This is a genomic window from Gracilimonas sp. BCB1 (assembly GCF_040117685.2).
Classification (GTDB): domain Bacteria; phylum Bacteroidota; class Rhodothermia; order Balneolales; family Balneolaceae; genus Gracilimonas.
Genome location: NZ_JBEDYP020000014.1, coordinates 1 through 57,671 on the forward strand (window position 1 = coordinate 1; position 57,671 = coordinate 57,671).

Consider the following 57,671-nt stretch of genomic DNA (forward strand, 5'->3'; position numbering starts at 1 on the left):
TGAGCTTTTTTGGGAACTCGTAGAACTTGGTGGAGAGCTACGCCAAATTCACTTGCTGGAGCATCCAGTTGTAGAAAAATTTATAACCACCTATCCCATTGCAGGGAGCAATGTGATTTCCAACCGGCTTACAAAAACCGATCCTGGTTTTATTCCGGAAGACGATGATGAAACCACCGGGAAAGTGTGGATAAACGAAGAACAGTATTTCGGCAAGGTTCCAAAAAAAGCCTGGGAATTCTACATCGGCGGCTACCAACCCGCCGAAAAATGGCTCAAAGACCGACGAGATCGCGAACTCTCTATTGATGAAATTCGTCACTACCAAAAAATCATCGTGGCCCTTATGGAGACAGATCGATTGATGCAGGAGGTTGATGGGGTTTTGGACGTTTAAAAGCTTTCCTGGAATTCTGCGGAGTTATATGAGTAAACTGGAATAAAACAGCATTTAATGCAGCTCGGTATTTAAAAAAAGACTCCCCAAAGGCGAAAATAGCTCAATTTTTTTAAACGAATCTCAAAAAGGCTCAATTAAACAGTAATTTATAAGTTTCAAATCACGAATTATTTCTAATATCCCTCACATCTTTCAAAGAAATTGACAGTAAGTATTAGTTAACGAAAGTTATTAGCCTAAATGTGGCCTAATTCAAGTGATTTGTTATAAGGAATCATTCAATAATGACTAGATACCGAAACCCGAATGTCTATTTCTTTCAAATAAATAAAGAAAAACCTATGCTAAGCTGCTAAACACTGCTAAGTTTTTTAAAAGATGGTCCGGTTTATATAAAAGAAGGGATATTGGTTTTAGCAAAGATTTAAAGAAAATGCTAAGAACTGCTAAAGTGTGCTAGAAATTTTAGCAGCTTTTAGCACCTGTTAGCAGACCTTAGCAGTTAGTTATTTGTAAATAAACGATGATTTAATGGGTGTTTTGATAGATTTTGGGTCAATCTTAGCAGTTTAGCAGAAAAAGCCCTGGATTTGTTTAAACTTTTTTGAATACTGACTATCCGAATCAATTTTTTCTAAAAACACTGGGGTTAACAGCTGATTATCTACTGTTTATTTCCATAAAAAGTAGGTAATCATAGCTATGAGTTAAGCAGAATAACTCGTTTCACTGAAGAAATAGTTGACTGTATCAATCTGAGTCGCTGGCTTCTTTTGCTCTTCCTTAGCTTCTTCAGCTTTTCGCTTTTCTATCTTATCCATTTTTCTTTTGAGGTTCTTTACCGAAAGGTGCGTGTACTTCTCGGTAACCTGCTGGCTGGAATGTCCGGCCATTAAGGAAGCCTCTGCAGTATGAAAACCATCCTCAATCCAGGTAGTGATGGCCTGATGTCTCATTCCGTGAAGGGTTCTGGTTGTAGGTACTCCGGCTAACTTCGCATAGCGCTTGAATTCGTAATACACCCGATCACCACGTACAGCTTTGCCTTTGGTTGGTCCTCCCTGATAGATAAATATGAAATCATCATTTTTTACAGAACCCCGAATTTTTAAATAATCTTCCAAATACCCACGAAGTTCTTTGCAAATTGGAATAAATCGCTCTTTTCTTCCTTTTGTCGGGCCCAGATAGATAAAGGTGAGTTCATCATCTACGTACTCAAGATTTTGCCCTTTCAATCCTGAGTATTTTAGCTCGGGAGTATGGCCAACTTCATGTTTGCGCAATCCGGCATAGTAATAAAGAGCCAGAATAGGCTTAAACCAGTGCTGAACTTTTCTGGGGTCAAATTCCGGAAGTTTCTTTTTTCGCTCTAGTTCTTCGTCAAATTTTTCAAAAACCGACATGAGTTCTTCTTCAGAAATCATTTTTGGTCGAATACTGGATCGGACTTTGGGTAATTCTTCCCTTATCTGATCGATCAGATCTTTAGTCACAATCTTCCGTTTTTTTAAATAATACCACCAGGTTTTTAGATGTTTGAAATAAAATCCCATAGTGGCTGTTTTAATCTCTTTTCTGAGAATGACCCTTTCAAAATGCTTGAGGTGTATCCTGCGTGGATCAATTTTTTCAAGATCATTTAATTCCACAAAATATTCTAAAACTCTTTTATATGCAGCAATAGTCGCAGGTGATAAATGTTTCTTGGATTCATAAAACATATCTATCGCCTCACGAACCGTTCGGCAGTTGTAGGGATTCTCTACTTCCTTTAAAGCTGCAATTGGGTCAAAGCTGGGATGGAAAGGATCAATTTTGCCGAGACTCTCCAGGCGCTCCAGCTTAGAGATCATCTTGAGTGCTACATCCTTATGCCGGGTTTTAAGCGATTTAGTAATGGTTTGAGAAACGCCTTTTACGGAACTATGATATCGGACATAGTAATAGCGGTTTCGTTTCTTGAGATATGCCATGATAAGTCTCCAAAAATGTACCCCAAAACGAACCAAAATTGTGGGAATGGAAGGGAATAAAAGTGTTCCTTTTCGTTCCTTTTTGTTCGCTTACTAACTGTAAGAAAAGGGGCTTTTTTTTAACTTAAGAGGCACATTTTGGCGTTTTCAGTACTTTAAAAACACACAAGATAAGCTTCATACTTTCCGCCTTATGAGTCGACTGCTCTAACCAACTGAGCTACGGGCCCGATCTCTTTTTTGAAAGGGCAGCAAAGTTACAACTTGTTTACAACAACTTGCAAATAATTGAAGATGGTTTATCAATTTGTTTGAAGCCCTGCAATTATTGCCGGAAGCTTAAGTTGCCGAATGCAGGGTTAAAAAGTTGAACAACGTGATAATCTCCCTGAACAGGCAACCCAAGTGGGTTAAGGAGATTGCGTCGTCGTACTGAAGGAGAGTCCGGTTTAAATATATGTACACCTCGCGATGAACGTTTTGCATTCATCGGTGTAGTCTGACAAAGTTATCTCACCAAAGGAGAAAGAAGAAATCGAGGGAGGAAGAAGTATTACTTGTTGATGGGCTTTTGTTTCAAGTAACTTCAATCAATATACGGCAGAGGTGCCCGGCTGACCAAATCTGTTTTACTTTTGCTAAACAATGTTTTCTTATAGCTAAGTAATAGCAGGTAATACTATATTTATAGGTGGTGAAATGTTGGTAATATGGCACTCACTATAAAGATATCAGCCGTTCATTTTCATCTGAAATTGCTATTCTGTTCTTCACTTCTTTTTCGGGATACGCAGAACGCATTACAGTTATGAGCTGTTAACACATTGAATCACTAAAAAGAAAAATTAAATCGGAAATACAGGTTATGGAATACAGATTTTTAGGAAGATCAGGACTTAAAGTATCAGCGTTGTCATTTGGGTCGTGGGTTACTTTTGGCGAACAGGTGGATACGGATCTCGCCTACAATCAAATGAAAACGGCCTACGATGCCGGCGTAAATTTCTTTGACAATGCCGAGGCGTATGAGATGGGGAAGTCGGAAACCATCATGGGGCAGGTTATCAAAAAAGCTGAATGGAAACGATCGGACTTGGTGCTTTCTACCAAGATATTCTGGGGCGGGGAAGGTGTAAACGACCAGGGCTTGTCATTTAAGCATATCAAAGAGGGAACCGAAGCCTCCCTAAGGCGACTGCAAACGGATTATGTAGATCTCATTTTTTGCCACCGACCGGATAAATTCACCCCGGTGGAAGAAACCGTTTGGGCTATGAATCAGGTGATTAATGAAGGCAAGGCTTTATACTGGGGAACCAGTGAGTGGAGCGCCGATCAAATTCGAAAAGCTTATGACTTCGCCCGGGAAAATCACTTACGTCCGCCACTGATGGAGCAGCCTGAATACAATATGTTCAAGAGAGATAAAGTGGAGAAAGAATTTTCAAGCCTCTACGACGATATTGGATTAGGGACTACGATTTGGAGTCCGCTGGCCAGTGGCTTGCTCACCGGAAAGTATAACGATGGAATTCCTGAAGGATCTCGTCTGGATCTTGACAAATACAGCTGGCTTCGAAAAAAGCTGCTTGAAAGCGAGAACGGAAAAGCCAAGCTAAGGAAGGTGGAGAAACTGGCTAAAGTCTCCGATGAAATAGGAGTGCCGATGCCACAGCTTGCTCTTGCCTGGTGCCTGAATAATGAGAATGTAAGTACAGTAATTACCGGAGCTTCTACTGTGGAACAGGTAGAGCAAAACATGAAAACCATGGAAATCCTCGACAAGGTTGATGAGGAAGCAATGGAGCGGATTGAGGAAATACTGGATAACAAACCTAAAGAAGATCTCGATTGGAGACGAAATTAGGTTGAATCAATCCAAATGGATATACCGGTCGTCTAAATACTACACAGTTATGCGGTGAAATTAGGGCTGGTTTATAGTTACTTAAAAGTAATTGAGTTATGGATACCAATTCTGAAAGTAGCTATTCAAAGGTTGATCCAACAGCCACCGCTTGTGAGGGCGGTGGTTTTTTATGTTTGATAAGTAAACTTTTGGATTATACTAAAACTAAAACGGCAGGTCGTCATCCAGGTCCATTTCCTGGTTTCCTTCGCGGGTTAAACCGGGAGCACTTGGAGGGGCCTGAACATCTCCCTGGGCTTTTTCTACTTTCCAGGCTTTTACATCGGTGTACCAGTTGCCTTTATACTCCCGGCTTTGGATATCGATGGAAACGGTGACCTCATCTCCTTTATTCACCGCCTGCTGGTCGATGTTATCACCCCACTGTGTAATGCACACCTGCTTGGGATACTGCCCTTTGGTTTCAAGAATAAAATCCCTTTTTCTCCATGGACCGTTTTTTCCCTGACCTGATTGCTCATCTAATATTTGTGTGACTTTTCCTGTTAACTGAAGATCCATAAAAACGCTTATTTAATATTTTTGAAGAAGAGAGAATATAGTCATTGAGTTATTTAACATCGAGGAGGGTATGATGAAATAAAAAGAGATCCCAGCCATAGAAGCAAAAATCAGATGCCAAACCACACTTGCCATGGCGTCCTCTTTCCTTCCCAAAGGGAAAGAAACAGAGATAGGGGTCCTGTTGTTAGCGAGAATTTATTTCTTATTAGCGAAACAACGAATTTGAATTAATTCTAAACAGAAAGAGGCTTATCTTTAGCATGCTTTCATGAAATGTGAAGAATAAAAATCTGCCCATACATCTTTTCAGGAGTGTTTTTAAAGATATGTGAATTTATTTCTTCACATAATCTTCACATTCGGAAACTACTTTGTCGTTCAATGTGCCGGAAAATTTTTTAGAGACAATTTATGAGGTTTAGTGCAATAGGAATTTCTCACTGGAAAAGTGAGGTCTCTATTCGTGAATTATTTTATTTAGACAGTCATCGCAGGGAGCTTTTGGACTTTCATACCAAAGATATTCCCGGAGGAGTGGTGATGCTGGATACCTGTAACAGAACCGAGTTATATGCTTTTTGTGATGCGGAGGTGTTGATTTCTGCACTTTGCAAATCAACCAGCACCGACCGCGATTTTTTTAAAGAGCATGGCTATATCTATGAAGAGGAGGATGCCTATAACCATTTGTATAAAGTAGGCACGGGGCTTGATTCCCAGGTTTTGGGAGATGTTCAAATTATACAACAGGTGAAACAGGCCTACAAAAAATCCAAGGATCAGCTTTCCGGCGAATTTCATCAACTAATACAATCTGTTTTCCGAGCACACAAAAGAAGCCGTACTGAAACCGATTTCGGCCGAGGTACGGCTTCTGTCGGGTTTGCAGCTACCCAGCATGCCCTTGATCACTTTAAGAACCTGAGTTCTGTCAACATTCTGTTGGTGGGCGCGGGTAAAATGGGTAAGGTTTCCTGTAAAAACCTGGTCTCCAATGGTGCCGAACATATTTCTGTGGTAAACCGAACCATCGATCGGGCCAAAGAGCTGGCCTCTTCGTTTGATATAAAAGCCCATGCTTTTTCAGAACTGGAAGATGAAATCAAAAAAGCAGACCTCATTATAGCCGCAACCGGCGCCACTAAACCCATTTTGCTCCCCGGGCACTTTAAAGGCGTTGAGAAATCTCAGCTGGTACTTGATTTAAGCGTACCACGAAATGTAGATCCGGCCGTGGGAGATTTAGAGCAGGTTACACTGGTTGATATGGATTCCATCCATGAAGACAACCAAAAGGCGCTGGAAAAGAGAGAAAAAGCCATTCCAAAAATCAAGAAGATCATTGAGGAAGAAAAAACTGATTTCCTCAAAGGCGTGAAACGCTCCAGGTACCTCTTGCCGCGCATCAAAGAAATTGATCACCGGCTAAGTGATATTACCGATGCGGAACTGGATCGGGTAAAACATAAGATGGACGATGACTCTTATGCACAGATGGAAGAAGTAACGCGTCGCATCAAAAAGAAAATTATGGCCATTCACATAGATCGAATCGACAAAGAATTCGAGAAGGCAGAAAATGAAGCTTAAAATTGGTACCCGTAAAAGTACGCTGGCTCTTTGGCAGGCGGAATTAGTTAGCAAAAAGCTGAGCGAGCTTGGTGTGCAAACACAGCTGGTGGAAATTGAGTCGTTTGGAGACAAAGAGCAGGATATTCCTATCCATAAACTGGGCGACAAAGGCGTTTTTACCAAGGCTCTGGATGATGCCCTTATCAAAGGAGAGGTTGATCTTGCCGTTCATTCCCTGAAAGATGTCCCGACGGTATTATTGAATGATCTCGATTTGGTATCAGTACTGGAAAGGGGAAATCCACAGGATGTATTGGTAAAGCCTAAAGGTGAAGGTCAGGATGTCAACAGAACCATTGCAACGGGCAGCATACGCCGGACCGCCTTCTGGAAAAATCGTTTTCCGGAAGATGAGGTAGTTGGTTTGAGAGGGAATGTGCCCACCCGCCTCAAAAAAGTGGATGACAGCAACTGGTACGGGGCTGTTTTTGCCTATGCCGGTCTGGAACGCATTGGTTATGAAAACAGAATCAGTGAGGTACTGGATTGGATGATACCTGCACCCTCACAAGGAGCTGTTGGAGTGGTAGCAAGAAAAGATACCAATTACCGGGAGATATTTGACAAGCTGAATCATGAGGAAACCCGAATTTGTGTAGATATTGAACGGGCGTTTTTGAATGAACTGGAAGCGGGTTGTTCTTCGCCGGTAGGGGCTCATGCCTATATCAAGGGAGGCATGCTTAACTTTGTGGGGGCGGTGCTGGCACTCGATGGGTCCCGTCGTATGGATGTGGAACGGGAAATTCCGGTCTCTGAAGCAACGGCTGAAAAAGGGCATCAATGGGCTGATTTATTGAAGAAAGACGGAGCGGTTGAATTATTAACCCACCGAAGTACCAATGATTAACTCAAATAAGCCCAGAATTTTATTCACAACCCGGCTTAAAAAAGAGAGAATGGCCGCTTTACAGTCGTCGGGGTTTTCCGTAGAAAGCGTACCCTTTATCACTTTCGAATATGTGATCCCCGCCATGTGGATCAGCCAGCTTCCCGATCAAACCGATGCCTGGATATTTACCAGCAAGAAGGCGGTAAAAGCCATTAAACCGGCGATAAACGACCTGAAAATACCAGAACACATATTTGCTGTAGGCTCTAAGACGGCAGAAATGCTGGAGGAGCTGAATCTTGAAGTCACCATTCCTGATGAGTACAACGTAGTTGCATTGGCTGAAAAGATGAAAGAGCTTGAACTAAAAAATGTGACTCATTTCTGCGGAAATTTAAAAGCCGGAGACTTAAATAAACTGCTGGGTGAAAATGTAAGCCTTACCTCCGTGGAGGTTTACCGAACTAAACTGGCTCCTCATACCTTAAATATTTCCAATTACGACGGTATTGTTTTTATGAGCCCGAGTGCGGTGGAGTCTTTTTCGGAACGGAATGAGGTAAACGGCACAGCCAAAGTTTTTTGTATTGGCCCAACCACAGAGGCCGCAGCTACAGAGGCGGGTTTTGAAAACTGCATAACACCGGAATATTCTACCCTCGACGATCTGACTGAATCCATTCAAAACTATTTTAACTGATGATGAATTTTCCTGAACTGAAAAACCGATTGCTGCTTGATGTACTTGAAGGCAAAGAAACAGAACGACCACCGGTATGGATGATGCGTCAGGCCGGAAGGTATCTTCCGGAGTACATGGAAATCAAAAAGAAGTACAGCTTTTTTGAGCGTGTGAAAACACCGGAACTGGCTTGTGAAATCACCATTCAGCCTATTGACATCGTGGGTACGGATGCAGCCATCCTATTTTCCGATATACTGGTTTTGATTGAATGCCTGGATGTGGAAGTACAGCTGAAGCCGGGCTTTGGCCCTTATCTGCCTGATCCAATCCGAACGGTGGAACAGGTCGAAAACCTGAATATCATTCCGGCAGAAGAACAACTGAGCTATGTGTATGATGCACTATCGCTCACCCGTAAAACGCTGGATGGCCGCGTTCCTTTAATTGGATTCGCCGGCGCTCCCTGGACACTCTTTTGTTACCTGGTAGAAGGACAGGGATCAAAAACCTTCTCAACGGCAAAATCCTTTTTATTCTCACAGCCGGAGGCTGCTCAAAAACTGTTGGATGTAATGACCGATCAGACCATCCAATACCTGCACAATCAGGTGAAAGCAGGTGCCCAGGCTCTGCAGGTGTTTGAATCGTGGGCGGCCGCACTGGGACCGGATGATTTTCGAAAGTTGGCGTTACCCCATTTGCAGCGAATTGCTGAAGAAGATTATGGCGTGCCGTTAATCATGTTTTGCAAGGATGCCGAATGGAGTTATCCGTTTTTTGCCAATACCCATGTATCCGGTTTCGGAATTGGCTGGGGATGTACACCCGAACACGCCCGCGAATTTGCCGGTGATAAAGTAGTTCAGGGTAATTTTGATCCGTCCAAGTTGTTAATGAATCCGGATAATATTGAGGCCGAAGCCACGGAGATGCTGAACCGGTTTGGTGAAGGAAATTACATTGCCAATTTGGGACATGGAATTCTGCCCAATGTACCTGTAGAAAACGCCAAACGATTCGTGGATACTATAAAGAATTTTAGATATTGAAGAGTTGGTTCCGACGCAGAGCGATCGGAACCAGAAAAAACAATATACCCCGGTTCATGTAGTAAACGTACATCGGTTCGCCGAACCGAAATGAATAAAATTCAGCTTTATATGCCAGACCTGAAATCCAAAAAAGAAGAATTCAGCAAGTTCGTGAAGGATGTGCAACAGCACATCTGCGATGAATTAGAGGCTGTAGATGGTACCCAAAAGTTTCGTATTGAAGACTGGGAGCGGGAAGGATTCGGAGGAGGCAGTACGCGCATCATTGCCGATGGCGAAGTGATAGAGAAAGGCGGTGTAAATGTGTCGGCCGTGGGCGGGCCTCTGCCGGAAGCCATGCAAAAGAAATTTGATGTGCCCGAATCCGAATTCTTTGCGACGGGTGTCTCACTGGTCATACACCCCAGAAATCCCTTTGTGCCCACAGTTCATGCCAACTACCGCTATTTTGAACTGTATGATAAAGATACCGGCGAACTGAGAGATCAATGGTTTGGCGGCGGGGCAGATATGACGCCCTATTACCTGTTCCCGGAGGATGCTAAACATTTTCATCAGGTGCATAAAGAAGTGTGCGACCGGTTCGACCCAAACTATTATCCTGACTTCAAAGCAGAGTGCGACGCCTATTTTTACAATCACCACCGTGAGGAAGCGCGTGGAATCGGCGGGTTGTTTTTTGATTATCAGCGCCCGGATGAAAACCGAACCGCAGATGATCTATCCGAATTTAGCAAAGCGGCCGGGTTTGCCTTCACCGATGCCTACCTTCCCATCATGAAAGAACGTAAAGATCATGAATATGAACAAAAGCATCGCGACTGGCAGGAAATCCGCCGGGGACGGTATGTCGAGTTCAATTTGATTCATGATCGTGGTACCTTATTCGGGCTGAAAACCAAAGGCCGGATTGAATCTATTTTGATGAGCCTGCCCCCTAAAGTGCAGTGGGTGTACGATCACCATCCGGAGCCGGGCAGTCCCGAAGCTGAGCTGGTAGAACACCTGAAACCTATTGATTGGATTAATTATAAGTAAGTGAAAGTTGAAAAGTGAAAAGGCAAAGCGTGCTTTTTACTTTTGCCTTTTCACTTTTGAAAAACATAGAAATATGAAATACCCGACAACCCGATTACGAAGAAACCGGCAGTCTCCCGCCATCCGGGAGATGGTACAGGAAAACCAGTTACATCCGTCAGACTTTATCGCTCCCATTTTCATTATGGAAGGGGAGAACAAGAAAGAGGAAATCCCCAGCATGCCGGAGTATTATCGGTACTCACTAGACCAGTTAAAAGGTGAACTGGATGAGCTGGTGGAAGTGGGTATTCAGTCGGTGTTGCTATTTGTGAAAGTACCTGACGAAAAGAAAGACAATAAAGGCACCGAGGCTTTAAACGATGACGGACTGATGCAAGAATCCGTTCGGTTCGTCAAAAAGCATTACCCGCACTTGCTGGTTATGACGGATGTGGCGATGGACCCGTATTCCTCTTATGGTCATGATGGCATCGTAGAAGATGGTGAAATTATAAACGACCCTTCCGTAGAAGTGCTTTCAAAGATGGCGGTAAGTCATGCCAAAGCAGGGGCCGATATGGTTGCTCCGTCCGATATGATGGATGGCCGGATCGGAGCGATGCGTAAAGCCCTTGATGAGGCCGGGTTCGAGAATACGGGAATAATGTCATATAGTGCCAAATACGCTTCATCTTACTACGGGCCTTTTCGTGATGCCCTCGATTCGGCTCCGGGATTTGGTGACAAGAAAACCTACCAGATGAATCCGGCTAATGTGGACGAAGCTCTGCGTGAAGTGGAGCTGGATATTCAGGAAGGCGCTGATATCGTGATGGTAAAACCCGGAATGCCATATCTGGATGTAGTGCGGGCGGTAAAACAGAATTTCAACATTCCGGTTTCGGTGTATAACGTTTCCGGTGAATACGCCATGATTAAAGCAGCTGCTGAAAAAGGATGGATCAATGAAGAAGAGGCCATGATGGAGGTACTGTTAGGATTCAAAAGAGCCGGCGCTGATTTAATTGCCACGTATTTTGCGAAGGCTGCTGCTCGTATTATCCTGAAATCATAATCGTGAATTTTTTATGATTTCAGGGGAAGCAGGAGCTTCGTACCGAGAAGAAGATTACTGAAGCACAAAAGAAATTTTTTAATTGAGAAACAGAAAGATGGATTACCCAAAGAGCAAAGAACTCTACGAACGAGCATCCAAAGTAATTCCCGGGGGAGTGAATTCTCCCGTTCGGGCTTTTAATAGCGTGGGTGGCACGCCTTTGTTTATTACCCGTGCTCAGGGTTCGTACTTGTGGGACGAGGAAGGGAACCGCTATATCGATCTGATCAGTTCGTGGGGACCGATGCTGTTGGGGCATGCCGAACCGGATGTAATTAAAGCGGTTCAGCAAACAGCCGAACACTCTACCTCTTTTGGAGCACCAACCCGACTGGAAGTGGAAATGGCGGAATTGATTACCAGTTCTGTTCCGGGCGTGGATAAAATCAGGATGGTGAATTCCGGAACCGAAGCAACGATGAGTGCTATTCGTGTGGCCCGTGGATATACCGGGAAGAATAAGATCATCAAGTTTAAAGGTAACTACCACGGCCATGGAGATTCCTTTTTGATTGAAGCCGGCAGCGGTGCCCTGACGATGGGCGAGCCGAGCAGCCCCGGTGTTACGGAAGGAACGGCCAAAGACACACTGAATGCCGAGTACAATAATCTGGATTCCGTGAAGAAACTGGTGGAAGCCAATAAGAATGATATGGCTGCCATTATCCTGGAACCCATTGCAGGAAACATGGGGTGCATTCCACCTAAAAAAGGATTCCTGGAAGGGTTAAGGGAGCTTTGTGATAAATATGAAATCGTACTCATTTTTGACGAAGTGATGACAGGCTTTCGGGTGGATTTCCAGGGAGCACAAAAAGTGTATGGCGTAACGGCCGATATGGTAACTTACGGTAAGATTATTGGGGCCGGACTGCCCGTTGGGGCTTATGGCGGAAAAGAAGAAATTATGGATTATGTGGCACCTACCGGGCCGGTTTATCAGGCGGGCACCTTGTCTGGAAATCCGTTGGCGATGGCGGCTGGATTTACGTTGCTGAAGAAGCTAAAAGAGAATCCGGAAGTGTATGACGAGTTGGAGAAAAAGTCGCAGGTGCTGGCTACCGGAATCACAAAAGTACTTGACGAGTATGATATCCCTCATGCCATGAATCGCGTTGGTTCTATGATTGGAGTGTTTTATTGCGAAGGCCCGGTGGAAACTTTCGAAGATGCCAACCGCACCGACAAGGAGCTGTTCGGGAAGATCTTTCATGGCATGCTGAAGCGGGGAGTGCATTTGCCTCCGTCTCCCTTCGAGGCTTTCTTCCTGTCCAATTCACTGACTACAGAAGATATCAGCTTCATACTTACCGCTTTTGAGGAGACCATCGCCGAATTTACTGATTGAGAAAGGGGCACATGCTGAATCAGAATGATTACATCATGCGGCAGATCCATCAGCTCACACAAGTTCTGACAAGAGTGATTTCGACTTTGGTGGGCTTAAAAACCCAGGAAAAGGCAGATCAGGCGATCGAAATTTCCAATAAAGTTCTGAATGAACAACTTGACCTGAATATAAGTGAACTGCTGGATATGGATTCTGAGGAAATGCTTCGGGTTTTAGAAGAGCACCCGGGGATGAACCATGAAAACCTGGAGCGTGTTGCTGACCTGTTTTTTGAATTGGCATCGGTTTTATCAGAAGAAGAGGAACCGAATACTAACCTTTCACGCCTTTGGAAAAGGGCACTTTTGGTTTATGAGTATATAGAATCAGAAGGAAATGTATACTCTATTGACCGAAATCATAAAATTGAGAAGATTCAGGAGATACTCTCTTAAGTGAACATCAAATTTGCACTTCATTTCTGATTTTCTAACTTAGCTTTATCCATTCATTAACCGGCAAAGCTATGAGCACCATCACGGTAACCAAGCGGATACATGCTCCCAAGGAGCTCGTTTTTAAAACGGTTTCGGATATTAAGAACTTCTCTAAGGCCGTTCCTGATATAATAAACGTAGAGTTTTTAACCGATCAGGAATACGGAGTGGGAACCAAGTTCAGGGAAACCCGTGATATGAACGGGCGAAAGGCCTCTACTGAACTTGAGGTGACTGAATTGGTTGAAAATGCTCACATTCGTATTGTCTCCGATACCATGGGTACGGTTTGGGATTCGCTTTTCACCGTAGAAAAGAAAGAAGACGGAACGGAGCTAACATTGATCATGGATGCTAAGTCATATAAAATTATGTCAAAAATCATCAATCCGCTGATGAAAGGCATCATGAAAAAAGCGCTCGAGAAAGATATGGAGGCTGTAAAAAATTATTGCGAATCGAATAATTAGCAGATCTGCTGCAACCCAACTCACACCCAATCGTTTGCCATGAACTCTGAGAATAAATAAACCAATGCCGGGTTCATGAAGAAATTTCTATACATTTTACCGCTGCTTATACTGCTTTTTAATCCACAAACCGCTTCGGCTCACCCCTGGGGTGGGTTGGTTATCGATCAACAAGGAAATATATACTTTACCTTTATTTGTCCGTTTGTGGACGACGATCATTACGCCTGTGTCTGGCAAATTGATAATCAGCAGAACCTGAAGCAGGTACTGGAATCTTCTCATTCTCCCAGCGACATCATTCTCTCTCGAAGTCCGGACCGGTTGATATACGGGGCAGAAAGAAATAATGCGGCAGGTGGATATCAGGCGAGGCTTTGGAAAATAAATGGACGGGATAATGAACTCATCATAAAGCCAACTACGGATGAAGAACTTTTCTTTATTCAGGCCTATGCTGTTGCTGAAGATGGTAAGGTTTATTTTGCCCGTGAAAATCGTCTTTTTCAGAGAAATGAAAGTGGGCAAGTATTAGAGATTGAGTTACCACCGGGTATTGATCGCATTGATGACCTTGCCTGGGGGCTAAATAACAAGCTGTACATTTTGGACCGGGAAAGCATTAAGGTGATGGAAGAAGGTGGTTCGGTTTCGGTGTTAGCAACCGGATTGAAGGAAGACGATCCCGAAAACATCCCGTTCTCCGGAGCCAACATTCTATTCGACTTTACCGTGGATAGAACCGGAAATGTGTACCTGGCTTATTATGGAAATCGCAGAGTGCTGAAAGTGACACCTGAAGGAGAGGTATCTGTATTCCTGGAATCAGAGGCGCCGTGGTCTCCCCATGGAGTAGATGTGTTTAATGGGGAAGTGTACGTGCTGGAATCAACATTCGGAACTTCAAAATGGTGGGAGTTTTGGGAAGAGGATGTGGTCATTCCGCGTGTTCGAAAAGTGGATATAGATGGAAATGTAACAACCGTTTTTGAGTATGAGGGTGCACCATAGGAATAGCCCGGTCTGAAATATTAAAAAAACCTTCTTTACTTCAATTCCACAATGGTGCACCCGGCACCACCGCGTTCAATAGGGGCTGTTTCCACGCTTTTCACATCATTGCGGGTGTTGAGGTAACTCTGAATCTGGCTGCGTAAAATTCCATCACCTTTCCCATGGATGATTTCCACCTGATTCATATTCCGGTATACGGCCCGGTCGATGTATTGGGTAACTTCATGCAGGGCATCCTCGGTTCTCATTCCGCGCACTTCAATGGAAGGCTTCACCATTTCGGTGGTCAGGCTGTTATCACCCACCATAATGGAAGAACGAGCTTTCGACTTCTTCTTTTTCTTCTTCTCAACCTTGACGAGGTTCTTGTACTTGGTTTTGAGCCGGAGACCGCCCGCCTGAACCACGGCGTTTTTACCATTAATCTCTACCAACTCGCCGGTTGTATTTCCGTCTTTAAATCGAACGTGATCTCCTTTCTTGGGAGGATCATCCGTTACCTGTTCACGTTCTTCCTTATTCTCCTCAATTTGCTCCAGTGAGCGATTTATTTCTTCTTTCTCCTGATCTACTTCCTTGCGGATTTCTTTAATCTCGTCTTTATCCGCTTTGTTCTGTTCCACAATTTTCTGAACGGCCTGCTCTACCCGCTGATTGGCAGAGTCCATAATTGACTTGGCTTCCTTCAGCGCCTTTTCCCGGATTTTCTCTTTATCCTTTTCAATGGCCTGAATTTTGTTCTCATACTTTTTACGCTCCGATTCTGCCTTATCCTGCAACCGGGAGTACTTCTCTTTTAAATCAGCCGCCTGCTGGGATTTGGTTTCCAGTTCGGTAATCAGAGACTCCATTTTGTCTTTGGCTTCACCCAGCAATACCCGCGACCGCTCCAGCACATCTTTATCAAGGTTCATCCGTTCGGCTATTTCAAAAGCATAACTGCTGCCGGGGATTCCTTTCTTAAACCTATAGGTAGGGGAGAGGGTGGCCTGGTCAAATTCCATAGAGCCGTTTACGGCTTTGGGATGCTCGTGGGCAAATACCTTCAGGGAACCATGATGGGTGGTAACAATGATTTTCCCGTTACGGTCGAGCAGCTTTTCAATGAACGATTGAAAAAGTGCTCCGCCTTCTTCCGGGTCGGTTCCGGCGGCTGCCTCATCAATAAGAACCAGACTTCCGGGTTCAAATTCCTCAACCGTTTCCCGCATCCATTTTAAGCGGGATGAAAAGGTGCTTAAATCATTCTCAATGGATTGATCATCCCCAAGGTCTACAAAAAGTCCGGAGAAAATGGGGATCTCAGAGGTGGGGTCAGCAGGCACTCCATAACCTGACTGTATCATCAATGCCAGAAGACCTACCGTTTTCATAGCTACGGATTTACCTCCGGCATTGGGTCCGGTTATCATCAGGCACTGTTCATCTTCCTCAAGCCGTAAAAGAAGCGGGATGATGGTTTCCCGGTCTTCTTTCTTTTTCGCACTCAGGTTCTTGAGACGGAGAATAGGGTTGTAGGCTTCCTTTAGACTCAAATACTGATTTTTGGCGATGATGGGAATCTCTCCATCCAGCTTTTGAGTAAGTTTGGCTTTGGCAAAAACCACATCAATTTCAGCCAGGTAAGAAAGGTTTTGATCGATATAGTCTGAATTGGAGTTTACATGGCGGGTCAGCTCTTTAAGAATGCGTTCAATTTCACGCTGTTCTTCAGCCTCGAGCTGGCGGATTTCATTATTCAGGTTCAGCGCCTCAACAGGTTCTATATAAACCGTTTGCCCGCTGGCCGAAACATCATGTACAAAGCCCTGTATTTTCCTCTTAAATTCAGCCTGTATGGGAATCACCATACGTCCGTTGCGGATGGTTGGCCCTTCATCGGAAGCCATTCCATCTTTGGTTGCGTCTTTCATCGAGCGGTTGATGGTGGTCCGTAAATCGGACTTCCGTTTATTTAACTTCTTTCGGATGGCTCTCAATTCCGGGCTGGCATTGTCTCGCAGATCTCCGTGTTCCGTAACTTTTTCCTTGATGCTTTTTTCAAGCTCCTTCATGGGAATCAGGCCTTCGGAAAGTTTGGCCATTCGGGGAAGTTGTTCGGACCGGGCTTTATAAAAGCTTTTTACCTGTCGCGACATAGCCGATATTTTCAGAATATCCACGAACGCTGGCAAGGGAATGATGCTTCCTTCAGCTTTAGCGGCGCCGAGGTAATCCCGAACTTCCGGAAATTCCCCCAATGGAAAAGGGTCGGCTGAGGCAATCACTTCCAACATCTCTTTGGTCTGCTCGGTCAGCAGTTGTACCCGTTGAGGATTGGTGGTAGGAGTTAGCGCCTCCATAAGCTCCTCCGAACGCAACGATTGGGTTAGGTCGAGGGTAGCCTGCCGGATTTGATCGAAGCCGAGCTTTTCTAAAAGAGTGTCAGGGTAAAGTTTCATTCAGGTGTTTAGTTACCTTTAATTAGCCTAACAAAGATAAGGGGAATATGGTTGTATATCGATGTTGAATTGGGAGGGGAAAAAAAGGAGGGAGAGATGTGGAAGCCGGAGCTTCCGATGTTCGTCCCCAAGCAGGGGCTTGGGGACGAGAAGTATGGATAGGGACGGGAGGATAAAATGGCATCAATGTGCTAGTCACCAAGCTCTGCTTGGTGATGACAGTTAGAAGCTCCTGCTTCAAATCCAAAATTCTAATGTAAGGAGTTCTGTTATAATCACTCTAACAAATAAAAAAATGGGAAGAAGCAGATACAAATTTCATGAACATGGATATCCCTATTTTTTGACAAATAGTGTGGTTGAGGGAATTCCTATATTCAAAGAGCCTGAAATTGTTAAGCTAATTTTAGAGGGATTCCTTTTTCTGCAGCATAAGAGAGAAGTTGAACTGTATGCCTATGTGATTATGGAAAATCATATTCACTATATCGCCAAGGGAAATAATTTATCGGAACATATAAGAAACTTTAAATCATTCTCTGCTCATCAAATTATTAAGTACCTAAAAGAGAATAATAAGAATCGGGCTCTGAGTCAGCTGAAAAGAGCGAAGTTAAGCCATAAGGTTGAAAGTGAGTATCAGGTTTGGACGGAAGGCTCTCATCCCATACAGATATTTACCTATGAAATGATGGCTCAGAAAGCTAACTATATTCATTACAATCCCGTTAAGAGAGGTTATGTTGACAAACCGGAACATTGGCGGTATTCATCTGCAAGGGATTATAAAGGAATGGAAGGGGTATTGCCTATAACGATATTTTTCGGGTAGAGAGTTGGAAGCCGGAGCTTCCGATGTTTGTCCCCAAGCAGGGGCTTGGGGACGAGATCAGATGGGCATGATTAAGGTAAGTTGGATTTACATGGAGTACTTTATACCACCGAGTACCCAGCGGCCGGGCATGGGAGCTCCGAGGATTTCCTGGTATTGAGTATCGGCCAGGTTCAGCACTTCCATGTACACCTTAAATCGATCAGCGAATAAGGTATATCCCACATTAAGATTGGTGATGAAATACTGGTCCGGGACTTCAGCATTAATTAGCTCAGCCGATTCCTCTGAGCGTACATTAAAGGAAGATTGGGAATTAATGGATAACGGTCCCGCCTGAAGGCTCAGGTCCAGGCTGGCCTGGTGCTCAGGGTGATTGGCAATGTATCTGGATACCGTATTTTGGTCACTGGTGGTGTTTATATAGGTATAACCAATCTGTGAACGAAGGGTGCTGTTGGATGCAAATTTCTGGGTGAACCCGGTGAGCAGTTCTACACCGGTTACATCACTTTCAGAGATGTTGGAGGCATAAAAGTATTCTTCATCTGCCATCAGGTTATCGGCATTATCAATCTGATTTGAGTTTGTCAGGCTGTAGTCAATCAGGTTAGACGAGCTCCGGTAAAAGAAAGTGGGGGAAAATCGCAGCTGTGCAACCGGAGTCCAGTCAAAACCAAAGTCGAAAGAAGTAGACTCTTCAGGTAATAAGTCCGGATTTCCGACATTCCTTCCGGGGGTCAGGTTGGGAATCTGGTGAGAGATATATCGCTCGGTAAAATCACCTTCCCGTATGGCTCGCCCAATTGAAGAACGTAATACAATGGATCCTAAATCATAAGAAGCACTTACCTGGGGCAGGAAGCTTAAATCACTGATTGGGTTGAATTGTAATCGGAGGCTGGAGGTCATACTCAATCCAAAATCGAAATTCATTGTGTGGATACCGTACACTCCCCATGAAGTATTACCGTGGTTACCTCGGTCAGTACTTTCAATATCTTTATTCAGCACTTGTGCTCCGGCCATAAAGCGCATGTATTTCAGGGAGGAGGAAAGCGTATTCAGCTGGTCAGTATTGAGCTCATATTGATGAGAGCCGTTTACATAAAAAGCCCCGGTTTGATGTACATTGGCCGGTGATAACGCAGAATTGAAGTCGAATACATCCTCTACATCACGATAAGAAGCTGTAAACTCTGATTGGTGAGAACCATTTTCATAAGTGAGTTCAGTAAGGGCCCATTTACTTTCGATTTGTTCTGTGGATTCATCATAGATACTGCGGGTGTAGAAATAACGAGCATTGAAATCACGATTCTCAACTCCACCGCGGGCATACCAGGTCCAGTTATCATTCAGCCTCACCGACATCGCGGATGACAGGTTCGTAACATCAAAATAGGAATTAAAGGACTCGTCAGAAGATACGCCTTCATCAAAACCTGGATTCCGAAAAGACTCTCCGTCCGACTGAGCGGTTCGGAAGGAAGTGCTGAACCTCCAGTTCTTTTTGGCAACACCAACACTTGCATCCAGAATTTGCAGGTTGTGTTCGCCGGCGGCCACATCCACATTTGTGCGGGTTTTCAGGTTCTCCGGAGCTTCGGAATCTTTCATCAAATACGCTTTGGTTTTAATGTGAACCACTCCGCCAACAGCATCGGCACCGAAAGAGGTGCTGGCCGGTCCGCGAATAAGCTCAATTTGCCCAATTTCAGATAAAGCCACCGGAATATTGGTGTTGAAGTGGGCCGTCAGCGGGTCGTTCAATGGTACGTTATCAAGCATAAACAACACCTGGGAGAAGGTACTTCCACGAACACCTACATCAGCCTGTACGCCAAAACCGGCACGGGCATTTATGTTGATGCCGGGAAGGCTTCGCAAAAGATCATCTACCGATTGAACCGGCATGTTCTGAATATCTGTTTGTGTGATAACAGCAACGCTTTTTCCACTTTCAGATATGGTGGTCGTGATGCGTGAGGCTGTTACATCAATAGAATCCAGCTCTGCTGTTAGCTGCCCGAAAGCAGGGCTGGTTATCAGTAATGAAATAAAAATAGCGGTTAAGAATCTCATAGGTTATATAATTGAATAGTATTTTAATGGCCTCTTGGAAAATGACAAAGATAAGAAAGGAGTACTTCTAAAGACTAATCAGAATACCATTTTATTTACAGTAGATAGGCTTCAGGCAATGAAACCAAGGGTTTACTTACTCGATGAATGCTCCTACATTAGTGGAAACAAACGAGAAAGACTATGAAGATCGAACTATATCAGGCAGATGCGTTCACGAATGAACTTTTTAAAGGTAATCCGGCTGCGGTGATCCCATTAAAGGAGTGGCTTTCAGATGAAACGATGCAGCGCATTGCAGCTGAGAATAATCTATCAGAAACGGCCTTTTTTGTTGAGGAGGGAGATGGATATCGTCTGAGATGGTTCACACCCGCTGTAGAGGTAGATTTATGCGGACATGCCACGCTGGCAACGGCGCATATATTATTTGAGGAGCTGGGATACGATAAAGACGAAATCGTCTTCAAAACACGCAGCGGACTGCTTACCGTGAAAAAAGAGAACAGCCGGTTGTCGATGAATTTCCCGGCCGTAGAGCCGGAACAGGCTGAAGGTCCGGCCATTCTGTTTCAGGCTCTGGGCATCGAGCGTACCTCAAACGTCTATAAGTCGGATGATTACATGGTTGTGCTGGATACGGAAGCCGAAGTTGCAGACCTGCTTCCGGATTATAGGATGCTTAACGAAGTGGATGCCCGGGGGATTATTGTTACGGCTCCGGGAGATTCGGTGGATTTCGTATCCCGGTTTTTTGCCCCGCAGTCTGGTATTGATGAAGACCCTGTAACCGGTTCAGCTCATACCAAAACAACACCATACTGGAGCCGTGAACTGGGTAAAACAGAAATGAACGCCCGCCAGATTTCAGAAAGAGGGGGCGATCTGATCTGCAGATTAAAGGGAGACCGGGTGGATATTTTAGGAGAGGCAATAACCTATTTGAAAGGGGAGTTAATCCTTGACTGAAATTTTAATTCTGTTGGCATTGGGGTTAGCTGCCGGAGTTTTGGCCGGACTATTAGGTATAGGTGGGGGGATTATTTTCACCCCGGTGCTTTTCTTTTTGTTTGAAGCTGAAGGGGTTGAGAACCCTGTGCTTTGGACCGTTGCCTCGGGATTGTTTTGTACCTTTGTGGCGGCTTCAGGAAGCACGATTCGGCAATATATTCAGAAGCATGTCTTTTGGAAGGAGGGAATCAAACTTGGAGCTTTGGGAGCTGTTGGAGTGTACCTTGGAAAGCTGCTGATAACTTCTCCCTACTACAGTCGCACGGAATTCGTCATATTTTTCAGTTGTATGCTGATCTACGTGGCGTTTATGATGTTTCGCCGCGGAAATGATAAAGAAAATGAGTATGATCGTGAATATACCCGGATGGACTTTAAAGAAACATCCATTACCGGCGGTTTAGGTGGGTTTGTATCCGTCTTGGCTGGTGTGGGTGGCGGGGGTATTATGGTTCCCATCATGAATTTATTCTACAAACAGCCTTTTAGGAAAGCGGTCAGCGTTTCTCACCTGGCGATGATTATCATGGTGACTTCCGGCTGGCTGCAGCTGGCCTTTGAGCCCGGAGCTATTTCCGGGATAACAGAATTTTCTGTTGGTTATGTGGATTTCGGGGCGGCATTACCTCTTTCTATGGGAGGATTAGCCGGTGGATTTGGTGGCGCTTTTCTGAACCACAAAATAAATCGAAAATACCTGCAATGGGGTTTTGCCATACTTGCCGTTGCAATGGCCGGCCGGTTGATTTGGGGAATTCTGTAGCTATACCCGGAACCATAAAAAGATAACGGAAATGAAAATCGGCTACATCACAAAGCAGCATCCCTCGAACCGGAGAGCCTACTCCGGAACGCATTATTACATGTTCAAGGCGCTGAAGCAAAGCTTTGAAGAAGTAGTGCCGTTCGGCCCTGTTGATTCCAACTATAAAATCATCCCAAAAGCTAAAGGCCGGTTGCTTCGGATGATGACAGGTAAAGTGTACAAGTATCAGTACGATATCGGGCTGGCCAAACGTATGGCTGCTATTATTGATCAAAAAATCGCAGAACATCAACCTGATGCGCTGTTGGCCTCTTTGATGAATCCGGAAATGGCGTATGTTAAATCGGATGTGCCCTTTTATTTGACCTCAGATGCAACCTCCGTTTTGTTGAATGAAGTGTATGGCAGTCATTCCAACCTACATCCGTTAAGCGTAAAAGAAGCCATGCATCTCGAAAGAAAGGCTTTTGACAAAGCGACCAAGCTCATTCTTCCATTGCAATGGCTGGCTGATTCTGCGATGAAAGACTATGGGGTTCCATCATCCAAAATAGAAGTTATTCCCTACGGAGCTAATCTGGATACTGAAATTTCAGAAGATGAAGTGGAACAAATAATTAAGAGACGGCAGGAATCATCAAAAATAAAGCTGCTCTTTGTGGGTATTCGCTGGGAAGAGAAAGGAGGGCCTTTTGCAGTGAAAGTCCTGAGATCGTTGTTGGAGAAAGGGATAGATGCTGAATTGTATATTGTAGGGTGCAAGCCTGAAATTCCCAACCAACCTGAAGGGATAAAAACTATCGGGTTCGTAGATAAAGAGACAGAACAGGGGAGAACGCGGTTAGATCAACTTTATAAAGAGGCTACGTTTTTTATCATGCCCACCCAAGCCGAATGTGTGGGGATGTCATTTATAGAAGCCGCCTCGTACGCATTACCGGCAATTGGTTCTGAAACCGGAGGCGTGCCCGAAGCTGTAGTCGATAATGAAACCGGCTTGATTTGCGGACCTTCTCACTCTCCCGATGATGTAGCTGATTGGATTATAGCTGTCCGAAAAGAAGAGAAGAGATATACTAAATTATCTCAGCAAGCTTACGACAAGTACAGGCATGATATGAATTGGGAGAATTGGAGTAAACGTGTTCGGGATGTGATCGACAATGAAATGGGGAAAGGTTAAGTTTTTGGCGATCAAGTTGTTTTTCTGAGAGATAAGGATAATATTCTGACAAAGATAACACCCTATTATTACTGTAGAGAGATATCATGAAGTATCCCCTTATCTATCAAAGAAAATGGACATTCTTAATTACGCTGTTACTTTTTTGGTTGCTATCTTCATCCAATCTTTCCGCTCAAAACGATGAGCCGGAACCGGTGCTACATCTGGCCTTTGAAAACTCTGTAGTTGATTCGACCGGCTTAAACCCATCCATTCAGGTAACGGGCGGTCAGTTTGTAGAAGACCGCAACGGTAATCCCAACAGTGCTTTCTATTTCGATGGGGTTGATGATGCAATTACGATAGCCGATACCGATAATGAGCTGGATGGCATTACCGAACTAAGCTTTATGGGATGGGTGAAGTATGAAGGATTTGACGACGAAAGCTTCTATGCTACTCTACTTGAAAGGTTCGATTCTTATGAAACTGAAGGATATTACTTTGGACTAAACAGGGACGGGAATCTTGAAGTAAGGGGATATACTTCTGAAGCCGGTTTAGAAAGCGGCGAGTGGATCCATATCGCTTTTACTGTGGGTGATGGGGTGATGAAATTCTATGTAAATGGAGAAAAGACAGATCAAAATAACTATGGAGCGGAAGGGTATGTTGCCGAAGATTCAGATATCACCATCGGTCTGAGTGAATTTTCAAACAGTCCATTTCAAGGTTCAATTGATGAAATAAAGGTATATGATTACGCAGTTAATGAAAGTCTTGTAAGAAGCAATGCAGGATTGGAACCAATCCCGGATTATAGCAATAGCAACATTCTGGATATGAGTTTTAATCAAAGCCTGAGTGATTCCAGTATTGCCGGGAATGAAGTAATCGCATCGAGTGGGGCCTATACAGAAGGTAGGTTCGGAAACAATGATTATGCGTATTCTTTTATTGAAGAGGATGCACATTTGAGCCTGGATTATGATAATGATGCGAGTGCGTTTTCAACGATTGATGATTTTACGGTAATGGCATGGATTAAGGTGAAGTCATTCAATACAACGGAGTCCACCATCATTCAAAAACCCACAATCACACAACAAGTTGGTTATCAGACTTGGACGGTAAGCAAGGGGTTTAGGTACTATATTAATTCGAGTGGTTTATTGGAGCTGGATGTTGACGGGGATATTTCCTGGACCCTTGGTTCATCTCGCGTTTTGCCTCAGGAAGAATGGGTTCATATTGCTACAACTTTCGAAGATGGCCAATTCAAGCATTACATAAACGGGGATTTAATACAAAATCGAACCGTTTGGAACAGAGATTCTCAATTTCAAAATTCAGACAAGATATTTATAGGTAATAGTGTAACATTATCGAAGCCTTTTAATGGATATATCGATCAACTAAAAGTGTTCAATTATGTACTGAGTGAAAGCGAGATCAGTCATCAAGTTGATTATGTCCATGTCGACTCAATGCCAGACCCACAGCTGCTTTTGTATCTGCCATTTGATGAGCAATCGGAGAATGATGAAATAGTACCCGGGGATTATGAAGAAAGCGATATTGTCAAGGGTAAGGACCGTTTCCAGGAAGACAACAGAGCCATAGATCTTGAGAACAACTCCTCGAAAGTGGTAATAAGAAATGTACCTGCATCATTTGATTCTTTAAATAGGAATATTTCCCTTTCTGCATGGGTGCGTGTCGAAGACCTTAGGAACAGATCTACAGTTATAAGTAGATCGGATAGTACAAAAGGAGATGGGTTTCGGCTTTCATTGAGAGAAAAGAATTCTTTTGAAGAAGGGGGGCATTCTCTTTCTCTAAGTTTGAACGGGATACAAATAGAACAAAAAGATTTTGCTATTCAAAAGGGGAGCTGGGTTCACGTTGCAGGAACATATGACGGAAAAATAGCGAAATTATACGTCAACGGTAGATTAATAAAAGAAGAATCAGTTAACACCAAGTTGTCTATAAAAGATCCGAATATATACATAGGCCAAAATGTGGAAAGAAATCGTGACGGGGATATTTTTAGAGATACATTTATTGGAAAAATCGATGATGTTCGTCTTCATAATTATGCATTGAGCCCGGATTCAATTGCAGTTTATTATGAGAATAGATTCCAAGGCTTTTCAACGGCACCAAAATCAGTATTATCATTATCTTTTGAAGGTTCGATTACTGATTCAAGCATGGTTAATAATACCATAGAAACTACAGGAACAGCTTTTGTTGAAGATCGGTTTGGTGAAACTGAATCGGCTATTTCATTTGATGGAGAAGATGATGAGATCATTATAAAGGATACAGATAATGCGATGGACTCAATAAGTACAGGACTAACGATTTCAACCTGGGTTAAAATGGAAAGAGAGTATTCGGGAAGTTATCCGGGGGAGACGTTGATCGAAAGGAATGACGGAGATGGGTATAAATATAGTTTGGCTATTAAAGAGGATAATTATGGGCCGGGCAATATGCAGAGCTCAGTTGAGACCATAGTATTTAGAATAGGTAGTGCTGAGTTGACCTTTAGGGATAGTCCTATTCAACCCGGAAAATGGTTTCATGTTGTAGGTACTTTTGACGGGGAGGAAATGAAATTATTCGTGAATGGTCGGGAAGCAAAAATTCGACCTTACGAAACGGTTATAAATTTAAGCGATTCAGATCTGATTGTAGGTAACAGTGCAGATGGAAATCAGCCTTTCATAGGTAATTTAGATGAGGTTCAAATGTATAACTATGCTCTTTCAGATAGCATGGTCGCTGAATTCTATGACGATAGGCCTCAGCCCACAACAGTCAAATCTCCCAAGCAGGCGTTACAGCTATCTTTTGAAAATACGTTAGAGGATTCAAGCCGTTATCAAAATATAGTAACCGCAGAAGGAGGGGCATTCGAAAAAGATAGATTCCATTTCGAGAAATCTGCCTACAGCTTTGATGGAGTAGATGATGTATTAATGGTTACAGATACAAGTGCTGCTATGGATTCCCTTTGGGATGGTTTTACCGTGTCGGGATGGTTCTTTCATTATGTGCATAATGATAACCATGTTGAATTTGATTCCAGTGCGGTCATATATGCTGAATCCGCAGACAAAAACAACCAATTTGGGTTAATGTTTGAAAAGGAGATTGATGAAAGCAACCCAAGAAGTTTATTGTTTAATGTGGGCGCAGATGAAATATCTTATACTGGCTTGGCTACCCGGGGCAATAGGTACTGGTATCACATTGCAGGGACGTACGATGGTAGTGAAATGAAACTATATGTTAACGGAGAAATGGTCGGTACTACAAATGTGACAAACTCTGAGGTGCTTTCCGAATCTATTTCACAAATTTATATTGGCAATAATAATACCGGAAGAGCCCCTTTGAATGGAATATTGGATGAGATCCAAATGTATACTTACCCGCTTTCCGAAGCTGAAATTGCCTCAATGATTGATATAGAGATTACTTTGGTTGGTAACGAACCGGATCCAAAAACAGAAATTCCTTCTGATATTGAACTGTACCAAAACTATCCGAACCCATTCAACCCAACCACCAACATTCAATTTAGTATTCCACAGGCGGGGAATGTTTCCCTTAAAGTATATAACACACTTGGCAGAGAAGTAGCTACATTAAAAAATGAGAAACTAAGTACCGGAACCCACAATGTTACTTTTGATGCCGGCAACCTTTCTTCAGGAGTGTACTTCTACCAGCTGAGATACAAAGGACAAGTGGCAACAGAGAAAATGTTACTGATTAAATGAAACAAGTCTTAATTCCCTGAAGTCTCCGCCATTCGTGTAGCCTGCCACACCACGGCTTTCCATTGGCCGTTGCGCTTCTCAAAGAACCCGCTGTTGAGGTAGTAGCTTGTATCCACACCTGTTGCAGTAGGCGTTTCAGCAATTAGCCGAAAAGTGAGGGCTGCCGTATTTCCAAATAGCTTCACCTGCAGGCTATCATAAGAATAGGAGGGGCGGGTAGATTGAGCAGTATCTGATTCAGCCTCACTCATCCCATCCATAATTACATCTTTTCCGTGACGGGTACCCGCCGAGCCGGTATAAACGAGATCATCTGCCCACAGCCGGTCGTGCATGTCGGGGTCCTCTACATTTGTCAGGAACTCATCCAATAGCTTAGTCAAAGCTGCTTTTTCCTGCTGGGGATTGACCTGCGAGCAGCTGCTCAAAAAAGCAATTAACATAAAGACAAAAAAGCCCGATAAACTGATATGTACTTGTTTCATTATTAAATCTATTAAGTTGGAGACTGAATGATATAATAGCGTTTCAAAATGAGACGTGCAGCTACAGTCTGTTTAATCCAAAAATCTGCGATTAAAAAAAGAAGCCCCGATCAAGAGGCTTCTTCTGTTGTTAGCAATCTATAGCTTGAATGAAGCTATATTCCAGTAAAATTCAGTGGTTCACGAAGATACCATTCCCATGGTATCGGGGGCGAACCTGGTCAATGGCAACTCCTTAGTCCATGATTTTTCGGAGGAACGCCGGCTGGTCGGTGTCATCCTTGCGGATACGTTCCGTGCGACTCTGGAATGGCGCGATGTTATCCTGCGCTTCATTCTTTTGTTCCTCTTCTTCAGGGACCTCAATGCTGTCTTCCTGCTTACGCACGTTTAAATCGCGACGCAGGTAAGACGGAGTGTCTAATTTTTTAAGGTTGTTTTCGCCTTTGTAGTAATCGCCCGTACCACGCTGAAAGCGTTTAGGTACATCGGGCTTTTTACTGTTGGTCTGCATATTAGCCTGTGCATTTTCAGCTGCTTTATTCAGCGAACCTTTATCATTGCTGGCTACTTTAGCTGTAGTTCGGTCTTCGGCAAGATCAAAACCGGTGGCGATAACCGTCACGCGGATGTCATCACCAAAGTTTTCATCCAGCACGGTACCGAGAATGATTTCGGCATTTTCACCGGCCTCATCATGGATGATATTGGTAGCGGTGGTGGTTTCGCGCATTCCAAGGTTGGAGCCGGCCGAAATGTTAACCAGAACGTTGCGTGCTCCGCGGATGCTCACTCCATCCAACAGCGGCGAGTTGATGGCTGCACGGGCGGCTTTCTCAGCACGGTCGGCGCCTTCAGCAGTAGCGGATCCCATAATGGCAGCTCCACCGTCGCTCATGGTTGTTCGCACGTCAGCAAAGTCAAGGTTGATCAGACCCGGCATCAGGATAAGATCACTGATACCACGTGTTGCGTTGTAGAGAACCTCGTTTGCCATTGCGAAAGCATCCATAAGGGATGTGTTTTCATCGGCGATGTCGAGCAATCGCTCGTTCGGGATTACTATTACCGTATCGCAATTTTTCTTTAGTTCGGTGATGCCTTCCAGGGCATATTTTTTCCGAACCTTGCCCTCACATTCAAAAGGGGTGGTTACAATACCGACGGTAAGGATGCCGCGACGTTTGGCGATTCCGGCAACCACGGGAGCTCCCCCGGTTCCGGTACCACCGCCCATTCCGGCTGTCACAAATACCATGTCGGCATTTTCTATAGATTCTTCAATTTCATGGCGGTTTTCTTCCACCGCTTCACGTCCGATTTCGGGACGTGCTCCGGCACCCAGTCCATTGGTAAGTGCTGAACCTACCTGAACCTTGATGTCTGCCATGCTATTCTTCAGAGCCTGTGCATCGGTGTTCAGAGCGATATACTCCACACTTTCAAGGCCCATGTTTATCATATTGTTTATGGCGTTACCGCCACCGCCGCCAACGCCGATCACTTTGATCTTGGCGTTTTCCTGGCTCTGTTCGTCAAAAAAGAAACGTGAATTGTTAGCCATTGTTAACTCCTATTTGAGTTGTTGTATTTTACTGGATTGTTATTGTTGTAGATGATTGCTGATTTTACTTCTAAAGCTCTTTGAACCAACTTTTCATGCGGTCGGTGATTTTTTGCATCACTTGTTCCACGTTGGTTCCTTTTGATGATGATGGCATCATCGTTTGGTTGTTTGCTGTGCCTGATCGAAGAGCATGCATCACCAAACCTACGCCGGTAGCGTAAATCGGGCTGTTCACTTCTTCTTTCAGTCCGCCTGTGATGCCTAATGGAATTCCCACTTTGGCATCCAGTCCTAATATTTCGTTCGCAAGGGGACATACATTCTTCACAAGCGATCCGCCGCCTGTAATCACGACACCGGCACTCATGGAATCAGCATATCCGCTGCGTTTAATTTCAATTCCCACGATTTCCAGGATCTCTTCCATCCGAGCCTGAACAATCTTAGCGAGAATACTTTTGGTAATTTCTTTGGGTGGACGCCCCGCAATGCCGGGTACCGTTATGACTTCGTCCTCTTCGATCAGATCAGCATAACTTTCGCCGTGCTTACGTTTCAGGGTTTCGGCCTGATCGTCAAGCACGCTGAGCCCGAGGCGAATGTCGTCGGTTACTTTTTGCCCGGCTATAGCAATTACTGCCGTATGGCGGATCGTATTATCCTGGAAGATGGCTACGTCAGTCGTTCCACCTCCGATATCCACCAGCACCACACCGGCTTCTTTTTCCTCTTCATCCAACACGGAGTAGGAGGATGCCAGCGGTTCTAAAATGATGTCGGCAACCTGGTATCCGGCGCGTTCAACACAGCGATAGATGTTTTTGGCCGCAGATACCAGTCCGGTTATGATGTGAACTTCGGCTTCCATACGCATGCCGCTCATTCCCACCGGGTCGCTGATTCCATCCTGACCGTCTACCACAAACTCCTGCGGGATCACGTGGAGAATCTGCTGATCAGTCGGAAGCATGATGCGCTGGCAATCTTCAAGAAGCCGCTCTACATCTTTTGCTGTAATTTCATTGTCTTTGTTGTTGATGGTGATCACACCTTTGCTTCGCATACTGCGGATATGGTCGCCGGCAATACCTACATTCACCGAGTTCACCTGGATGCCGGAAGCCAGTTCTGCCTGTGCAATGGCATCCTTGATGGCATTTACGGTTTTATCGATGTTTACCACCACACCACGGTTCAGCCCATCGCTTTGAGCTTTGCCCACCCCGAGGATATGAATCCGTTCCTGTTCATCGATTGATGCTACGATTGCGCAAATTTTGGTAGTCCCGATATCGAGACCTACCATGATGTTTTCATGTTCTTCCATGACGATCCGCTGTGTTTTTGTTGATTGCTAAGTTTCTTCTTTTGGTTGATGGCGAAGCCAAATCCGAATAAAAGTCCGAGATAGAATCTTTCTTCAGTAATCCTTTGTCCGGTTCCGTTAGCAGTGTATTCAAAAGACTTCCTGCCTGCTTTACCCCTTCCGCCCGCTCTGCTTGTTCCGTTCGTCCACCTCGTTCTGTACGCTCTGCGCCGGAACGATTAGACGATTCTTCTTTTAGCATAGAATATCCATGAACATCGGCGAACGATATGTGATTGAAATCAAATTTCATGGGTCACCACCTGATTTGTAAACCGGAGGTCAACTTGTCGCATCGCTTGTATGCCCTTAGTTCGGATCACTTCCGTATAAAAAGCTTTCCAGTTCTCCAGTTTGGTTTGAAAGTCATTTCGGCCGAATAGCAGCTTCACTCCATTTTCATGGCTTAAGGCTACCACGCCGTCGGTTTCATCATATACCACCTCGCTGATAGTGGTCCATCCAAAGCCATCGATTTTGGCTCGCATCAAAAAGTCTCGTACCTGCGCAAAGTCTTCTGTCTTGATTGTATCATCAGATGTCGCACTGTATCCATACAAAAGCGGAACATCCTGCGTTTTTCCATCCAATATGGGCAAGCGGACGCCTTCGGCATCCACATACATACGATCCGGCCCATTCACCAACAGCGCAATAGGCTGACGTTCGGCTACTGTAAGCCGTAAATCTCCGCTGGGTTCGATATAAGGTTTCACTGAGCGAACGTAGTCGAGTTTTTCCACACGTTGAACAACTTCATTCAGGTCCAAACTGTCCGGCTTAATTCCCAAAGGGATATCTGCTGCTTGCTTTAATTGCTCATAATCAGTGTAATACAGACTATTTACCTGTACATCCTGAACCGTTACATTCCGGTTCCAGTAGAGTGCAGCAAGCACAGCAATTCCGGTTACCATCAAAACGGTGGTAATCCACGGAAGTAAGCTTTTATTTGAACCTTGGTTGCTCAACTATTTGGCTTTTGGTTTGAATTTTCCGGATTTCAATGCTTCCACGAACTCTTCCCCAAAGCGGTAAATATCTCCGGCACCCATGGTGATAATAATGTCACCGGGTTCTGCAATTTCTTTCAGTGTTTTGGTGACATTCTCTTTGTCTTCCACATACATCACATTCTTATGCCCATACTGCTCGGCGGTATCGGCAATCAGTTTCCCGGTTACACCTTCAATCGGTTGCTCACGGGAGGGATATACATCGGTCACAATCAACATTTCCGCATCAAAGAACGAAAGACCGAATTCCTTATATAATTCCTGAGTACGGGAGTACAAGTGCGGCTGAAAAACAGCAACCACACGGCGATCAGGCCAACCTTTATTGGCCGCCTGCAAGGTTGCATGCACTTCGGTGGGGTGATGAGCATAATCATCAATCACCATACAGCCGTTGTCATATTTCAGCTGGAAGCGACGGAATACTCCTTCGTATCGCTCCAGACCCTTTTTGATCAGTTTAAAATCTATATCCAGTTCCAGCCCGGTTGCTATAGCTGCAAGCGCATTTTTTACGTTATGCTCGCCCGGTGCTTTCAATGTGACAACTCCGATTTTCTCATCTTCCCATACCACAGAAAAAGTGCTGGTAAAGGCATCAGAACGGATATCGGTCGCCCGAAGCTGAGCCTGAGGTGTTAGTCCATAAGTGATAACCCGTTTCTCTAATTCCGGTAGAATGCTTCGTACATTCGGATCATCGAGGCAGACAATCACAGCTCCGTAAAAAGGCACTTTGTTAGCATAATCAATAAATGCCTGCTTCACATCTTCCAGGTCATCATAGATGTCGAGATGCTCGGCTTCAATATTCGTAATGATGGCCAAAGAAGGAGAGAGGCGAAGAAAAGTCCGGTCAAATTCATCAGCCTCTACTACAATCAAATCTCCTTTACCAACCACGGCGTTGGTTTTGTCGAAACTGTGAACCTTACCGCCTACAATGATGGTGGGATCATAATTTCCATCCTGAGTTACATGGCCGACCATAGTAGTGGTTGTAGTCTTGCCATGAGTTCCGGCTACACCAATCCCGAACTTCATTTTCATGAGTTCAGCCAGCATCTCCGCCCGTTTAATGGTCGGAATACGCTCTTCAATTGCCGCTTTGGTTTCTACATTCTCATCAGCTTTAACAGCACTGGTGTAAACAACCACATCAGCACCTTCAATGTACTCCGCCTTATGGCCTTTGTGAACCGTAGCGCCGAGTTCCTGCAGCCGCTTGGTGGTTTCGGTGACTGCACCGTCTGAGCCGGATACCTTATATCCGCGCTGCAACAATATTTCGGCCATCCCGCTCATACCAATGCCACCTATACCCACCATGTGGATATGTTTAGTGCGGCCAAATACGGGTTGTGTTTCGATGCGTTTTTCCACTACTGCGTTCTTATAACTTGGATTTTGCGATTTCTAAAATTTCTTTGGCAATCAGCTTGGCGGCATCGGGTTTTGCTAAATTTAATGCAGCCTGATTCATGCGCTTCAGGTTTTCCTGGTCGTAGATCAATTGCTCCACCAGTTCAGTCATGGTCTCTTTCATAGCATTATCCTCCAACAGTTTGGATGCACCTGCATCTACCATTGATTTAGCGTTTTGTGTCTGGTGATCTCCTGCAACATTAGGAGAGGGGACCAATACACTTGGTTTTCCCGTTAGCATCAATTCCGAGCACGAACTTGCCCCGGCGCGGCTTATTACCAAATCTGAGGCCGCATACGCTTCCGCCATGTTGTCGAGGAAGGCCGTGAGCCGCAGATTGTCTAAGTTCTTTTCGTTGATTTCGGTAGAGAGCTCATCATAGTATCGTGCTCCGCATTGCCAGATTATTTGTAAGCCAGCTTTATTGTGAAGTTGTTCAATATTGGCTTTCATCGCCTCATTGATGGTTTTAGCTCCACCGCTACCACCCATTACCAATAGCACCGGTTTGTTGTCATCAAACCCGAAAGACTGTAGTGCTTTGGATTTATCAGCCCCGGTTAATGTGGCTCGGGTTGGGTTTCCGGTAATCTCCGTTTTATGCTCCGGGAGATACCGATCGGCCTCTTTGAAGGCTGTAAATATCTTTGTGGCAAACTTTGCCAATAGCCGGTTTGTGACTCCAGGAAAGCTGTTCTGCTCCTGTATCACAATGGGAATACCTTTCTTACCGGCTACCCATCCAACAGGACCTGCTACATATCCTCCGCAGGAAACAACCACATGTGGTTTATAACCTGATAAAATGCGCAGGCTTTGAATAACACTTGTCATCAGTTTCACCGGGAACAGTAAATTCTTCAGGGTGAACCGACGATGAAATCCGCTGATCCATACATTCCGGATATCATAGCCTGCTTTTGGAACCGCCTGCCATTCCATATGGTCTTTGGTTCCAACGAATAGGATTTCCGTTTCAGCCCTCTCATTTTTCAAAGCATCTGCGATGGCGATGGCGGGGTAAACATGTCCGCCCGTTCCGCCGGCTGCTAATAATATGCGTGGGTTTTTATCCATAGAACAAGGTCCTCCGGTCCCGGTTATGTTTCGAGATGTTGAGGAGGATGCCGACCATTAGTCCGGCAAAAAGCATGCTGGTTCCGCCATAACTCACAAAGGGCATGGGGAGTCCCGTTACCGGAAGAATGCCACTGGCAACCCCGGCGTTCACAAATCCATAAAAAACGATGGTTAATGTACAGGCCACAGCCAGGAGTGATCCCAGGTGGTCTTCCGCATTCCGGGCGATAAATACAATGCCTCGGAAGAGTATCAGTGTGAAAATGAATATGAGGGACATGGCTCCAATCAGCCCATATTCTTCAGCGATGATGGCAAAGATAAAGTCGTTGTAAGGAGCAGGAAGGAAGTCACGTTGTGAGCTTTTCCCAATCCCAACACCCATCAATTCCCCTTTGGCGATAGCTATATGAGCCTGTTGAGCCTGGTATCCGCTGCCCTGAATGATGTGTTCGCTCGGGATTTCTTTAATCTGATTTAAATACTGTTCAATTCGATCCTGACGATTTGTGGATTGCCCCAGCAACAAGGCTCCGCCCAAAATGCCAACAGCAACCAGGGAGCCAAGCTGTATTATGCTGACTCTTCCCACAAACATGATTACGAGACAAATTCCCATCAAGATAGCCGCACTACTGAAATCCTCAATTCCTATAAGCCCGCATGTTAAGGTGACCCAGAACATGATGGGGAGGAAGGTCTTTTTGAAATCTTTGATGTATTCCTGCTTTTCACTAAGTAATACACAAACGTGGACCATTAAAGCCACCGTAGCAACCATGGATGGCTGAAAAGAAAACCCGCCTACATTCAGCCAGCGCTTAGCTCCAAACTGCTCGGTTCCGAATGCCAGTACAGCTAATAAAAGGAGCAAGCTGATAACCATACCAACCCGGCTGAACTTGGCAATGGTGTGATAATTCATCTTTGAGGCAATCAGCATTACAAAGAATGCGATTCCCAGCTTCACCAGGTGACCAACAATCAAGGTTCCGGCCGTGGTAGATTTGGTTTCTGCAAAAAATGCGATAGACGAATACACCGCCAGCATCCCGAAGGTCATGAGGATCACAACCGACATCAATAAGTACCGATCGCTGCCTTGCTTGCGCGTATCGATATCCTCGGCAGAAGTACCGATGATGTTGGAAATATTGCTATGTGGACTCGTGTATATCATGTTTTATTTAAAGTGACAAAGTGTTGGAGTGACAGAGTTACAAAGTGGTTTTTTGACTAATACCACTTTGTAACTCTGTCACTATGCACTCTGCTTCTTTCACAATTTGTTTACTTCTTCTTTGAAAATTTTGCCGCGGTGTTCGTAGCTGTCAAACATATCAAAAGAGGCGCAGGCTGGGCTTAAAAGTACAACTTCACCTCGCTTGGCTACTTTTTTTGCAGCCCTTACGGCTCCGCCCATCGTTTCTACCCGAACAAAGTTGGGAGCTACTTTCCCCAGTTGCTCTTCCACCCGGTCTTTGGATTCACCAATTGCGATAATGGTGTGAACTTTCTCTCGAATCTGTGCTTCCAGTTCGCTGTAATCATTTCCTTTGTCACGCCCCCCCAAAACCAGTGTAACCGGTACGTGAAAACTGTCTAAAGCAAACCAAACCGCATTTACATTGGTCGCCTTACTGTCGTTGATATATTTCACGCCTTCAACCTCTCGAGCCAGTTCAAGCCGGTGCTCAACACCGGTGAAGCTTTTCAGGCTCTCGCGGATGGCCTCATTCTTGATCTCAGCCGCACGGGCTGCCAATGCGGTGGCAAGTCCATTACTTAGATTGTGCTTGCCACGTAGTCCTATTTCTTCTACTGACATAAGGGATTCTTCTTTATTGTTGAATTTGAAGATGATATGATTGTCGCGAACAAAGGCTCCTTCTGGCACTTCCCGTTTGTTGGAAAACGCCCATAATTGTGGAGCCGATTGCTTTTGCTTTAACTGTTCAACATGCTTTTGGATGATGGGGTCATCATAATTAAAGATGAACCGGTCATCGGCCGTCTGATTTTCCGTAATCCTGAACTTCGCTGCTGCATACGCTTCAAGGCTATGCTGGTAGCGGTTCAGGTGATCCGGAGTGATGTTCAAAATCATACTCACTGCCGGTTTAAAATCTTTGATGTGATCGAGCTGAAAGCTGCTCACTTCCAGCAGGAAATCACCTTTATTCTTATCAATCTCATCGGAAAAGGCCACGCCGATGTTTCCGGCCAGGGCATGTGGCCGCTTGGCGGTTTTCCATACATGATCTAACCAATTGGCTACCGTGGTTTTCCCGTTGCTTCCCGTTACTGCAATTACATTCTGATCAGTAAACCAGCTGGCTGCTTCAATTTCGGAGAACACCTCTTTTTCTTCATTCAGATAATACTGTATAATCGGGGATTCTGTGGGTACTCCCGGGCTCACAACCACAAACTCAGCTTGTTTGGCTTTATCTGTATGGCCGTTCTCTTCAAAAGGAATACCGGCAGCTTCTAATTTTTCACTGGCTTCGTCAGAGATTTTCCCATAATCAGACACAAAAATATCCGCTCCCTTTTTATGAAGGAGGAGAGCAGCTGCTATACCACTACGGGCAGCGCCAATCACAACGATATGTCGATCCTTAACTTTTCTCATCGGATTTTGAGTGTTAACAGGCTTAGAATTCCCAGCAGAACCGTAATGATCCAGAAACGAACCACAATTTTCTGTTCAGGCCATCCTTTCTTTTCATAGTGATGATGGATGGGCGTCATCAGGAAAACACGCCGGCCTTCTCCATATTTTCTTTTGGTGTACTTAAACCAGGTGGTTTGAATGATGACCGAAAGCGTTTCAATAAAAAAGATTCCGCAAATGAAGGGGAGAAGAAGTTCCTTATGCAGCATCAATGCCACAGCTCCAAATGCGCCACCCAGTGCGAGTGAACCGGTATCTCCCATAAAAACCGAAGCCGGGTTTGTGTTGTACCACAAGAATCCAATACAAGCTCCGATCAGGGACGCTGCAAAAATGGTGAGTTCACCGGCTCCGGGCAGATACATAATATCGAGGAAGCCGGAAAAATCGACCCGGCCGGATACATAAGCAAAGATGGCAAACACAATTCCGCAAATGGCGGAGGTTCCCGCAGCCAGGCCATCCAAACCGTCTGTTAAATTGGTGGCGTTACTTACGGCTGTTATCACAAAAACAGCTACGCCCAAATAAATCATCCAGCCTAAGGTTTCACCGAAGTAGGCGTAGTCAATATTTACATTCTTCAGGAATGGAACGGTTGAAAGGGAATTAAAAGTCTCGAAATCGGGATGGAAGTACAGTACGGCTCCTACAACAAGCCCGACAAATACCTGTCCGGCTATTTTAAACCACCCGGCCAGTCCGCTTTTATCTTTTTTGACCACTTTGATGTAATCATCGATAAATCCTACGATTCCCAAAGCCAGTACAACGAATACAATCAACCAGCTGTAGATGCTTTCCATCTTCATCCATAATAAAGCCGGGATTACAATCGCCAGGATAATGATTACACCACCCATAGTTGGTGTTTCGCCTTTGGCGAGGTGGCTGTCGAGCCCAATGTCATCCCGAATTACTTCGCGAAGCTGCAGGTGACTGAGCCAGTGAATGATTTTCTTTCCGATAAACAGACTGATCAATAAAGAAGTAACGGCAGCCAGTGCTGTTCGTGTTGAAATAAAAGCTACAGCTCCGGTTCCCGGAACGTCGTAGGTAGCATCAAGCCAGGTAAAGAGTTCGTGCAGCATCAGTTTCCTCCCCCGGCTTTTTGAGTTAATGCTTCCCGGGCGATTTCACAGTCATCAAAGTGATGACGCTCACCATCTACTTCCTGATAATCCTCATGGCCTTTACCGGCAATCAGGATAATTTCATGTTCAGAAGCATCTGCGATCGCCTGTTGAATCGCTTCTTTTCGATCGGTAATACTCTTTACGTTACCCAGTTCTTCAAATCCGTCCAGAATATCTGCAATGATTAAGTCGGGATTTTCTGTGCGGGGATTGTCGCTGGTTACGATAATCTTGTCGGCAAAGGCAGCTGCTGCTTTGGCCATCTTCGGGCGCTTGCTCGAGTCACGATCTCCGCCGGCACCGAAAACAACCGTCAGCGTTTGGTCGGCTTCTTTTACCGAAGCAAGAGTAGAGCAAACATTTTCGAGGGCATCGGGCGTGTGGGCGTAATCCACAATTACCTTGGGGAGAAGTTCTCCTTCAACGGTTACAGGCTCCATACGTCCGGCTGCACCCTTGGCGTTACTCAGTGCTGCAGCTATTTCTTTGGCATCCAGCCCAAGTGCGCGGCAAATTAGGAATGCTTCGCCCACATTATAGGCATTGAAAGTTCCGATAAGCGGACTTTCAATTTTCTCGCCGTTTACGACAATTGTAATTCCATCCGAAGAATTCTTCAGGATATGGGATGAATCTTTATCAAAGCTGAGTAATGATTTTCCTGCTTTGCAATTTTTCAGCATAAACTCGCCCTGCACATCATCCGCATTAATTACAGCTGTTGATGACTCGGGAAGATTGTCGAATAAAATCTTTTTCGCCTTCGCGTATTCACCCAGCGTCTCATGGTAATCAAGGTGATCCTGGCTCAGGTTCGTGAAAGCAGCTACTTCAAAATCAATTCCGGCCACCCGGTCCTGATCTAATGCATGGGATGAAACTTCCATAACCAGGTATTCAGACCCGGCTTCTACCATGGTCTTCATGTCGTTGGCCAGTTCAATAGGATCGGAAGTGGTAAGCTTGCTGTCGAGTACTTCTTCAAGAATTCTCTTGCTTACCGTTCCTAATAAAGAGGCTTTTTCACCACAGGCACATAAAACCTGATAAACCAGGGTTGCGGTAGTCGTCTTTCCATTAGTTCCTGTTATGCCGATCACTTTGAGCTGCTTAGCCGGATTCCCGGCAAAAGCCTGACCAATAGGTCCGGCCAGTTTCTGTGTGTTTTCAACTTCAATCACACATACATCGGCATCCGTGTAATAAGATTCCTCACAGATAATGACTTTGGCACCACGGCCGATGGCATCTTCCAAAAACATATGCCCGTCAACCTGTGTGCCTCTAATTGCGATAAAGACAGAACCTTTCTGTACATCACGGGAATTGATGGCGAATGTAGTTATCTCACCATCAAAATCTTTGTTTGTGACGTGCAGAGGATTACAAATTTCTATGAGCTTATCTATCGTCAATTATCGCTTTTTTATTTGAGTGAGTAATTCCAGTGATTTCGCTTTACCGCGAATCGTCACGTTGTATCCTTTTCTAAGGAGTTCACCCTTTTTGGGATACTGTGCAAATACAGTTCCTGAACCAATGATCTCGGTTTCGAGCCCAAGCTCGGTAAGCAGGTTGGTAGCCTGACGCATATTCATGCCAATCAGGTCGGGAATCTCAGCATATCCGTCTTTTACTTTTGCACTGTCAATAGCTGTATAAGTTTCCGACAGTGTTAAAGAAATTTCTTTCCCAATGTTAATTTGAGTGCCTGCTTCAGGAGTTTGATTCGTGATATACCCGGCTTTTCCATTTACCTCATAAGGGATGTTCAACCCGGCAAGTAACTCAATAGCTTGTTTTTTCTTAAGTCCTTTCAAAAACGGAACCTGTACAAACTCCGGATTTTGCTCTTCACCGACTTTCATATTCTGCTGGATGTTATTATCGAGTCCGGCAATTCGCTTGGCCACATTTTGGAAAATGGGTGCGGCGGTAAACCCTCCATAACCACTGGTTCGGGGTTCATCCAGAAGAATCAGGCATACATACTGCGGGTCGTCAACAGGGAAGAATCCCACAAATGAGCCCCGGTAATTATTGGTGTAGCGGCCGTTAACCACCTTTTTGGCGGTTCCTGTTTTTCCGGCAATCCGAAGGCCTTTTACCTGGGCAAGGTCGCCGGTTCCTGAGTCGGCCACAACGCTTTCAAAAATCGGATAAAGCTTCTCTAAGGTAGATTCTTTGGCAATTTGGCGGATTTCCTCCGATTCATGGGCAGTAACAACCTCACCGTTCTTATCTTCGATTCGCTCTACCAGGTAAGGGCGCATCATTTTTCCGTTGTTCGCAAAAGCAGCATAAGCCTGAGCTATCTGCAGAGGAGTGGTTTGGATTTCATATCCGTGCGACATCCAGGGCAGCGTCACCAAACTCCATTCATAAGGTTTTGCCAGCCTTCCTTCCACTTCACCAATCAGGTCGATGTTGGTACTTGATCCAAAGCCCATGTTACGGGCATATTGGTAAAATACCTCCTTATCCATTCGCATGGCTATTTCAGCGGTAGCCACGTTTGATGACTTTTGAATAACTTCTTCAAAAGTAAGATCACCCAGAGGGTCATGGTCGCGCAATACAAGATCATGGATTACCACTTCACCGTCATCAGGCGTCTCAAAAACTTCATTGAAATCAACTACGCCCTGTTCTACAGCCGCAATGGCTGTAACCAGTTTGAATGTGGAGCCGGGCTCAATCATATCAGAAATAGCGAAATTCCTGCGATTTTCTTCGTCGTTACTTCCCGGGTAGTTAGGGTCAAAAGTAGGGTAGTTCGCCAATGCTTTAATAGCCCCGGTTTTAGGATCCAGGATGATGCCCGTTCCGTAATTAGCCAGATGCTTATCCACACCGGCTTTAAGCTCATCTTCCAAAATGGCCTGAAGGTAAGCATCAATGGTGGTATGCAGTGAATATCCGTTGCGGGGAAGTTTTTTAGGAGCTCCTACATATTCGAAAATACGGTTAAAAGGATCGCGACGTACCTGACGTACACCGTCTTCTCCTTTTAATTCTTCATTATAATAGGCTTCCAGTCCAATTCGGCCATTGGTCTCATGATTTACAAATCCTAAGGTGTGAGCCGCAAGCGTTCCGAAAGTATATTTACGCCGGTAGTTTTCTTCCAGAATTACACCATCAATATCCAACGCTTTAATCTGATCTTTTGCTAAAACCGACAGGTTGGTTTCAAGAACGATATACCGGGAGCGGGCAGGCGCTGAATTTATTTTTGTTCGGTAATAAGAAGCATTTTTCCTGGTTAAAGCAGATAGTTTGGTAATCAGTTTATCAACCTGTTCTTTAGGTACTCCGGCTTTCCCGTTTACCGTTACTTTAGGATCAAAAGCCAGCTTGTAATCTACGGCGTTGGTCGCAAGCAGAGTGCCGTTGGCATCATAGATATTGCCGCGTTGAGCGGGAATAGGGATCTGGTCCACAGCTTGCTTGCTCCAGAGTTCACGTAACTCATCACCTTCCACATAGTTTATGCGAATAAGCTGAAATCCTAAAGCGCATGGGATGAGGAGTATCAACCCAAGAATGATAAACATTCGGCTTAATATGGCAGTGCGTTCATCCATCCGTCTAATCCTCTTTTATGATGATGACTTTATCTGCCGGGCCGCCGTTTACGAATCCTTGTTCTTCGGCTTTACGGTATATCTCGGCCGGACCGATCATGCGGTCGTACCGAAGTTTGAGCTCATCGTACTGAGCCCGTGCCCGATTGTATTCCGCCTCCAGCGTCTGAACTTCATCTAACAGCCGCTGGGTTGAGAATACATGGGTAAGATATAGCAAACCCAGTGCCCCGATGATGATACTTCCTACAATCACCTTCCAGGGTTTGACCTTGGGGAGGCCAATTTTGGAGTTCGCTTTTGCAGTATGCTTTGTCCGACTTTGTTTTGGGGAGGAAGTTTTGTTGTCGGGCAGAGATACTTTACGAAGGTTGGGACGAATGTCATGCTTTTTAAGTGGGGATTGCACGATCATGAGTCGCCTCCTTCAGTCTTCTCGGCGATCCGAAGTTTAGCGCTTCGGGAAGCCGGATTTACGGAAACCTCTTCTTTATTGGGGGTAATAACCTGCTTATTAACAGGCTTTATGGGGGATATCGGGTTTCCATAAAAGTCTTTTTCCACTTTACCTTCGAAGTTGCCGGCTTTAAAAAAGCGTTTTACAATGCGGTCTTCGAGAGAGTGGTACGAAATAGCTACAATACGTCCGCCGGGCTTCAACACGTCCAGCGCTTCTTCCATCACCCGCTTAAGCATATCAAGCTCGCGGTTCACCTCAATGCGGATACCCTGAAATACGCGGGCCAGTGATTTCACTTCAAAACGTTTGTTTACAACGGATGAAACCACATCACGAAGCTCACCGGTTGTTTCGATCGGGCGTTTTTCGATAATAGCCCGGGCTATTTGCCGGCTTTGTTTTTCTTCACCATAATGGAAGATGACATCGCGCAGCTTTTCGTATTCATATTCATTGACCACCTGGTAAGCAGAAACACCGGAAAGATTTCCCATTCGCATATCGAGCGGGCCGTCTTCCTGAAAACTGAATCCTCGTTCTGCTTCTTTAATCTGGTGGGTTGAAACTCCTAAATCCAAAAGGATTCCGGCTACCTGTCCGTGGGTTTGGGGAGGTAGAAGGGTGGACAGGTAGCCAAAATTGCCTTTTATGGGGGTAAAACGAGGGTCATCGCCAATATTGGATGAAGCAGCTTCCAGTGCCTCATCGTCCTGGTCGATGCCGTATAGCCGTCCGTTTTCACCAAGATGTTTTAAAATTTCTTTGGAATGGCCACCACCGCCAAGTGTACCATCTATATATAGGCCATCCTTGTCGGTGATAAGTCCTTCCACCGATTCATTAAGTAAAACCGGGATATGTTGGTGATATGTCGTCATCTCAGGCACCATCGGTTTCCGGTTCATCTCCCATCACTTGTTCAAAAATCTCTTCAAACGCACCGTCATCCAGTGCTTCATCAACCTCGGCCAGTTTCTCCGGATCCCATACCTCTATATATTCACCCATTCCGAGAAATACAGCCTTCCCGTTTATTTCTGCATACTCTGTAAGGTCGGAGGGAAGGGCGATCCGGTTTTGCTTATCAAGAGATACGTCTTCTGCATAGCGCAGGAAGTTTCGTTTAGCCAGGCGGCCTTTTTTTGTGAAGTTATTAATGCGCGACAGTTTTTCTTCCACGTTCGACCACTCATCTTCGGGATATAAATAAAGACAAGGTTCCTGTCCGCGGACAATAGTGAAGCGTTCTTGTGCGGCGGGGCTTAAAGATTTGCGTAACTTGGCAGGGAAGGCTACGCGGCCTTTGGCATCTATACTATGCTCGTATTGTCCTTTAAAACTTGGCACGATATCCCTGCGTGTTTTAGATTGCTTAAATTAGATCAAAAGGAGAGCAGTCCCCACTATCTCCCACTTCACCCCACAATGTACCCTAAAGTACCACTTTGTGTCAAGAGCTTTCCCTCAGAAAGTTAAATCAGTGCCTGTGTGGGTTTTTTGACTATTGAAGCAACTTTTTTAAAAGCCGAACATATCTTGTATATATATGAGCTGAATACGTTCTTTGCCGGGTTGAAGACTATTCAGTGCGGAAAATGAAAGGGAATTTCAGTGGTGTGGGAGAGCGTGGAAGACTACTTGTGGGATAGCTTTTCTGGCAGAATTTTTTGAGCTAAAACTGACCCGAAAACGATACTACTTATAGTATTCTATAGGTAAAAGATTTGCGATCAGGTGCGAGGCCCAAACTCCGTCGAGGCGTAATGACTTTGGGTTTTTCAGTTTCCCGTCTTCGGTTACTATAAAAACACCAACCTCGGTAATGGGAGTAATCCGGGATCGTTCTCTCTGGTGGAAGTTATTGTTTCTTATCCCCATATAAAACGTCAACAGGGTCCTGAAGGCGAAATACTTTTACACCCTGCTCATTCTCCATGTTTTCATCCGGGGAAGTTATAATAAACTCTTTAATGCTAAAGGGGTCATAGCTCCCCATATAAACGACTTCAAAGTCATTAGTCCTCAATTCGTCGTTGTATAAACTGATGAGAAAATGCTCGAAGGATCCTCTGTAAGCACGTTCGCGGTTTCTGTTCCAGGTATTGGTTGCGGACCTTCTTTCCTCCGTCATTTCCTTAAAGCTGGAATAGTAGGTGTACGAGCTGGTTTCTCCGTTTTGGTGCAGAGTGAAATTGACCAGATCTATTTCAACCTCATATCCAAGAGCACCATTCTTGACAATAAGTGGCTGTGAAGCGGTAGCCACAAGATTATCACTCTTGTCGATTTCAAAACTTATAGCCCAGGGATTCTCAATGGATGTTTGCTGAGCCAGGTTATCATCACCTATAAAATATCGTCTGAACTTCCCGAAGTTATTCAGCCACTCTTTATTTGATGTAGATACATTTATCTGGTCCAAATCAAATTGATTCGGTTCCATTTCAATAACAAAAAACAACGGAGTATTTTCAGCTTCAAGATCAATGGTTCTGGCATTTGTTCTAAATCCTAAAAAACTGACAACCAGGGTTTTTTCTCCACTAATTTTTGTGGAGAAGGTGAATTCTCCATTGCTATCGGTAGTTGTGCCTACTTTGGTTTGTGAAATATAAACATGAGCGGATGCCATAGGTGAGCCATTCTCTTTATCTAATACCCGCCCCTGTATTGTGATTGACTGTGAAGGCTGCCCGTTGGCTTGAAGAATCGGAAACGCCACAAATAAAATAACCGCGGACAGGATAACACAGTTGAATATATTTTTCTTGAAAAAGCCAGGCATTTCAAAAGGTTTATATAAAAAGTAAACGATAGAATGTACTTTAAGCCATTGCTTAAAACAATGATTACCTATAAATACATCAGAACGTATGTCATGGTTCCAGCAGGTTATACTTTTCCATGATCTCCAAAACCTGCGGTATGGGAAGTGCCTGTTGGATATGGCCGCGGTCTCCTGTTACCGTGGTCGCCTTAAACAGAGAGTTCAGGATGGCTTCTTCAGTTGCCTCAACAGCTGCAAGAAAAAGAGGGGTGGTGGCCGCATTCTTAAGTTCCTTGTAGTTTTGGGTGGGGCCGGTCTCTCCGGTTTCTATTCGGACACCCTCATTAGTTGAAAAGGCAATCACGTAATCCCCGCTGCCATTAGAGGCAAAACCACCCACGCGGGATATCCCAAGGAATGCTCGCTTAGCCAGCCGCTCCAGGTTTCTTGAAAGGAGTGGGGCATCGGTAGCAACGATGATCATTACTGAACCATCGACATCATAAGGTACCTGTCCCGACAAGTAATGATTTTCAAGTTCTTCCCCCACCGGAGCACCATTAATGGTTAATACCCCTCCAAAGTTTGACTGAACCAATACACCCACCGTATATCCGCCAAATTTTGAAGGCAGCTGACGGGATGAGGTTCCAATTCCTCCTTTAAAACCGAGTGCAGAAGTCCCGGTTCCGGCACCCACGCTTCCCTCTTCAACCGGGCCGGGTTGTGCATTCTCAATAGCTTCAAAAACATCATTAATGGTTACGTGCCTCCCGCGGATATCATTCAGCCAGCCATCATTGGTTTCACCCACCACAGGATTAACCGAGCGCACATTTTCATTGCCAGGCTGTCGCAATATATAATCTGTTATACCATTAGCCACCGTATGAATACTCAGCGTATTGGTAAGTCCGACGGGAGTTTCGATCTCGCCCAATTCCCGGATTTGTGTAAAGCCTAATGCTTTTCCGAATCCATTGCCTACGTAAACAGCTGCAGGAACCCGGCTTCTGAACAGGTCTCCATCATGAGGCAAAATCATGGTCACCCCGGTTCGGATATTATCACCCTCCATAATCGTTTTGTGTCCAACCTGCACACCTTCAACATCAGTGATGGCATTTAATGGTCCCGGTGTTAAAATTCCGGGTTTAATGCCAAGATCACGAGGAAGTTGGCGTTCCTGGGAGAAGGAATTGTTTGCTGATAACAAAAAAACAAGGACTAGAATCAAAAATTTCATAGGTAGAAACTGTTAGGTTTCACCTACTATAAGTCAGATCTGATTGGAAGTCAAAATGAATTAGTCTAAAATAACCTCAGCAATATCGATAATATCTCCTAAAACACCGGCAGCGGTTACTTCCCGTCCGGCCCCGGGACCCTGCACAATAATGGGAGAAGAATTATATCGCTTGGTGTAAATCTGAATGAGATTATCCGTTCCCTTCAATCCGCCAAGAGGGGAATCTCCCTTAACTTCCTCTATTCCAACATTGATGCCTTCAGGTGTAAAAGTACCTATATATCGCAGCTTTTGGTTATTGACCATAGCTTGTGCATTCCGGCTTTTCCAGTGACCATCATATTCAGGAAGTTGATCCAGAAACTCTTCCGCTGACAGAGAAATCAGCTTTTCAGGTACAAGGGTGTCAACACGGATTTGGTCCCGTTCAAACTTATAACCGCTTGTGCGCGCCAGGATCAGGAATTTGCGGGCCACGTCCTCACCGGAAAGGTCATCACGCGGGTCCGGTTCGGAATAACCTCCTTCCTTAGCTTTTTTTACAGCCTCACTGAATGGAACACCGTTCTGTAATTGAGTGAACAGGTAAGTCATGGTTCCGGAAGCGACCCCGGTGATTTTCGTGATTTCATCTCCACTGTTCAGCAAAGTTTTGAGGGTGCTGATCACAGGAAGTCCGGCACCTACAGCAGTTTCGTACCGGTATTGTGCCCGACCCGAGTTGTTCGCTTTAATCAGCCCGTCAAAATAATCCTGCCCGAATGAATTGGCTCGCTTACTGGGCGTAGCAATGTGCACTCCGTGATCCAGTAGATTTTGGTATTGTCGGGCAACAATTTCGCTTCCAGTAGCATCAACAAAAACCAGATTTCCCTTGCTGTTGTTTATTAGTTTATCAGGGATTGTATCCCAGTCGGTAGGGGTTCCCTCAGTCAGCCGGTTTTCATTTAGTAACTGATCAACATCAGGATTCCATTGAGTGAATTTGCTGTTGCAAACTCCGATTATATTCAGCTCATAAAGTGAGTGATCCAACTGGCTGACGAGTTGGGTTAGTGTACCTCCAACTGCGCCTGTACCTGCGATAAAAAGGTTTATGTGTTTTCTTTTTACTGAAAGTTCTTGATGAGAGTCGATAGATGATTTCTTGAGTGTGAGCGTCATGATTGTACTTCGTTGAGTGAGTGATAAAATGAATATAGTTCCGTGTTCAATTGGTTAAATTCGATCAGGAAGGCATCGTGACCATAAGGAGACTTCAGTTCTGCAAGACGGCTGTTGGGGAGCAATTCTGCAAGCTCTTGCTGCTCTTTAAACGGATACAGCAAGTCGCTTTCAAAGCCCACAACCAGTACCGGTTTATGCAGGTTACCCAGAACCTCTTCAAATCTCCCCCGACCTCTGGATACATCGTGAGAGTCCATCGCTTTAGTAAGGGTGATGTAAGAATTCGCATCAAACCGCCCGGCCAGTTTTTCTCCCTGATAATTAAGGTACGACTCAACCTGATACAGTTTTTTCTCCGGATGGATCTCCCGCCCAAACTTTTGAGTATAGTTGCCGGGTGTACGGTAGGTGATCATCGCCATGGCTCGGGCGGCGGCAAGTCCTTTAGTGGGCGGACTCTTGGGATCATAAAATCCGTTATTCCAGTTTTCATCAGCATAAATGGCAAGACGTTGCGCCTCGCTAATCCCGATAGCCCAGGGGGAATGAGCTTTTCCCATTGCAAATAAGGCCGCTGCTTCCACCCGATCGTCGATGATAGCGAATTCCAGCGCTGTCATTCCTCCCAGAGATCCGCCAATTACAAGCTCAATTCCCTGAATTCCCAATTCATCAAGTAATAATTGTTGAAAGCCAACAATATCACGGATGGTGATGTCGGGAAAATTCGTTTGCCAGGGTTCATTGGTTTCAGGGTTGATGGAGGCCGGGCCGGTAGAGCCATAGCAACTGCCCGGGATATTTATGCACAGAATGAATTGCTTTTCCGGATCAAGAATGCCCCCTTCAGCAAATAATCCGCTAAACCATTCATCAGCTGCAGCATGGCCGGTGAGGGCGTGACATATTAGGATTACATTATCCCTGCTCTTATTAAGAGTGCCCCAACTTTTCCAGGCAATATCTACTTTACTAAATGTGTAACCTGACTCTGTTGTCCAGCTTTTATTAAGGGTCGTAATTTTGATGTTCTTGTTCATATTTGTTCAGCCGGTCAAATCTTTTGAATGGCTTTTCCGGATTAATTATAGTTTAAAAGCAGGCCCGGATTTCCACCGAACCTGCAAAGGAGTACTAATCGTGGTTACACGGCCACTTTAATTTTTGCGAATGCTTTCTCGAAGTCTTCGATGATATCATCGATGTGCTCGATTCCTACCGATACACGAATTAAATCGCCTTTCACACCGCTCGACTGCTGCTCCGTTTCCGTGAGCTGCTGATGAGTGGTTGAGGCAGGATGGATAACCAGGGTTTTGGCATCACCCACATTGGCAAGATGACTGGACAGCTGTACGTTTTCGATGAATTCTCGCGCAGCATCATACCCGCCTTTTACACCAAAGGTGAATACCGAACCGAAGTGACCTTCTTTCAGATATTTTTTTGCGCGCTCGTGATAATCATGCTCGGGCAGGCCGGTAAAGCTGATCCACTCAACGGCGTCATGATCTTTAAGCCAGTGGGCCAATTTCAGAGCATTTTCGTTGTGTCTTTCAACCCGTAAAGACAGTGTTTCCAGTCCCTGCAAAAGCAGAAAACTGTTAAACGGAGATTGGGCTGGGCCAAAATCGCGAAGTCCTTCAACCCGGGCACGAATGGCAAAAGCGATGTTGCCAAAAGGGCCGTCTTCACCGAATACTTCCCAGAAATTAAGTCCGTGATAGGAAGGAGAGGGTTCACTGAATGCGGGGAATTTTCCATTGCCCCAGTTGAAGTTTCCACCGTCTACAATCACCCCGCCGATGGAAGTCCCGTGTCCGCCAATCCACTTGGTAGCTGATGCGGTTACCACATTAGCTCCGTGTTTAAGAGGCTGAACGAGGGCTCCGCCCGCGCCGAATGTATTATCTACCACAAGTGGGATATTATTTTCTTTGGCCAGGGCCGAAAGTCCCTCAAAATCGGCTACGTTACCGCGCGGATTCCCAATGGACTCCACGTACATGGCTTTTGTGTTTTCATCGATATGTTTAGCGTATGCTTCGATAGAATCTTTTTCCGCAAAACGAACATCGATCCCTAATCTGGGCAGGGCTACTTTGAACTGGTTATAGGTTCCGCCATACAGGTTTTGGGTTGAAACGATGTTATCGCCCGCCTGAGCCAGATTGGAAATAGCCAGAAACTGGGCAGCCTGTCCTGAGGCTGTTGCCAATGCGGCCACTCCACCTTCGAGGGCAGCCACCCGGTTTTCAAAAACATCATTGGTAGGGTTCATGATTCGGGTATAGATATTTCCGAATTCACGGAGGGCAAATAGGTTGGCAGCGTGCTCGGTATTATCAAAATTATACGAAGTGGTTTGATAAATCGGCACGGCTCTTGATCCGGTTGTGGGATCGGGTTCTTGGCCTGCGTGCAGCTGCAGAGTTTCAAATTTGTAGTCGCGTTTTTCTTTGTTGTTGCTCATGATATATTGGTTTTAAGCGAGTGTGTTATTTGTTGATGTATTTAGCTTTTAAGATTTTGCATCTCTCTGATGAGACTTCTTAAAACGAAAAAAGCCTCTTTCAGAGATGAATCCGAAAGAGGCTTTATGTCAAAACCAATATCTGTTCGAACTCATCTTTTCCCTCACATAAATTTTATGTGACAGACAGGACGTAGCACCTTTTCCCCGACAAATAAAATTATTAGTCGGGGACGGTTGCCAAGGCTTCAAAGGACCTGATCCCTCCACCTTTCTTAATGAGAATGCAACGGTTGTAAAAGAACGATTAAAATAGATTCCAACAAAAAAGCCCTTTTGAGTTGCATTCAAAAGGGCTTGTGTAAATTATTTTACGTATATCTCAGCCCTTATGTCTGCGCCATGCACATACACATGCAACACATCATTGCACAAGAGCTGATAATATTTTGTCGGAAAAATTTCATTGCACTAATGTTAAGAGTAGAATTCGGAAGGCGCAAATTATTTTTTTGATGGAACACAGACGACACGGATTGAACAGATGTTCACTGATCGTAAATGTATGGGTGTAATTAATTTAAAATCATTATAAAATTTCTGATATGAGAAGACTTTACATCAAAATCTCAATGTGAAAATAAAAGAAGTCATTTAGAAATTTGTCGCATCTGCGATATCCGAGTTCCATTAATACCCCAAATTACGAACCCAGCCTTCTTTCTCTCTCCACTTTTCTCTGACTTTCACATGAAGCTCCAAATACACCTGTTTCCCAATAAATTCCTCAACCGATTTCCGGGCTTCAATACCCAACTCTTTGATGGCAGATCCGCCTTTACCGATTAGCATTCCTTTTTGGGATTTTTGGTTTACAATGATGTCGGCATGGATACGGTCAATGTCCACATCGGCATCATATGAAACTACTTCAACGGTACAGGAATAGGGGATTTCCTGGTGAAATTGAAGGAAAATCTGTTCCCGAATCAGCTCTGAAACAAAGAAACGTACGGGGTGCTCGCTCAGGTCTTCTTTGGGATAGAAAGGAGGGCCGGGCAGTAAACATCCCCGAATATCTTCCATCAATTCTTGTACGCCGGTTCCGGCAGTTGCTGAGATATAATGTGTGGAACGAACCTTCAGCTTCTCTTGAATTTGCTCGGCCGATTTGTGGGCTTTTTCATTATTTGCGGCATCCATTTTGTTGACAACCAAGAATACCGGTTTGTTGATGGACTTTATAAGTTCAATTACATCATCCGTGGGGTGCTTATCCATCGGGTCATGGATAAAGAGGATTACATCAGCATCACTGCGTGCACGCTCTACGGTTTTCATCATCGCTTTTTGAAGCTCATATCTTGGTGAGATTACACCCGGCGTATCCAGAAAAACGATCTGCGTATTCTCATCCGAAAATATACCCACAATCTGATGACGGGTTGTCTGGGCCTTATGCGTAGTGATGGAAATCTTGGCTCCCAGAATATAATTCATCAGGGTGGATTTACCGGCATTCGGTTTCCCGATGATGGCTACATATCCGGATTTGTGGGATTTTTCTTCCATTTTTTCATGTATTAATGTGTTGACGTGCTAACGTGTTAAAGTGTGTGTTTAGAGTTAAACACGTAAACACTTTAACACGGTAACACATTCTCAGTCAACCAGTCGTTTTAATTCAGTAATCAGCATAAGAGCCTCAATGGGCGTCATTCGATTTGGATCCGTGGCTTCAAGCTTGTTCAGTACGGTTTCAATTCGGGGATCCACATGCGTCTGGAACATTGTCATCTGTGAAGTTTCGGGCTGTTTTTCTACTTTCTCAGAGAGATTCTTGGCCGCTTCTTTTTTGGAGGAAGCTTCGTTCTCAATGGTCCCGTTTTTGTTGGTAATATCAAGACTATGGCTTTCCAGGTTTTTCAGGATTTCTTTGGCCCGTTCAATCACAACCTGCGGAAGACCGGCCATATCAGCTACCTGAATTCCATAACTGTGATCGGCGCCACCCGGAATGAGTTTTCTCAAAAATACCACCTTCCCGTCGTGCTCTTTTACCTGAACGTTGAAATTCTTGGTACGCTCATACATTTGTTCCAGTTCATTCAGCTCATGGTAGTGAGTGGCAAATAAAGTCTTTGCAGCAACCGGCGCGTGGTTATGAAGATATTCAGCCAGCGACCAGGCAATACTCAACCCATCAAAAGTGGAAGTTCCCCGGCCGACCTCATCCAGCAGAATTAGTGAACGGGGGGTAGCATTGTTCAGAATGTTGGCCGCTTCGTTCATTTCTACCAGGAACGTACTTTCCCCGGCAGCCAGGTTATCTGAAGCACCCACACGGGTAAAAATTTTATCGACCAGACCGATTTTGGCTTCTTTAGCAGGCACAAAACTCCCCACCTGAGCCAGTAACACGATGAGTCCGGTTTGGCGAAGAATGATACTTTTACCGGCCATGTTGGGTCCGGTGATAATTAGAATTTGCTGTTCATCGTTATCCAGCTTGATGTCGTTGGGGATAAACGGCTCACCCATAGGCAGCGACTTTTCAACCACCGGATGCCGTCCTTTTTTGATATCAATTTCTTCATGATCACCCACTTCCGGTTTGGCATAATTATTCCGGAAAGCGATTTCAGCAAAACCCTGCAAACAATCCAGCTCGGCAATGGCGTGAGAAACCTGCTGGATGTCGTCAGCAAACTCCGCTACGTACAACCTCAGTTCTTCGAACAATTCATATTCCAGCGTTTTGCTTCGCTCTTCTGCCGATAACACTTTCTCTTCAACTTCCTTCAGCTCGGGGGTGATGTATCGCTCGGAATTCACCAGTGTTTGCTTACGGATAAAGCTCTCAGGCACTTTGTCTTTATGCGTGTTGGTTACTTCAATGTAGTAGCCAAATACTTTGTTATAGCCGATTTTGAGGGAGGGAATATTATGCTCTTTAGCAAGATCATCTTTGATCTGGGCTATATATTTCTTTCCGTTTTTGGCAATATCGCGGAGTTCATCAAGCTCATCATTAAACCCGTCTTCAATCATACCACCATCTCGTACACTGGCCGGAGGGTCATCTTTCAGGGCCTTATTAATCCGTTCCTGAACTTCAATCAGCAATTTTAACCGGCTCGAAATATTTTCTAATAATGGGTCTTCAATATTCGAAAATTGAGACTTCAGTCTCGGAATCTGTGCAAGAGAAAGCTTCAATTGCACCACATCGCGTGCGTTGGTGCGGCCCACCGCAATCCGGGAAATAAGCCGCTCCATGTCGCCAACCTGCTCAAGTTCTTCACGAAGGGTTTGCCGGACATCAGTATTCTTGTATAGCTTTTCAACGGCATCAAGTCGCTGCTGAACGGGCTTCAGTCTTTTTAACGGACGCATAATCCACCGGCGCAGCAAACGCCCGCCCATAGCCGTGCAGGTGTCATCAAGTATGGAAATAAGGGTGCCATCGGTTCCACCTTCCTGAATGCTGGCGGTAAGCTCCAGGTTCCGTTTGGTGGCGGCGTCAAGGCTCATAAATTCACTGCTTTCATACGCGTACAGCCGGCGCAGATGACGCAAATAAGCTTTTTGTGTTTCCTGCATGTAATGCATCAGCGAGCCGGCGGCAACATGGGCCACTTTCAGATTCTCAACCCCAAAACCCTTCAGGGAATGGGTCTCAAAATGCTCGGTGAGGAGGTTGTATCCATAATCCCCGTCATATACCCAATCCTCGATATAGCTGATGTTATGATGGGTGAGCTTTTCATCCAGCTTATTCTTCCTTTTTTGCTGAACCAGAATCTCAGAAGGCTGGATGGCGGCAAGCAGGCTGTCCAGGTTCTTTTCATCCACATGACTCAAAGCAAATTCACCGGTCGAGATATCAGAAAAAGCAACACCGACGGTTGAACCATCCCAGTGGAGGGAAGCTATATAATTATTTCGCTTGTGATCCAGCAGCTTTTCCGACATGGTAACGCCGGGGGTGGTAATCTCGGTAACTTCCCGTTCTACAATTTTACGCCCGGCTTTTTTGGCGTCTTCCGGATCTTCGGTCTGATCGCAGACGGCTACTTTGTATCCTTTTTTAACGAGCTTGGGCAGGTAATTATCCAGTGCATGGTAGGGGAAGCCGGCGAGGGGAGTTTGGTCGCCACCATTATTTCGTTTGGTGAGGGTTATCCCCAATTCTTTACTTACCAGCTGTGCATCATCGGCAAAAGTCTCATAAAAATCCCCAACCCGAAATAACAGTATAGTACCGGGATGTTCGTCTTTAATCTGAAAATACTGCCGCATCAGCGGAGTCTGCTTTTTCTTAGCACTCATGCGCTCGAAATACCTGTTTTTATGCTGATAGATTGCTGATTTAAGGTGTGGAACTTACCAATGTATTACCTGAAAAACTATGCGTGAAATGTTTGTTTGGAATTAACTCAGCATCCTGCGAATTTTACCCTTCATCAAATTGTATACATCTTGTGGAGAAACACAAAGAATTTTGGAAGCGGGTTTTAAAGCTGGCAGGTAAGAAAGACATCTTTTTCAATGCCTCCGCCATCACCTTTAATTTATTTATTTGTGCCATTCCTTTCGTCCTCATCCTGATTTCTATCATCGGGTATGTACTTTCGGTGGATGAGGCCTTTAACGAAATTGTACGATACGGCCGGGAGTTTTTCCCAAGCTTCACCTACGAAACGCAGAATAATGATGTGTTTCAGGGAGCGGTAACCATAGAATCGCTGCTGCGACCATTGGTGGGGGCCCGCCAGATTTTCGGTATCATCGGTATCATTGTGCTGATGTTTTTTACCCAGGGATTACTGCACAGCCTCAAACATGTTCTCTTTGATACCTTCGACATTAAAGAGCGGAAACATCCTATTATGGATGTGATTTACAACTTCTTTGGCTTTAGTTTGATTGGAACCGTATTTCTGTTTTTCAGTCTAGCCATTTCCACGATTTCTCTTTTTAACCTCAGCCGTATCCAAATACCCTTTACCGATATGGTGATTGAGCTTCCCTGGATTTACGACTTCCTGAATATCGTACTCCCCATTATTCTGGCTTTCATGATTTTGTATGTGGTGTTTCGGTTTGTGAGCGAACGCAAGATTAAACCCAAAGTGGCACTAATGGCGGCTTTGACTTATACCTTGTTGTTCGAAATCGCAAAATTCGGATTAAGCGCCTACCTGGAATATGCCTTTTCAACGTACCGGTACTTTTATCAGGGATACACCATTCTTATTCTTTTAGGCGTTTGGACGTTCTATACGGCTCTGTTGTTTGTGATCAGTGCCATTATGGCGAGAGCCTACAAGGATGTGTTTTTAGGAAACCGGCCCGCCATCGAAGAAAATCCATACACAGCTATTTCCTGATGTCTTCAAAATTGCCCAGATCTTTTTACCAGCGTGATGAGGTGGTGCAAATCAGCAAGGAATTGATCGGGAAAGTGATCTGCACGAATTTTGATGGAGTACAAACGGCCGGAGTTATTGTAGAGACCGAGGCTTATAACGGACGAACAGATCGGGCCTGCCATGCTTACCCGGATGTTCGAACATCCCGCACAGAAACCATTTATGGACCTCCGGGCTATGCTTATGTGTATTTATGCTATGGAATTCATCACCTGTTTAATGTAGTGACGAATAGGGAAGGCCTGGCTGACGCCATTCTTATTCGGGCTATTCAACCTATTGAAGGTGAAGAAATAATGGTTAAGCGTAGAGGGAAGAATAAACTTCAACCTGTAATTACGAATGGTCCGGGTAAATTGTCTCAGGCAATGGGAATTACTACTTCAAATAATGAGTGTGATCTTCTTGGGGATATAATTTGGATTGAAGATCGGGGAATTGAATTCGCGGAGAAGGAGATAGAGGCGAGCCCAAGAATAGGGGTGGATTATGCCGGTGAAGATGCCAAGCTACCGTGGCGATTTACGGTAAAAGGATCAAGATGGATCAGCAAATAAAAAACCCGATGCAAGTACACCGGGTTTTAAAATCAAAGTAAATAGCGGAGTCGATTAACCGTCACTTCCACTTTCCTGAGCAGATTCACTCTTAATCTCTTCAAACCGTTTGGCCACTTCAGGGTGTGCCTGAATAGCTTGTGCAATTTGCTGAAATTTCTGAGGAGACAGTCCTTCATCCTGAATAGCAGTCATATAACCCTGCTGAACTTTCATGGTTATTTCCTGTAGTTTAGGCTGAACTTTCTGAAGGGTTTGTTTTTCATCTTCAGTTACATTTACTTGTCCGGCCATTTGTGGATTTTGCTGAGCCATCATAATCTGCTGAAAACGACTGTACTCCATCTCCTCTTCTGCAATAACTTCTCTCATCTGCATGTCAGCCTCTTTCTGCAAACCTTGAACAGCTTCAGATACATTAACAACCATTTCAAGTTGTTCATCAGTAACTTCTTCAGGGCTTAAAGGTTCAGGTTGAGGCGGCATTTGCTGTTGTTGAGCGAAAGCAGTAGCTGTGCTAAGAACTGCACCCAAAATTATAACAAATGAATAACGCACTAATTTTTTCATAAAAGGTATTTTGTTTAAGTATTGAATTATTAATGAATAACTAACGGTAACTATTCTACTAATGCAAACCATTGGCCGAAATAAATGTTCTCCGTTCTCCATGTTTTTACACCTTCTAACATTAGCCGGGGGAGTAAAGCAGGCTATTCCTTTTATAACAGGGATCGAGGCTTAATAATGATTTAACATTAAAGGAAATTATTTCCCATTTGGCTGTGTTGAGGGATTAGCACAAATCTAAAATCAATAACTATTACTCAACCATGAGAACATTAAATAAAATAACGTCCGTATTAGCATTAACTATCTTTGCGCTTTCGTCTTTGGCATTAACAAAATATGCAGCCACCAGCTGGAGCATAGACAAAGCCCACAGTGCAGTAAATTTTGAAGTAACTCACTTCTTTACACCGGTAAATGGTGAATTCAATAATTACGAAGCCACCGTTAACTTCGATCCAAATAATCTTGAAGAAAGCATGATCGATGTTAAGATTATGGTGAACAGCATCGATACAGACAACGAGAGAAGAGACGGTCACTTGAAGACAGCAGATTTTTTCAACGCAGAAAAATGGCCACACATTACATTTAAAAGCTCTGATATTGAGAAAACCGGAGACAACAAGTTTGTAGCAAACGGTACGCTCACGATTAAAGATGTATCCAAGGAAATTGCACTGCCATTTACTTTGCTGGGTATGAAAGATAATCCGATGAAAGAAAATACTATTGTAGCCGGAATTACATCCTCAATAACCGTAAACCGAACAGATTATAAAGTAGGAACCGGCGATTGGGCCTCTGATGCGGTAATCGGTGATGAAGTAACTGTTGACCTTAACCTTGAGCTAAACAGCAAAAAAGGAAACAGTTCCACAAAATAAATTAAGAAATACCGGATATTTCGAAAGCATCGTTTCATTTGAGGCGATGCTTTTTTTATTTTAGGTGTTCATACCAAGCATCAATCAGATCAATGAATAAGAAACGTTTTATAGTTTTATCCGGCTTTATCATAATTGCGGCACTCTCACGTATTATCCCGCATCCTTATAACTTTGCTCCTATAGGAGCTATGTCTATTTTTGGAGCAGCGTATTTCACGGATAAGAAATTTTCTTTCCTGGTACCCCTTTTTGCTATGTTTATCAGTGATCTGCTGGTCAACAACCTGTTGTATGCCAGCTTTTATGGCGGCTTTACGCTCTTCACACCCGGGTTTTACTGGATGTATGGTGCTATAGCCCTCATTGTTGTAGCCGGTATTTTTATTCTGAAAAAAGTGAACACTAAAACGGTTATAGCTGGCAGTTTAAGTGCCTCTGTTATCTTTTTTCTGGTTACCAATTTTGGTGCATGGTTAGGCAACCCGATGTATCCTCAGGGTATTCAGGGTATTCAGGGTTTATTCATGAGCTATGCAGCCGGAATTCCATTCTTTCATTACACCGTACTCGGTGACCTTTTCTACTCCGGGGTAATGTTTGGAGCTTTTGAATACGCAAAAACCAAAACACCTGCTTTTCAGAAAGCCTGAAGGTTAATTTAATTTCATTTTTTTCAGGCCGATAAGAACAGTATAATTGATGCATTAAATCATGATCAGCCTCTGAGCATTCAGAGACAGTAAATTATACTATGTTCGAATTATTCCCGGACCAGCCGGTTTACGATTATCCCACCTTACTGAATGTCTTTTATTCATTGGTATGGGCTTTTGCCCTTTCTTCTTTGATTGCGATCACACATAGGGTGACGTTTTCAGGTCATCAGTATCCCAAGAATTTTTTCCAGGGGCTGGCGCTGGGCTCCATCGTTGCTGCTATGGTGATGATGGCCATTGGTGATAGCCTGGCCCGTGGTTTAGGGGCTTTCGGTGCTTTAGCCATGATCAGGTTCCGTACCCGGATTCAGGACGTCCGAAACATCCTGTTCATTTTTGCATCTCTCAGTGTGGGATTGGCTATTGGGGTTTTTGGTTATACCATCGCCTTTGTAGGTACCGTACTCTTTTGTACCATGGCGTTAGTGCTCCATATGAGTCCGTTTAGTACAAAGGATGGTATCCGAGGAACGCTCACTTTCCGTCTTCAG

The 57,671-nt window shown here is 44.6% G+C and carries 50 protein-coding genes and 1 riboswitch (1 of these 51 running past the window's edge); of the genes, 22 read left to right on the plus strand and 28 right to left on the minus strand.

The features are described from left to right. Positions 1-397, plus strand: a 397-nt coding sequence (locus ABFW99_RS10760) for a type ISP restriction/modification enzyme (RefSeq protein ID WP_349354027.1), incomplete at its 5' end; no start/stop codon positions are given. Between the two features lie 710 nt (positions 398-1,107). On the opposite strand, the gene ABFW99_RS10765 is transcribed toward ABFW99_RS10760, so the two are convergent. After that, positions 1,108-2,376: a tyrosine-type recombinase/integrase gene (locus ABFW99_RS10765; RefSeq protein ID WP_349354028.1), complete on the minus strand. Its 1,269-nt coding sequence runs from the start codon at positions 2,374-2,376 to the stop codon at positions 1,108-1,110. 865 nt (positions 2,377-3,241) lie between these two features. Here ABFW99_RS10765 and ABFW99_RS10770 point away from each other — a divergent pair. Next, positions 3,242-4,243 (plus strand): potassium channel beta subunit family protein, encoded by a 1,002-nt coding sequence (locus tag ABFW99_RS10770; protein ID WP_349354029.1) that lies wholly within the window; start codon positions 3,242-3,244, stop codon positions 4,241-4,243. A gap of 207 nt (positions 4,244-4,450) precedes the next feature. Here ABFW99_RS10770 and ABFW99_RS10775 read toward each other — a convergent pair whose 3' ends face one another. After that, positions 4,451-4,807 carry a DUF3127 domain-containing protein gene (locus ABFW99_RS10775; RefSeq protein ID WP_255135337.1) on the minus strand — a complete coding sequence of 119 codons (357 nt, stop codon included), beginning with the start codon at positions 4,805-4,807 and terminating at the stop codon, positions 4,451-4,453. 414 nt (positions 4,808-5,221) lie between these two features. Here ABFW99_RS10775 and hemA point away from each other — a divergent pair, with 414 nt between their 5' ends. The 10 genes from hemA to ABFW99_RS10825 all read left to right on the plus strand — a co-directional run bounded on the left by hemA (position 5,222) and on the right by ABFW99_RS10825 (position 14,456). Beyond that, entirely contained in the window at positions 5,222-6,400 is a 1,179-nt protein-coding gene (gene hemA / locus ABFW99_RS10780) for a glutamyl-tRNA reductase (RefSeq protein ID WP_349354030.1), read from the plus strand. Then, the gene (gene hemC / locus ABFW99_RS10785) at positions 6,390-7,292 is read left to right on the plus strand and encodes a hydroxymethylbilane synthase (RefSeq protein WP_349354031.1); all 903 of its coding nucleotides are present in this window, start codon (positions 6,390-6,392) and stop codon (positions 7,290-7,292) included. The genes hemA and hemC overlap by 11 nt, the downstream gene beginning before the upstream one ends. Continuing rightward, complete coding sequence (locus ABFW99_RS10790; RefSeq protein WP_349354032.1) at positions 7,285-7,974, plus strand: uroporphyrinogen-III synthase; 690 nt, start codon at positions 7,285-7,287, stop codon at positions 7,972-7,974. Before hemC ends, ABFW99_RS10790 begins: the two co-directional genes overlap by 8 nt. A gap of 2 nt (positions 7,975-7,976) precedes the next feature. Continuing rightward, positions 7,977-9,008, plus strand: a complete 1,032-nt coding sequence (hemE, locus tag ABFW99_RS10795; RefSeq protein ID WP_349354230.1) for a uroporphyrinogen decarboxylase — start codon at positions 7,977-7,979, stop codon at positions 9,006-9,008. A gap of 111 nt (positions 9,009-9,119) precedes the next feature. Further along, positions 9,120-10,049 (plus strand): oxygen-dependent coproporphyrinogen oxidase, encoded by a 930-nt coding sequence (gene hemF / locus ABFW99_RS10800; protein ID WP_349354033.1) that lies wholly within the window; start codon positions 9,120-9,122, stop codon positions 10,047-10,049. Between the two features lie 73 nt (positions 10,050-10,122). Further along, entirely contained in the window at positions 10,123-11,106 is a 984-nt protein-coding gene (gene hemB, locus ABFW99_RS10805) for a porphobilinogen synthase (protein ID WP_349354034.1), read from the plus strand. Between the two features lie 97 nt (positions 11,107-11,203). Beyond that, positions 11,204-12,496: a glutamate-1-semialdehyde 2,1-aminomutase gene (gene hemL / locus ABFW99_RS10810; protein ID WP_349354035.1), complete on the plus strand. Its 1,293-nt coding sequence runs from the start codon at positions 11,204-11,206 to the stop codon at positions 12,494-12,496. Between the two features lie 11 nt (positions 12,497-12,507). Continuing rightward, positions 12,508-12,933, plus strand: coding sequence for a hypothetical protein (locus ABFW99_RS10815; RefSeq protein ID WP_349354036.1), 426 nt, complete (start codon positions 12,508-12,510; stop codon positions 12,931-12,933). Between the two features lie 71 nt (positions 12,934-13,004). Beyond that, a complete protein-coding gene (locus tag ABFW99_RS10820) occupies positions 13,005-13,445 on the plus strand; it encodes an SRPBCC family protein (protein WP_349354037.1) in 441 nt (146 codons plus the stop codon). Positions 13,446-13,520: 75 nt separating this feature from the next. After that, positions 13,521-14,456: a hypothetical protein gene (locus ABFW99_RS10825; protein WP_349354038.1), complete on the plus strand. Its 936-nt coding sequence runs from the start codon at positions 13,521-13,523 to the stop codon at positions 14,454-14,456. Between the two features lie 35 nt (positions 14,457-14,491). Here the strand turns inward: ABFW99_RS10825 and ABFW99_RS10830 are convergent, their stop codons facing one another. Then, the gene (locus ABFW99_RS10830; protein ID WP_349354039.1) at positions 14,492-16,900 is read right to left on the minus strand and encodes an endonuclease MutS2; all 2,409 of its coding nucleotides are present in this window, start codon (positions 16,898-16,900) and stop codon (positions 14,492-14,494) included. A gap of 295 nt (positions 16,901-17,195) precedes the next feature. Between ABFW99_RS10830 and ABFW99_RS10835 the strand changes: the two genes are divergently transcribed. Continuing rightward, entirely contained in the window at positions 17,196-17,732 is a 537-nt protein-coding gene (locus tag ABFW99_RS10835; RefSeq protein ID WP_349354040.1) for an REP-associated tyrosine transposase, read from the plus strand. Positions 17,733-17,819: 87 nt separating this feature from the next. Here the strand turns inward: ABFW99_RS10835 and ABFW99_RS10840 are convergent, their stop codons facing one another. After that, the gene (locus tag ABFW99_RS10840) at positions 17,820-19,817 is read right to left on the minus strand and encodes a TonB-dependent receptor plug domain-containing protein (RefSeq protein WP_349354041.1); all 1,998 of its coding nucleotides are present in this window, start codon (positions 19,815-19,817) and stop codon (positions 17,820-17,822) included. Between the two features lie 183 nt (positions 19,818-20,000). On the opposite strand from ABFW99_RS10840, the gene ABFW99_RS10845 reads away from it, so the two are divergent. The 4 genes from ABFW99_RS10845 (at position 20,001) to ABFW99_RS10860 (ending at position 26,556) form a co-directional block, all read left to right on the plus strand. Further along, positions 20,001-20,786: a PhzF family phenazine biosynthesis protein gene (locus ABFW99_RS10845; RefSeq protein WP_349354042.1), complete on the plus strand. Its 786-nt coding sequence runs from the start codon at positions 20,001-20,003 to the stop codon at positions 20,784-20,786. Then, positions 20,779-21,591 (plus strand): sulfite exporter TauE/SafE family protein, encoded by an 813-nt coding sequence (locus tag ABFW99_RS10850; RefSeq protein WP_349354043.1) that lies wholly within the window; start codon positions 20,779-20,781, stop codon positions 21,589-21,591. Before ABFW99_RS10845 ends, ABFW99_RS10850 begins: the two co-directional genes overlap by 8 nt. Positions 21,592-21,622: 31 nt before the next feature. Beyond that, positions 21,623-22,777, plus strand: coding sequence for a glycosyltransferase family 4 protein (locus ABFW99_RS10855; RefSeq protein ID WP_349354044.1), 1,155 nt, complete (start codon positions 21,623-21,625; stop codon positions 22,775-22,777). Between the two features lie 86 nt (positions 22,778-22,863). Then, positions 22,864-26,556, plus strand: coding sequence for a LamG-like jellyroll fold domain-containing protein (locus ABFW99_RS10860; protein ID WP_349354045.1), 3,693 nt, complete (start codon positions 22,864-22,866; stop codon positions 26,554-26,556). An 8-nt stretch (positions 26,557-26,564) separates the two neighbouring features. Here the strand turns inward: ABFW99_RS10860 and ABFW99_RS10865 are convergent, their stop codons facing one another. The 23 genes from ABFW99_RS10865 to mutS all read right to left on the minus strand — a co-directional run bounded on the left by ABFW99_RS10865 (position 26,565) and on the right by mutS (position 53,344). After that, complete coding sequence (locus ABFW99_RS10865) at positions 26,565-27,041, minus strand: nuclear transport factor 2 family protein (protein WP_349354046.1); 477 nt, start codon at positions 27,039-27,041, stop codon at positions 26,565-26,567. 235 nt (positions 27,042-27,276) lie between these two features. Beyond that, positions 27,277-28,605 (minus strand): cell division protein FtsZ, encoded by a 1,329-nt coding sequence (gene ftsZ, locus ABFW99_RS10870; protein ID WP_255135318.1) that lies wholly within the window; start codon positions 28,603-28,605, stop codon positions 27,277-27,279. A 70-nt stretch (positions 28,606-28,675) separates the two neighbouring features. Further along, positions 28,676-29,935: a cell division protein FtsA gene (gene ftsA, locus ABFW99_RS10875; RefSeq protein WP_255135317.1), complete on the minus strand. Its 1,260-nt coding sequence runs from the start codon at positions 29,933-29,935 to the stop codon at positions 28,676-28,678. After that, positions 29,922-30,227, minus strand: coding sequence for a hypothetical protein (locus ABFW99_RS10880; RefSeq protein ID WP_349354047.1), 306 nt, complete (start codon positions 30,225-30,227; stop codon positions 29,922-29,924). The genes ftsA and ABFW99_RS10880 overlap by 14 nt, the downstream gene beginning before the upstream one ends. Continuing rightward, a complete protein-coding gene (locus tag ABFW99_RS10885) occupies positions 30,217-30,945 on the minus strand; it encodes a cell division protein FtsQ/DivIB (RefSeq protein ID WP_349354048.1) in 729 nt (242 codons plus the stop codon). The genes ABFW99_RS10880 and ABFW99_RS10885 overlap by 11 nt, the downstream gene beginning before the upstream one ends. Further along, positions 30,946-32,319: a UDP-N-acetylmuramate--L-alanine ligase gene (gene murC, locus ABFW99_RS10890; RefSeq protein WP_349354231.1), complete on the minus strand. Its 1,374-nt coding sequence runs from the start codon at positions 32,317-32,319 to the stop codon at positions 30,946-30,948. It abuts the gene before it with no gap. A 64-nt stretch (positions 32,320-32,383) separates the two neighbouring features. Next, positions 32,384-33,493 carry an undecaprenyldiphospho-muramoylpentapeptide beta-N-acetylglucosaminyltransferase gene (murG, locus tag ABFW99_RS10895; protein ID WP_349354049.1) on the minus strand — a complete coding sequence of 370 codons (1,110 nt, stop codon included), beginning with the start codon at positions 33,491-33,493 and terminating at the stop codon, positions 32,384-32,386. Next, the gene (locus tag ABFW99_RS10900) at positions 33,486-34,676 is read right to left on the minus strand and encodes an FtsW/RodA/SpoVE family cell cycle protein (RefSeq protein ID WP_349354050.1); all 1,191 of its coding nucleotides are present in this window, start codon (positions 34,674-34,676) and stop codon (positions 33,486-33,488) included. The genes murG and ABFW99_RS10900 overlap by 8 nt, the downstream gene beginning before the upstream one ends. 99 nt (positions 34,677-34,775) lie before the next feature. Then, positions 34,776-36,131 carry a UDP-N-acetylmuramoyl-L-alanine--D-glutamate ligase gene (murD, locus tag ABFW99_RS10905; protein ID WP_349354051.1) on the minus strand — a complete coding sequence of 452 codons (1,356 nt, stop codon included), beginning with the start codon at positions 36,129-36,131 and terminating at the stop codon, positions 34,776-34,778. Then, on the minus strand, positions 36,128-37,264 hold the full coding sequence (mraY, locus tag ABFW99_RS10910) for a phospho-N-acetylmuramoyl-pentapeptide-transferase (protein WP_349354052.1): 1,137 nt from the start codon (positions 37,262-37,264) through the stop codon (positions 36,128-36,130). The genes murD and mraY overlap by 4 nt, the downstream gene beginning before the upstream one ends. Beyond that, positions 37,264-38,724: a UDP-N-acetylmuramoyl-L-alanyl-D-glutamate--2,6-diaminopimelate ligase gene (locus tag ABFW99_RS10915; RefSeq protein WP_349354053.1), complete on the minus strand. Its 1,461-nt coding sequence runs from the start codon at positions 38,722-38,724 to the stop codon at positions 37,264-37,266. The genes mraY and ABFW99_RS10915 overlap by 1 nt, the downstream gene beginning before the upstream one ends. Next, positions 38,725-40,896: a penicillin-binding transpeptidase domain-containing protein gene (locus ABFW99_RS10920; RefSeq protein ID WP_349354054.1), complete on the minus strand. Its 2,172-nt coding sequence runs from the start codon at positions 40,894-40,896 to the stop codon at positions 38,725-38,727. Between the two features lie 4 nt (positions 40,897-40,900). Next, positions 40,901-41,311 (minus strand): hypothetical protein, encoded by a 411-nt coding sequence (locus ABFW99_RS10925; RefSeq protein WP_349354055.1) that lies wholly within the window; start codon positions 41,309-41,311, stop codon positions 40,901-40,903. Then, the gene (rsmH, locus tag ABFW99_RS10930; protein ID WP_349354232.1) at positions 41,308-42,246 is read right to left on the minus strand and encodes a 16S rRNA (cytosine(1402)-N(4))-methyltransferase RsmH; all 939 of its coding nucleotides are present in this window, start codon (positions 42,244-42,246) and stop codon (positions 41,308-41,310) included. The genes ABFW99_RS10925 and rsmH overlap by 4 nt, the downstream gene beginning before the upstream one ends. Further along, entirely contained in the window at positions 42,236-42,703 is a 468-nt protein-coding gene (mraZ, locus tag ABFW99_RS10935) for a division/cell wall cluster transcriptional repressor MraZ (protein ID WP_349354056.1), read from the minus strand. The genes rsmH and mraZ overlap by 11 nt, the downstream gene beginning before the upstream one ends. Positions 42,704-43,051: 348 nt before the next feature. Continuing rightward, positions 43,052-43,234, minus strand: a complete 183-nt coding sequence (locus ABFW99_RS10940; protein ID WP_440707509.1) for a hypothetical protein — start codon at positions 43,232-43,234, stop codon at positions 43,052-43,054. Beyond that, positions 43,215-44,141, minus strand: a complete 927-nt coding sequence (locus ABFW99_RS10945) for a carboxypeptidase-like regulatory domain-containing protein (protein ID WP_349354057.1) — start codon at positions 44,139-44,141, stop codon at positions 43,215-43,217. Before ABFW99_RS10945 ends, ABFW99_RS10940 begins: the two co-directional genes overlap by 20 nt. A 91-nt stretch (positions 44,142-44,232) precedes the next feature. Beyond that, the gene (locus ABFW99_RS10950; RefSeq protein WP_349354058.1) at positions 44,233-45,369 is read right to left on the minus strand and encodes a DmpA family aminopeptidase; all 1,137 of its coding nucleotides are present in this window, start codon (positions 45,367-45,369) and stop codon (positions 44,233-44,235) included. Between the two features lie 60 nt (positions 45,370-45,429). Next, positions 45,430-46,536 (minus strand): hypothetical protein, encoded by a 1,107-nt coding sequence (locus tag ABFW99_RS10955; RefSeq protein WP_349354059.1) that lies wholly within the window; start codon positions 46,534-46,536, stop codon positions 45,430-45,432. Beyond that, positions 46,533-47,579 carry a homoserine O-acetyltransferase MetX gene (gene metX, locus ABFW99_RS10960; protein ID WP_349354060.1) on the minus strand — a complete coding sequence of 349 codons (1,047 nt, stop codon included), beginning with the start codon at positions 47,577-47,579 and terminating at the stop codon, positions 46,533-46,535. Before metX ends, ABFW99_RS10955 begins: the two co-directional genes overlap by 4 nt. A 104-nt stretch (positions 47,580-47,683) precedes the next feature. Next, positions 47,684-49,012, minus strand: coding sequence for an O-acetylhomoserine aminocarboxypropyltransferase/cysteine synthase family protein (locus tag ABFW99_RS10965; protein WP_349354061.1), 1,329 nt, complete (start codon positions 49,010-49,012; stop codon positions 47,684-47,686). A gap of 149 nt (positions 49,013-49,161) precedes the next feature. Further along, positions 49,162-49,297: riboswitch (SAM riboswitch) on the minus strand. A gap of 405 nt (positions 49,298-49,702) precedes the next feature. Continuing rightward, positions 49,703-50,584: a GTPase Era gene (gene era / locus ABFW99_RS10970; protein WP_349354062.1), complete on the minus strand. Its 882-nt coding sequence runs from the start codon at positions 50,582-50,584 to the stop codon at positions 49,703-49,705. A 90-nt stretch (positions 50,585-50,674) separates the two neighbouring features. After that, positions 50,675-53,344 (minus strand): DNA mismatch repair protein MutS, encoded by a 2,670-nt coding sequence (gene mutS / locus ABFW99_RS10975; protein WP_349354063.1) that lies wholly within the window; start codon positions 53,342-53,344, stop codon positions 50,675-50,677. Positions 53,345-53,496: 152 nt separating this feature from the next. On the opposite strand from mutS, the gene ABFW99_RS10980 reads away from it, so the two are divergent. Beyond that, positions 53,497-54,405 carry a YihY/virulence factor BrkB family protein gene (locus tag ABFW99_RS10980; RefSeq protein WP_349354064.1) on the plus strand — a complete coding sequence of 303 codons (909 nt, stop codon included), beginning with the start codon at positions 53,497-53,499 and terminating at the stop codon, positions 54,403-54,405. Continuing rightward, entirely contained in the window at positions 54,405-55,004 is a 600-nt protein-coding gene (locus ABFW99_RS10985) for a DNA-3-methyladenine glycosylase (protein ID WP_349354065.1), read from the plus strand. Before ABFW99_RS10980 ends, ABFW99_RS10985 begins: the two co-directional genes overlap by 1 nt. A 54-nt stretch (positions 55,005-55,058) precedes the next feature. Here the strand turns inward: ABFW99_RS10985 and ABFW99_RS10990 are convergent, their stop codons facing one another. After that, on the minus strand, positions 55,059-55,574 hold the full coding sequence (locus ABFW99_RS10990) for a DUF4168 domain-containing protein (RefSeq protein WP_349354066.1): 516 nt from the start codon (positions 55,572-55,574) through the stop codon (positions 55,059-55,061). Positions 55,575-55,837: 263 nt separating this feature from the next. Between ABFW99_RS10990 and ABFW99_RS10995 the strand changes: the two genes are divergently transcribed. The 3 genes from ABFW99_RS10995 to ABFW99_RS11005 all read left to right on the plus strand — a co-directional run. Next, positions 55,838-56,461 carry a YceI family protein gene (locus ABFW99_RS10995; RefSeq protein ID WP_349354067.1) on the plus strand — a complete coding sequence of 208 codons (624 nt, stop codon included), beginning with the start codon at positions 55,838-55,840 and terminating at the stop codon, positions 56,459-56,461. Positions 56,462-56,553: 92 nt separating this feature from the next. Next, entirely contained in the window at positions 56,554-57,114 is a 561-nt protein-coding gene (locus tag ABFW99_RS11000) for a DUF6580 family putative transport protein (RefSeq protein ID WP_349354068.1), read from the plus strand. A gap of 101 nt (positions 57,115-57,215) precedes the next feature. After that, positions 57,216-57,671 carry the 5' portion of a DUF4956 domain-containing protein gene (locus ABFW99_RS11005; RefSeq protein ID WP_349354069.1) on the plus strand. It continues 222 nt past the right edge of the window, so only the first 456 of its 678 coding nucleotides appear in the window; the start codon lies at positions 57,216-57,218; the stop codon falls past the right edge of the window.

Coding starts and splice junctions, on each gene's coding strand:
- ftsZ (WP_255135318.1), bottom strand. CDS start 28,605: ATGGCTAACAATTCACGTTTCTTTTTTGACGAACAGAGCCAGGAAAAC.
- murG (WP_349354049.1), bottom strand. CDS start 33,493: ATGGATAAAAACCCACGCATATTATTAGCAGCCGGCGGAACGGGCGGA.
- ABFW99_RS10880 (WP_349354047.1), bottom strand. CDS start 30,227: ATGAAATTTGATTTCAATCACATATCGTTCGCCGATGTTCATGGATAT.
- ABFW99_RS10775 (WP_255135337.1), bottom strand. CDS start 4,807: ATGGATCTTCAGTTAACAGGAAAAGTCACACAAATATTAGATGAGCAA.
- ABFW99_RS10820 (WP_349354037.1), top strand. CDS start 13,005: ATGAGCACCATCACGGTAACCAAGCGGATACATGCTCCCAAGGAGCTC.
- ABFW99_RS10840 (WP_349354041.1), bottom strand. CDS start 19,817: ATGAGATTCTTAACCGCTATTTTTATTTCATTACTGATAACCAGCCCT.
- ABFW99_RS11000 (WP_349354068.1), top strand. CDS start 56,554: ATGAATAAGAAACGTTTTATAGTTTTATCCGGCTTTATCATAATTGCG.
- rsmH (WP_349354232.1), bottom strand. CDS start 42,246: ATGGTGCCTGAGATGACGACATATCACCAACATATCCCGGTTTTACTT.
- ABFW99_RS10945 (WP_349354057.1), bottom strand. CDS start 44,141: ATGCCTGGCTTTTTCAAGAAAAATATATTCAACTGTGTTATCCTGTCC.
- murD (WP_349354051.1), bottom strand. CDS start 36,131: ATGAGAAAAGTTAAGGATCGACATATCGTTGTGATTGGCGCTGCCCGT.
- ABFW99_RS10865 (WP_349354046.1), bottom strand. CDS start 27,041: ATGAAACAAGTACATATCAGTTTATCGGGCTTTTTTGTCTTTATGTTA.
- ABFW99_RS10855 (WP_349354044.1), top strand. CDS start 21,623: ATGAAAATCGGCTACATCACAAAGCAGCATCCCTCGAACCGGAGAGCC.
- hemE (WP_349354230.1), top strand. CDS start 7,977: ATGAATTTTCCTGAACTGAAAAACCGATTGCTGCTTGATGTACTTGAA.
- hemL (WP_349354035.1), top strand. CDS start 11,204: ATGGATTACCCAAAGAGCAAAGAACTCTACGAACGAGCATCCAAAGTA.
- ABFW99_RS10985 (WP_349354065.1), top strand. CDS start 54,405: ATGTCTTCAAAATTGCCCAGATCTTTTTACCAGCGTGATGAGGTGGTG.
- ABFW99_RS10900 (WP_349354050.1), bottom strand. CDS start 34,676: ATGATATACACGAGTCCACATAGCAATATTTCCAACATCATCGGTACT.
- ABFW99_RS10920 (WP_349354054.1), bottom strand. CDS start 40,896: ATGGATGAACGCACTGCCATATTAAGCCGAATGTTTATCATTCTTGGG.
- ABFW99_RS10790 (WP_349354032.1), top strand. CDS start 7,285: ATGATTAACTCAAATAAGCCCAGAATTTTATTCACAACCCGGCTTAAA.
- metX (WP_349354060.1), bottom strand. CDS start 47,579: ATGAACAAGAACATCAAAATTACGACCCTTAATAAAAGCTGGACAACA.
- ABFW99_RS10995 (WP_349354067.1), top strand. CDS start 55,838: ATGAGAACATTAAATAAAATAACGTCCGTATTAGCATTAACTATCTTT.
- ABFW99_RS10815 (WP_349354036.1), top strand. CDS start 12,508: ATGCTGAATCAGAATGATTACATCATGCGGCAGATCCATCAGCTCACA.
- hemF (WP_349354033.1), top strand. CDS start 9,120: ATGCCAGACCTGAAATCCAAAAAAGAAGAATTCAGCAAGTTCGTGAAG.
- ABFW99_RS10940 (WP_440707509.1), bottom strand. CDS start 43,234: ATGGGGATAAGAAACAATAACTTCCACCAGAGAGAACGATCCCGGATT.
- ABFW99_RS10830 (WP_349354039.1), bottom strand. CDS start 16,900: ATGAAACTTTACCCTGACACTCTTTTAGAAAAGCTCGGCTTCGATCAA.
- ABFW99_RS10860 (WP_349354045.1), top strand. CDS start 22,864: ATGAAGTATCCCCTTATCTATCAAAGAAAATGGACATTCTTAATTACG.
- mraY (WP_349354052.1), bottom strand. CDS start 37,264: ATGCTGCACGAACTCTTTACCTGGCTTGATGCTACCTACGACGTTCCG.
- ftsA (WP_255135317.1), bottom strand. CDS start 29,935: ATGGAAGAACATGAAAACATCATGGTAGGTCTCGATATCGGGACTACC.
- ABFW99_RS10835 (WP_349354040.1), top strand. CDS start 17,196: ATGGGAAGAAGCAGATACAAATTTCATGAACATGGATATCCCTATTTT.
- mutS (WP_349354063.1), bottom strand. CDS start 53,344: ATGAGTGCTAAGAAAAAGCAGACTCCGCTGATGCGGCAGTATTTTCAG.
- hemC (WP_349354031.1), top strand. CDS start 6,390: ATGAAGCTTAAAATTGGTACCCGTAAAAGTACGCTGGCTCTTTGGCAG.
- ABFW99_RS10955 (WP_349354059.1), bottom strand. CDS start 46,536: ATGACGCTCACACTCAAGAAATCATCTATCGACTCTCATCAAGAACTT.
- ABFW99_RS10990 (WP_349354066.1), bottom strand. CDS start 55,574: ATGAAAAAATTAGTGCGTTATTCATTTGTTATAATTTTGGGTGCAGTT.
- era (WP_349354062.1), bottom strand. CDS start 50,584: ATGGAAGAAAAATCCCACAAATCCGGATATGTAGCCATCATCGGGAAA.
- ABFW99_RS10825 (WP_349354038.1), top strand. CDS start 13,521: ATGAAGAAATTTCTATACATTTTACCGCTGCTTATACTGCTTTTTAAT.
- ABFW99_RS10925 (WP_349354055.1), bottom strand. CDS start 41,311: ATGATCGTGCAATCCCCACTTAAAAAGCATGACATTCGTCCCAACCTT.
- hemA (WP_349354030.1), top strand. CDS start 5,222: ATGAGGTTTAGTGCAATAGGAATTTCTCACTGGAAAAGTGAGGTCTCT.
- murC (WP_349354231.1), bottom strand. CDS start 32,319: ATGGTGGGTATAGGTGGCATTGGTATGAGCGGGATGGCCGAAATATTG.
- ABFW99_RS10965 (WP_349354061.1), bottom strand. CDS start 49,012: ATGAGCAACAACAAAGAAAAACGCGACTACAAATTTGAAACTCTGCAG.
- ABFW99_RS10950 (WP_349354058.1), bottom strand. CDS start 45,369: ATGAAATTTTTGATTCTAGTCCTTGTTTTTTTGTTATCAGCAAACAAT.
- ABFW99_RS10845 (WP_349354042.1), top strand. CDS start 20,001: ATGAAGATCGAACTATATCAGGCAGATGCGTTCACGAATGAACTTTTT.
- ABFW99_RS10770 (WP_349354029.1), top strand. CDS start 3,242: ATGGAATACAGATTTTTAGGAAGATCAGGACTTAAAGTATCAGCGTTG.
- ABFW99_RS10765 (WP_349354028.1), bottom strand. CDS start 2,376: ATGGCATATCTCAAGAAACGAAACCGCTATTACTATGTCCGATATCAT.
- hemB (WP_349354034.1), top strand. CDS start 10,123: ATGAAATACCCGACAACCCGATTACGAAGAAACCGGCAGTCTCCCGCC.